51 protein-coding genes (2 of these 51 running past the window's edge) are annotated in these 55,999 nt (G+C 70.3%); 26 read left to right on the top strand and 25 right to left on the bottom strand.

All coding sequences use genetic code 11. The features are described 5' to 3' along the window. On the top strand, positions 1-422 hold the 3' end of the coding sequence (locus tag K8556_RS17295) for an NAD(P)/FAD-dependent oxidoreductase (RefSeq protein WP_223741178.1). The gene continues 958 nt to the left of window position 1, outside the view; the window shows 422 of its 1,380 coding nt (coding positions 959-1,380); its start codon lies beyond the left edge, outside the window; it ends in the stop codon at positions 420-422. Here the strand turns inward: K8556_RS17295 and K8556_RS17290 are convergent. The 5 genes from K8556_RS17290 to K8556_RS17270 all read right to left on the bottom strand — a co-directional run bounded on the left by K8556_RS17290 (position 345) and on the right by K8556_RS17270 (position 4,734). Further along, positions 345-1,982: a YifB family Mg chelatase-like AAA ATPase gene (locus K8556_RS17290; protein ID WP_223741177.1), complete on the bottom strand. Its 1,638-nt coding sequence runs from the start codon at positions 1,980-1,982 to the stop codon at positions 345-347. The two genes, K8556_RS17295 and K8556_RS17290, sit on opposite strands and share 78 nt — an antisense overlap. A 226-nt stretch (positions 1,983-2,208) precedes the next feature. After that, a complete protein-coding gene (locus tag K8556_RS17285; protein WP_223741176.1) occupies positions 2,209-2,724 on the bottom strand; it encodes a biopolymer transporter ExbD in 516 nt (171 codons plus the stop codon). Next, positions 2,724-3,137, bottom strand: a complete 414-nt coding sequence (locus K8556_RS17280) for a biopolymer transporter ExbD (RefSeq protein WP_014394198.1) — start codon at positions 3,135-3,137, stop codon at positions 2,724-2,726. Before K8556_RS17280 ends, K8556_RS17285 begins: the two co-directional genes overlap by 1 nt. A gap of 100 nt (positions 3,138-3,237) precedes the next feature. Further along, complete coding sequence (locus tag K8556_RS17275; protein WP_223741175.1) at positions 3,238-3,912, bottom strand: MotA/TolQ/ExbB proton channel family protein; 675 nt, start codon at positions 3,910-3,912, stop codon at positions 3,238-3,240. A gap of 75 nt (positions 3,913-3,987) precedes the next feature. Next, positions 3,988-4,734, bottom strand: coding sequence for an energy transducer TonB (locus tag K8556_RS17270; protein ID WP_223741174.1), 747 nt, complete (start codon positions 4,732-4,734; stop codon positions 3,988-3,990). Positions 4,735-4,964: 230 nt separating this feature from the next. On the opposite strand from K8556_RS17270, the gene K8556_RS17265 reads away from it, so the two are divergent. The 4 genes from K8556_RS17265 (at position 4,965) to K8556_RS17250 (ending at position 11,583) form a co-directional block, all read left to right on the top strand. Continuing rightward, positions 4,965-8,138 (top strand): TonB-dependent receptor, encoded by a 3,174-nt coding sequence (locus K8556_RS17265; protein ID WP_223741173.1) that lies wholly within the window; start codon positions 4,965-4,967, stop codon positions 8,136-8,138. Positions 8,139-8,168: 30 nt separating this feature from the next. Beyond that, positions 8,169-8,885, top strand: a complete 717-nt coding sequence (locus tag K8556_RS17260) for a hypothetical protein (RefSeq protein WP_223741172.1) — start codon at positions 8,169-8,171, stop codon at positions 8,883-8,885. Between the two features lie 115 nt (positions 8,886-9,000). Continuing rightward, entirely contained in the window at positions 9,001-10,545 is a 1,545-nt protein-coding gene (locus tag K8556_RS17255) for a radical SAM protein (RefSeq protein ID WP_223741171.1), read from the top strand. A gap of 99 nt (positions 10,546-10,644) precedes the next feature. After that, positions 10,645-11,583 carry a hypothetical protein gene (locus tag K8556_RS17250; protein WP_223741170.1) on the top strand — a complete coding sequence of 313 codons (939 nt, stop codon included), beginning with the start codon at positions 10,645-10,647 and terminating at the stop codon, positions 11,581-11,583. Positions 11,584-11,593: 10 nt separating this feature from the next. Here the strand turns inward: K8556_RS17250 and K8556_RS17245 are convergent, their stop codons facing one another. After that, positions 11,594-12,208 carry a hypothetical protein gene (locus tag K8556_RS17245; protein WP_223741169.1) on the bottom strand — a complete coding sequence of 205 codons (615 nt, stop codon included), beginning with the start codon at positions 12,206-12,208 and terminating at the stop codon, positions 11,594-11,596. A 26-nt stretch (positions 12,209-12,234) separates the two neighbouring features. Continuing rightward, complete coding sequence (locus tag K8556_RS17240; protein WP_223741168.1) at positions 12,235-12,792, bottom strand: DUF4920 domain-containing protein; 558 nt, start codon at positions 12,790-12,792, stop codon at positions 12,235-12,237. Positions 12,793-12,881: 89 nt separating this feature from the next. Between K8556_RS17240 and K8556_RS17235 the strand changes: the two genes are divergently transcribed. Further along, positions 12,882-13,313, top strand: a complete 432-nt coding sequence (locus tag K8556_RS17235; RefSeq protein ID WP_121713298.1) for a DUF2752 domain-containing protein — start codon at positions 12,882-12,884, stop codon at positions 13,311-13,313. Between the two features lie 24 nt (positions 13,314-13,337). Continuing rightward, on the top strand, positions 13,338-13,916 hold the full coding sequence (gene plsY, locus K8556_RS17230; protein WP_223741167.1) for a glycerol-3-phosphate 1-O-acyltransferase PlsY: 579 nt from the start codon (positions 13,338-13,340) through the stop codon (positions 13,914-13,916). On the opposite strand, the gene K8556_RS17225 is transcribed toward plsY, so the two are convergent. The 3 genes from K8556_RS17225 to K8556_RS17215 all read right to left on the bottom strand — a co-directional run bounded on the left by K8556_RS17225 (position 13,842) and on the right by K8556_RS17215 (position 18,543). Continuing rightward, on the bottom strand, positions 13,842-15,071 hold the full coding sequence (locus K8556_RS17225; protein ID WP_223741166.1) for a class I SAM-dependent RNA methyltransferase: 1,230 nt from the start codon (positions 15,069-15,071) through the stop codon (positions 13,842-13,844). The genes plsY and K8556_RS17225 overlap by 75 nt on opposite strands. Before the next feature lie 42 nt (positions 15,072-15,113). Continuing rightward, positions 15,114-15,398, bottom strand: coding sequence for an antibiotic biosynthesis monooxygenase (locus tag K8556_RS17220; protein ID WP_223741165.1), 285 nt, complete (start codon positions 15,396-15,398; stop codon positions 15,114-15,116). Between the two features lie 61 nt (positions 15,399-15,459). Then, complete coding sequence (locus tag K8556_RS17215) at positions 15,460-18,543, bottom strand: DNA translocase FtsK 4TM domain-containing protein (RefSeq protein ID WP_223741164.1); 3,084 nt, start codon at positions 18,541-18,543, stop codon at positions 15,460-15,462. Between the two features lie 202 nt (positions 18,544-18,745). Here K8556_RS17215 and K8556_RS17210 point away from each other — a divergent pair, with 202 nt between their 5' ends. The 4 genes from K8556_RS17210 to gatB are packed head-to-tail and all read left to right on the top strand — an operon-like array spanning position 18,746 to position 22,351. Next, entirely contained in the window at positions 18,746-19,093 is a 348-nt protein-coding gene (locus K8556_RS17210; RefSeq protein ID WP_120622857.1) for a zf-TFIIB domain-containing protein, read from the top strand. A 27-nt stretch (positions 19,094-19,120) separates the two neighbouring features. Continuing rightward, complete coding sequence (gene gatC / locus K8556_RS17205) at positions 19,121-19,408, top strand: Asp-tRNA(Asn)/Glu-tRNA(Gln) amidotransferase subunit GatC (protein WP_014394213.1); 288 nt, start codon at positions 19,121-19,123, stop codon at positions 19,406-19,408. Positions 19,409-19,414: 6 nt separating this feature from the next. Next, positions 19,415-20,878 (top strand): Asp-tRNA(Asn)/Glu-tRNA(Gln) amidotransferase subunit GatA, encoded by a 1,464-nt coding sequence (gene gatA, locus K8556_RS17200; RefSeq protein WP_223741163.1) that lies wholly within the window; start codon positions 19,415-19,417, stop codon positions 20,876-20,878. Between the two features lie 27 nt (positions 20,879-20,905). Next, entirely contained in the window at positions 20,906-22,351 is a 1,446-nt protein-coding gene (gatB, locus tag K8556_RS17195) for an Asp-tRNA(Asn)/Glu-tRNA(Gln) amidotransferase subunit GatB (protein ID WP_223741162.1), read from the top strand. On the opposite strand, the gene K8556_RS17190 is transcribed toward gatB, so the two are convergent. Next, entirely contained in the window at positions 22,348-23,385 is a 1,038-nt protein-coding gene (locus K8556_RS17190; RefSeq protein WP_223741161.1) for a carbon-nitrogen hydrolase family protein, read from the bottom strand. The genes gatB and K8556_RS17190 overlap by 4 nt on opposite strands. A gap of 167 nt (positions 23,386-23,552) precedes the next feature. Then, entirely contained in the window at positions 23,553-24,515 is a 963-nt protein-coding gene (locus K8556_RS17185) for an isopenicillin N synthase family oxygenase (protein WP_223741160.1), read from the bottom strand. Positions 24,516-24,691: 176 nt separating this feature from the next. Between K8556_RS17185 and K8556_RS17180 the strand changes: the two genes are divergently transcribed. After that, the gene (locus K8556_RS17180) at positions 24,692-26,710 is read left to right on the top strand and encodes a protein kinase (protein ID WP_223741159.1); all 2,019 of its coding nucleotides are present in this window, start codon (positions 24,692-24,694) and stop codon (positions 26,708-26,710) included. Positions 26,711-26,742: 32 nt separating this feature from the next. On the opposite strand, the gene K8556_RS17175 is transcribed toward K8556_RS17180, so the two are convergent. Next, the gene (locus K8556_RS17175) at positions 26,743-27,105 is read right to left on the bottom strand and encodes a hypothetical protein (protein WP_223741158.1); all 363 of its coding nucleotides are present in this window, start codon (positions 27,103-27,105) and stop codon (positions 26,743-26,745) included. 273 nt (positions 27,106-27,378) lie between these two features. Here K8556_RS17175 and rplU point away from each other — a divergent pair, with 273 nt between their 5' ends. The 6 genes from rplU (at position 27,379) to K8556_RS17140 (ending at position 32,479) form a co-directional block, all read left to right on the top strand. Continuing rightward, positions 27,379-27,687 carry a 50S ribosomal protein L21 gene (gene rplU / locus K8556_RS17170; RefSeq protein ID WP_014394222.1) on the top strand — a complete coding sequence of 103 codons (309 nt, stop codon included), beginning with the start codon at positions 27,379-27,381 and terminating at the stop codon, positions 27,685-27,687. A gap of 46 nt (positions 27,688-27,733) precedes the next feature. Next, positions 27,734-28,009: a 50S ribosomal protein L27 gene (gene rpmA / locus K8556_RS17165; RefSeq protein WP_014394223.1), complete on the top strand. Its 276-nt coding sequence runs from the start codon at positions 27,734-27,736 to the stop codon at positions 28,007-28,009. Positions 28,010-28,137: 128 nt separating this feature from the next. Continuing rightward, the gene (gene obgE, locus K8556_RS17160) at positions 28,138-29,478 is read left to right on the top strand and encodes a GTPase ObgE (protein ID WP_304503976.1); all 1,341 of its coding nucleotides are present in this window, start codon (positions 28,138-28,140) and stop codon (positions 29,476-29,478) included. Between the two features lie 4 nt (positions 29,479-29,482). Next, positions 29,483-30,166, top strand: coding sequence for an RNA methyltransferase (locus K8556_RS17150; protein ID WP_223741157.1), 684 nt, complete (start codon positions 29,483-29,485; stop codon positions 30,164-30,166). 82 nt (positions 30,167-30,248) lie between these two features. Further along, the gene (locus K8556_RS17145; RefSeq protein WP_223741156.1) at positions 30,249-31,046 is read left to right on the top strand and encodes an outer membrane lipoprotein carrier protein LolA; all 798 of its coding nucleotides are present in this window, start codon (positions 30,249-30,251) and stop codon (positions 31,044-31,046) included. 14 nt (positions 31,047-31,060) lie between these two features. After that, entirely contained in the window at positions 31,061-32,479 is a 1,419-nt protein-coding gene (locus tag K8556_RS17140) for a hypothetical protein (RefSeq protein WP_223741155.1), read from the top strand. Between the two features lie 160 nt (positions 32,480-32,639). Here K8556_RS17140 and rimO read toward each other — a convergent pair whose 3' ends face one another. The 4 genes from rimO to K8556_RS17120 are packed head-to-tail and all read right to left on the bottom strand — an operon-like array spanning position 32,640 to position 37,367. Beyond that, a complete protein-coding gene (rimO, locus tag K8556_RS17135) occupies positions 32,640-34,040 on the bottom strand; it encodes a 30S ribosomal protein S12 methylthiotransferase RimO (protein ID WP_255651873.1) in 1,401 nt (466 codons plus the stop codon). 33 nt (positions 34,041-34,073) lie between these two features. Further along, a complete protein-coding gene (locus tag K8556_RS17130) occupies positions 34,074-35,183 on the bottom strand; it encodes a hypothetical protein (RefSeq protein ID WP_223741153.1) in 1,110 nt (369 codons plus the stop codon). 15 nt (positions 35,184-35,198) lie between these two features. Continuing rightward, the gene (locus tag K8556_RS17125) at positions 35,199-35,696 is read right to left on the bottom strand and encodes a YajQ family cyclic di-GMP-binding protein (protein WP_223741152.1); all 498 of its coding nucleotides are present in this window, start codon (positions 35,694-35,696) and stop codon (positions 35,199-35,201) included. 30 nt (positions 35,697-35,726) lie between these two features. Continuing rightward, positions 35,727-37,367, bottom strand: a complete 1,641-nt coding sequence (locus tag K8556_RS17120; protein WP_223741151.1) for a ribonuclease J — start codon at positions 37,365-37,367, stop codon at positions 35,727-35,729. Between the two features lie 156 nt (positions 37,368-37,523). Here K8556_RS17120 and K8556_RS17115 point away from each other — a divergent pair, with 156 nt between their 5' ends. From K8556_RS17115 to K8556_RS17105, 3 genes are all read left to right on the top strand, one after another. After that, positions 37,524-37,925, top strand: a complete 402-nt coding sequence (locus tag K8556_RS17115) for a BlaI/MecI/CopY family transcriptional regulator (RefSeq protein ID WP_223741150.1) — start codon at positions 37,524-37,526, stop codon at positions 37,923-37,925. Further along, positions 37,922-39,505, top strand: a complete 1,584-nt coding sequence (locus tag K8556_RS17110) for a M56 and MltD domain-containing protein (RefSeq protein WP_223741149.1) — start codon at positions 37,922-37,924, stop codon at positions 39,503-39,505. Before K8556_RS17115 ends, K8556_RS17110 begins: the two co-directional genes overlap by 4 nt. 110 nt (positions 39,506-39,615) lie before the next feature. Further along, entirely contained in the window at positions 39,616-40,416 is an 801-nt protein-coding gene (locus K8556_RS17105; protein WP_223741148.1) for a hypothetical protein, read from the top strand. 85 nt (positions 40,417-40,501) lie between these two features. On the opposite strand, the gene K8556_RS17100 is transcribed toward K8556_RS17105, so the two are convergent. The 3 genes from K8556_RS17100 to K8556_RS17090 form a co-directional block, all read right to left on the bottom strand. After that, positions 40,502-43,324: an AAA family ATPase gene (locus K8556_RS17100; RefSeq protein ID WP_223741147.1), complete on the bottom strand. Its 2,823-nt coding sequence runs from the start codon at positions 43,322-43,324 to the stop codon at positions 40,502-40,504. A 90-nt stretch (positions 43,325-43,414) separates the two neighbouring features. Next, a complete protein-coding gene (locus tag K8556_RS17095) occupies positions 43,415-43,957 on the bottom strand; it encodes an HNH endonuclease (protein WP_223741146.1) in 543 nt (180 codons plus the stop codon). Between the two features lie 466 nt (positions 43,958-44,423). Then, positions 44,424-46,358 (bottom strand): S9 family peptidase, encoded by a 1,935-nt coding sequence (locus tag K8556_RS17090; RefSeq protein WP_223741145.1) that lies wholly within the window; start codon positions 46,356-46,358, stop codon positions 44,424-44,426. A 145-nt stretch (positions 46,359-46,503) separates the two neighbouring features. Here K8556_RS17090 and K8556_RS17085 point away from each other — a divergent pair, with 145 nt between their 5' ends. Beyond that, a complete protein-coding gene (locus K8556_RS17085; RefSeq protein WP_223741144.1) occupies positions 46,504-46,953 on the top strand; it encodes a GFA family protein in 450 nt (149 codons plus the stop codon). A 3-nt stretch (positions 46,954-46,956) separates the two neighbouring features. Here K8556_RS17085 and K8556_RS17080 read toward each other — a convergent pair whose 3' ends face one another. Next, positions 46,957-48,612 (bottom strand): FAD-binding dehydrogenase, encoded by a 1,656-nt coding sequence (locus K8556_RS17080; protein ID WP_223741143.1) that lies wholly within the window; start codon positions 48,610-48,612, stop codon positions 46,957-46,959. Positions 48,613-48,731: 119 nt separating this feature from the next. On the opposite strand from K8556_RS17080, the gene K8556_RS17075 reads away from it, so the two are divergent. The 4 genes from K8556_RS17075 (at position 48,732) to K8556_RS17060 (ending at position 51,618) form a co-directional block, all read left to right on the top strand. Further along, positions 48,732-49,424, top strand: a complete 693-nt coding sequence (locus tag K8556_RS17075) for a class I SAM-dependent methyltransferase (protein ID WP_223741142.1) — start codon at positions 48,732-48,734, stop codon at positions 49,422-49,424. A 75-nt stretch (positions 49,425-49,499) separates the two neighbouring features. Then, the gene (locus tag K8556_RS17070; RefSeq protein WP_223741141.1) at positions 49,500-50,066 is read left to right on the top strand and encodes a DNA-3-methyladenine glycosylase I; all 567 of its coding nucleotides are present in this window, start codon (positions 49,500-49,502) and stop codon (positions 50,064-50,066) included. Positions 50,067-50,098: 32 nt separating this feature from the next. Next, positions 50,099-50,485: a VOC family protein gene (locus K8556_RS17065; RefSeq protein WP_223741140.1), complete on the top strand. Its 387-nt coding sequence runs from the start codon at positions 50,099-50,101 to the stop codon at positions 50,483-50,485. Positions 50,486-50,583: 98 nt separating this feature from the next. Then, the gene (locus K8556_RS17060; RefSeq protein ID WP_223741139.1) at positions 50,584-51,618 is read left to right on the top strand and encodes a HEAT repeat domain-containing protein; all 1,035 of its coding nucleotides are present in this window, start codon (positions 50,584-50,586) and stop codon (positions 51,616-51,618) included. Between the two features lie 4 nt (positions 51,619-51,622). Here K8556_RS17060 and K8556_RS17055 read toward each other — a convergent pair whose 3' ends face one another. The 4 genes from K8556_RS17055 to K8556_RS17040 form a co-directional block, all read right to left on the bottom strand. After that, positions 51,623-52,834, bottom strand: coding sequence for an RICIN domain-containing protein (locus K8556_RS17055; RefSeq protein ID WP_223741138.1), 1,212 nt, complete (start codon positions 52,832-52,834; stop codon positions 51,623-51,625). Between the two features lie 150 nt (positions 52,835-52,984). Then, complete coding sequence (locus K8556_RS17050) at positions 52,985-53,692, bottom strand: response regulator transcription factor (protein ID WP_223741137.1); 708 nt, start codon at positions 53,690-53,692, stop codon at positions 52,985-52,987. Further along, positions 53,689-55,533: a HAMP domain-containing sensor histidine kinase gene (locus K8556_RS17045; protein ID WP_223741136.1), complete on the bottom strand. Its 1,845-nt coding sequence runs from the start codon at positions 55,531-55,533 to the stop codon at positions 53,689-53,691. The genes K8556_RS17050 and K8556_RS17045 overlap by 4 nt, the downstream gene beginning before the upstream one ends. An 11-nt stretch (positions 55,534-55,544) precedes the next feature. Continuing rightward, positions 55,545-55,999: the final stretch of a von Willebrand factor type A domain-containing protein gene (locus K8556_RS17040; RefSeq protein ID WP_223741313.1), read on the bottom strand. The gene runs 1,654 nt beyond the window's last position; 455 of the gene's 2,109 nt are visible here — the last part of the coding sequence; its start codon lies beyond the right edge, outside the window — the gene reads right to left on this strand; it ends in the stop codon at positions 55,545-55,547.

Here is a 55,999-nt window from a genome sequence, read left to right as displayed (position 1 = left end):
CGGCGATGCAGGAGGGAAAGCACGCGGTGCTCAACCTCCGCCGCCAGCTCGCGGGTCAGCCCATGCAGCCCTTCCGCTACTGGGACCGGGGAACCTACGCCGTCATCGGCAGGGGCCATGCGGTGGGCGTGGCCTTCCGCAGGGTGAAGCAGTCCGGCTTCGTCGCGTGGTTGGCCTGGCTCTTCATCCACATCACCTTCCTCATCGGCTTCCGAAACAAGCTGGCCGTGCTGCTCAACTGGGCGTACGCGTACCTGACCTTCGGCAGGTCCGCGCGCATCATCACCGGCCCTGCTCCCCGTCTGGAGGAGCGGGGCGTGCAGTCCCTGCCCGCCAGTGGAACGTCAGTTGTTGCCGGCGGGGAACCCGCGGCTCCCGTCGTCCTCGGAGGCCTGGTTCCAGACCGCGGCGGGGCGGGGTGAGGCATTCAGCGCGCCCCGGGTATTGGTGTGGAGCCAGCCCCGGCGGTCCATCATCCGGCAATCGATGGCCAGTTGCATGTCCACGGTCTCGATACGCCCGTGTCCCTCCAGGTCCGCGCGCGTCAGCGCGAGCTTGAGGATGCGGTCATGAGCCCGCGCGGACAGGCCAAAATGAGTGACCGCGCGCTCCAGTTGCTTCTCCGCGGAGGGTGACAGCACGCAGTAGCGGCGCAGCAGGTGCGAAGGCATCTGGGCATTGCAGTGCACCCCTGGCGTGTCTTGGAACCGGACGCGCTGCCGTTCGCGCGCGGCCTCCACGCGCTGGCGGTAGTAGTGGCTTGGCAGCTCCTGGCTCTTCTCCGCGAGGTGGTGGTACTCCACCGGCCGCGTCTGCACGGTGATGTCGATGCGGTCCAGCAGCGGCCCGCTGATGCGCGAGTGGTAGCCGAAGATGCGATGCTCGAGGCAGGTGCACGTGCGGCCGGGGACGTTGAAGTAGCCGCACGGGCAGGGATTCATCGCCGCCACCAGCATGACCCGGCAGGGATAGGTGATGTGCTGGGTGGCCCGCGCCAGGTGGATGGCGCCTTCCTCCAGGGGCTGGCGCAGCACCTCCAGCACGTTCTTCCGGAACTCCGGCAACTCGTCGAGGAACAGCACGCCGTGGTGGGCCAGGGACAGCTCCCCTGGACGGGCCATGGGGCCCCCTCCCACGAGCCCCGCATCGGACAGCGTGTGATGGGGCGCGCGAAACGGACGCTCGCGGATCAGCGCCTGCTCGTCTCCCAGCAGCCCCTGGATGGAGTAGACCTTCGTGACCTCCAGGGCCTCGTCGAAGGTCATCTCGGGCAGGATGCCCGGCAGCCGTCGCGCCAGCATCGTCTTGCCCGAACCTGGAGGTCCGGCCATCAGGATGTTGTGGCCTCCCGCCGCGGCGAGCTCCAACGCCAGCTTCAATTCCGGCTGTCCCCTGACGTCGGCCATGTCCGCGGACACCGCGCGAGGACCGCTCACCGAGGTCCCCGTGCGCATCAGCGGCGTCAGCGGGGCCTTGCCGGTGAGGTGGCCCACGGCCTCTTTCAGGTGGGCAACGGACAGCACCTGGAGGCCCTCCACCAGCGCCGCCTCCGCCGCGTTGGCCGCCGGCACCATGACCCCCTGGAAGCCGCCATTCCGGGCCGCCACGGCCAGCGGAAGCACGCCCTTGATGGCCTTGATGGAGCCATCCAGCGACAGCTCCCCGCCAAAGAGGTACCGCTCCAGCGGTTCCTCCTCCATCAACCGCGCCGCGGCCAGGACGCCCAACGCGATGGGCAGCTCGAAGGCCGCCCCTTCCTTGCGGATCTCCGCGGGCGCCAGGTTGACCGTGATCCGCTTCTGCGGAAGGTCGAAGCCCGCGTTCTTCAGCGCGGAGACCACCCGGACCTTCGACTCCCGGGCCGCGCCCTCAGGCAGCCCCACGACGTTGAAGTAGGGCAGCCCGAGCGCCATGTCGACCTCGCACTCCACCACCACCGCGTCGATGCCCATCAATGCCCCCGACCGCACCCTCGCCAGCATCGTCTCCCCCTTCCAACCCGTACGAGAGGAGGGGAGAGCAATGCCCGTACCGGCGCGCCTCGCTCTCAGGCGGCCCGCCGCGGCCATCCCGCGCGGCAGACGTCGGGTCCCGAGCGGGGACATGGGGGCCTGAAAAGAAGAAGCCCGCTGGCGTCGGAACGCCAGCGGGCTTCGGATGGAATCGGTGACGGCGTGTCCGCGCGTCAGCCCTGATGGAAGGTGCGGATCAGGGCGTCGGCGGGGCAGGGGGCGCGGGCGGCGCGCCGTCCGGCGTGGCCTGCGTGCCCTGGATGACCGCGTTCTGGGGAAGCTCGGTGGCCATGCCCAGGATCTTCGCTCCCGCGGCACGGGCGCCATCCAGCGCCACCACGAGCTTGCCGTAGTTCGCCGCGTCATCCGCCATGAAGAAGACGACCTTCTCGTCCGGCTTCTTGGCGTTCAGCATCCGCTTGAGGCGGGCGATGTAGTCCGAAGCGGGGATCTGCTCCGTGTTGATGGAGTAGGCGCCGCTCTTGTCCACCTGCACGACGATCTGCTGATCATCGGGCTCCGGCGGCGGCTGGTTCTCCTCCACCTCCGTCTCCGGGACGCGGACGAGGATGTCCTTCTCCAGGAGGGGCGTCACCACCATGAAGATGATGAGGAGCACCAGCACCACGTCCACCAGGGGCGTGACGTTGATCTCCGAGTTCGGCGCGGACGCGGGCTTGACCCACTGACGCTGCTTGTGTCCTCGGGACATTACTTCTTCTCCTCCACACCCAGGGCGATCTGCTTCGCCTTCGCCTTGCGGGCCGTGTCCAGCACCTTGCGCACGTCACCCACGTTCAGGGCGTTGTCGCCCTTCAGGAGGATCTTCTTGCCGGGATCCTTCACCAGCTCCGCGGCGATCTTCTCCTGGAGCCCCTTCTCGTCGACCTCATCGTTCTCCACGAACATCTTCTTGTCCGGGGTGATGGAGAGGATCAGCGGATCGGCGTCCGTCTTGCCTTCCTTCTCGATCTCCGTGGCCTTGGGCAGCTCCACGGACTTGCCGCGCTGGAGCATGGGCGTCACGACCATGAAGATGATGAGGAGCACCAGCACCACGTCCACGAGTGGCGTGACGTTGATCTCGCTCTTGATGCCCCCTTTGGGGCCTGCTGACATTCCCATGCGTGCACCTGTATCCGGGAAGGAACGCCCACCCCGGGGCAGCGCGGCTTCTCAGCCGGACCGCCCACATGGGTGGGGACGTCCCAGGGTGGGGCTGCGACTAGGCGTGCGACGAACCGCCGCCCACGTGCCGGGCCACCACGTCCAGGAACTCGTTGGAGGACTCGGAGATGTCCACGGAGCGGGCATCCACCCAGCCCTGCAGGAAGTTGTAGGCCATCACGGCGGGGATCGCCACGAGCAGACCGAACGCCGTGGTGATGAGCGCCTCGGAGATACCGGCGGAGATCGTCGCCAGACCGCCGGAGCCCGCGGCCGCCATGAGCTGGAAGGCGTTCACGATACCCATCGTGGTGCCCAGCAGACCGACGAACGGCGCCGTCGAACCGACCGTGGCCAGCAGGCCCAGGCCGCGCTTGAGGCTCTGCACCTCGCGCTGCGCCTGGCGCTCCAGCGCGCGGGCCACGGACTCCACCGCCAGGTCCTTGTTCCCGGGGGTGATGCGGTACGCCGTCAGGCCGGAGTTGATGACGCGGCCCAGGTGGCCCACGTCCTTGCCCAGGTTGGTGTTCGCCGCGGTCGTCAGGTCGCCCTTCGCGAGGATGGCGCCCATCTTGGCGGCGAAGTTGCGGCTGTCCGAGCGGGTCTTGCGGAAGACGATGATCCGCTCCGCCATGACGACCAGCGACGCCACCGACATGATGGCGAGGGTGAAGATGATCATGCGGGCGAAGAGGCCCGTGTGGTGCCAGATATCAAGCAGGGTAAATTGCATGGCTGTGGAGCGCTCCTCCTCACGAGCGCGAGGTGATGTTCGGCGGACTGCTCAAGCGGGACTGCCTGCTTTGGATCAGCGCGGCAGCTTCAGGTTGAAGTTGAACGTGTACTGCACTTCGACCGGCCTGCCCTGGAACGTGACCGGCTTGTAACGTGAGGCAGTGAGCACGTCCATCACGGCCTGCTCCATGTGAGGGAGCGGCTTGATCGTGCGGCAGCGCTCGACCTTTCCCTCGGTCGTGATGACGCACTTCACGATCATCAGGCCCTGCACGCGCGCTTCAATGGCCTCACGCGTATAGGAAACCTCCGGACCCGCGATCTTCTCCGGACGCGTCATGCCCTGGCCGAACGCCAGCACGTCCGTGCCCGTTCCACCCAGTTGACCGCCCACCACGCCACCGATCACGCCGCCCACCACGCCACCCACCACACCGCCCGCGACGCCACCTTCCACGCCACCCTCGACCTCGGACTCGCTCGCCTCCTCTTCCTCGGGCTCCGGCGCGGTCTCGGTCTCCTGCGGCTTCTGCTGCGGGATCTCCTTCGGCTGCACGATCACGTCCTTGGGCTTCTTGGGCGTGACCTTCTTCTCCGTCTTCGGCTTCGACGCCGGGGGAGGCGGAGGAGGCGGAGGAGGCGGAGGCGCCATCGTGGCCTTCAGCGTGACCTCGACCTCCTTCTCCTCCACGGGAGGCGGACGCGTGGAGAGATAGGCCACAAGACCCAGCAGGCCAACGTGGAGCAGCGTGGACACGCCAGCACCCACGCCGAACCGCGACCTGGGTCCTTGCCCGCGGTCAAGGACTGAATCGAACATGCAAGTAACTCCTCTTCACCAGTGGACTACCCGTCCCCGCCATGCCCGGATTGAAGGGCGGCCACCATACAGAAAAGGGTTCCGGGTTCAAGCAACCGTGTCTGGCGCCGCTGCGTGATCGCGCCAATGCCCCACTGGTCACCAAAAAGCAACGGTCTATTGACAACTGCTTGACCTCGGCTATTTTCCCGAGTCATTTTCGGTTGCAGCCCACCTTGGAGGGGTTTGGTATGCAAGTGAAACAAGTACTTCGGGAAACCGGAGTCGTCCTTGCTGCGGGTCTGTTGTACGGATCCGCGGCTTTCGCGCAGTCCAGCGTCATCATCGGCACTGTCATCAATACTGAGGACAAGAAGCCGGCAGCCGATGTCGTTGTGACCGCCACCTCGCCCAACCTGCAGGGCGAGCAGACCGTGGTTACCGACGCACAGGGTAACTACCGTATTCCCCAGCTCCCGCCGGGCACGTATACGTTGCGGTTCGAGAAGGAGACGTTCAAGCCTTACGCCCGCCCCGAAATCCAGTTGCTCCTCAACCGCACCATCCGCGTGAACGTGGAGCTCCTGCCGGACTCCTTCACGCAGACGGTGGACGTCATTGGTACGCCGCCGACGATCGACGTCGGTTCGACGAACCAGGGCGTCAACGTTGATCAGGAGTTCATCAAGCGCATCGCGGTGGCCCGTCCGGTCGGCAAGGGCGGCGCGACGCGCTCGTTCGAGTCCCTGGCCGAGCTCGCCCCGGGCGCCCAGTCCGACCAGTACGGCGTGTCCATCAACGGCACGACCTCGCCCGAGAACGGCTACGTGGTGGACGGTCTGTCCACGAACGACCCGGCCTTCGGCGTGAACGCCAGCCCGCTCAGCATCGAGTTCGTGCAGGACGTGAACATCATCACCGGCGGTTACATGCCGGAGTTCGGTCGCTCCACGGGCGGTGTGATCAACGCGGTGACCCGGTCCGGTTCCAACGAGTTCCACGGCTCCGTGTTCGCCAACTGGACGCCGGGCGCCCTGGAAGGCAACCGCAAGCTGGTCATCGAGGACGGCACCACGATCACCGGCCTGAACGCCCTGAGCAACCTGGGCGACTTCGGCGCCACCCTCGGTGGTCCCATCCTCAAGGACAAGCTCTGGTTCTTCGCCGGCTTCGCGCCGTCGTTCCAGCGCTACGAGCACACCCGCGCGCTCAACGCCTTCACGCTGAATGACGACGGCGATGTGGCGACGGATGCGAACGGCTTCAGCGTCGTCCAGCAGATCCCGGGCTCCGAGCGGAAGTACTTCGCCGACTCCCGCACGATCCAGTTCATGGGCAAGCTGACGTACCTCATCAACCAGGACCACAACGTGTCGTTCGCCCTGAACGGCACCCCGACCGTGTCGGGTGGTCTGGGCAAGCTGCAGATCAGCCCCCGCTCGGGTGGTCTGCCGGCCGCGCAGAACACGCGTCCCGAGGACATCGGCAACACCGAGAACCGCGCCAACACCACGGCACTCGCCCTCAAGTACGCGGGCGCGTTCATGGAGAAGAAGATCCTGGTCGACGCCAACCTCGGTTGGTTCCACCAGACTGCCTCCACGCCTCCGGCGGACGGTAGCGCCATCGGCTCGACGGACGGCCTGGCCGGCTACGCGCTCGCGCGGTACTCGACCACGCGTCCCCTGACGATGTTCGAGAACGTCCCGAACGCCGACCAGTACTGCGGCGTGACGGATGCGGAGCGGGCTGTCCGCTGCCCCGTGACGAACTACTACGTCGGCGGCCCTGGCTTCATGTCCGAGGCCACCCTGGACCGCTACCAGATCAACGCGAAGGCCACCTACCTTCTGAACGCCCTGGGGACGCACGTCTTCAAGGCGGGCGTGGACACCGAGTTCCTGTCCTACGACCAGAAGAAGGCCTACTCCGGCAGCGTGTTCCTGCAGGAGTCGCGCACGTCGTACAACGGCTCGACCATCAAGATCTGGTCGGACAACCGCCGCTACGGCTACCAGACGGCCCCGGACACCCCGGTGTTCGAGACCCTGCAGCAGTCCTCGACGAGCGGCACCACCATCGGTGGCTTCCTCCAGGACAGCTGGTCCATCGCCAACCGCGTCACCCTGAACCTGGGCGTCCGGTACGACGTGCAGTCGATGTACGGCGGCGACGGCAACCTGGCCCTGAAGCTCGGCAACCAGTGGTCGCCCCGCATCGGCGCCGTGGTGGATCCGTTCGCCAACGGCCGCGCGAAGCTGTTCGTGAACTTCGCCCGGTACTACGAGCAGGTTCCGCTCAACATGATGGACCGCGCCTTCCCGGGTGAGCGCCGCTTCAGCGCGCGTCGCTTCTTCTCGGAGCCGGGCGCCGCGGGCGGTTGCGATCCGTCCACGCTCGAGGGTCAGCGCGGCAACTGCGCGTCCGACCAGTTCATCGTGCCGCGCGCGGAGAGCACCTCCAACGCGAACCAGCTCTACAGCGGCGGTCTGGTGCAGAACGAGCCGGTCGATCCGGACATCGAGCCCCAGTCCTCCGACGAAATCGTGGTCGGCGGCGAGTACGAGCTCCTGGCGAACACCCGCCTGGGCGCGACGTACACGCACCGCGACATGAACAAGGTCATCGAGGACATGAGCCGCGATGACGGCAACACGTACTTCCTCGGCAACCCTGGCAGCGGCTTCGCCAAGGAGTTCCCGACGCCGGTGCGTGACTACGACGCGGTCACCGTCTACCTGAACCGCACGTTCACGGACGGCTGGCTGGCGCAGGCGAGCTACACGTGGTCCCGCCTGTACGGCAACTACCCCGGTCTGTTCCGTCCGGAGAACAACCAGCTCGACCCGAACATCCTCGCGGACTTCGACCTGGTGGCCCTCCTGAACAACCGCACGGGTCTGCTGCCCTTCGACCGTACGCACGCCATCAAGGTGTTCGGCGCCAAGGAGTTCAACATCTCCAACGCGCTGTCGGCGAGCATCGGTCTGTCCTACCGCGGCAACTCCGGTACGCCCATCAGCTACCTCGGCGCGTACCCGGGCTACGGCCAGGATGAGACGTTCATCCTGCCGCGCGGCAGCGGCGGTCGCACCCCGTGGATCAACAGCGTTGACTCCAACGTGGGCGTGAACTACCGCGTGAGCAAGGACAGCGTGGTGTCCTTCACCCTGGACGTGTTCAACCTCTTCAACTTCCAGGGCGTTGACAGCGTCGACGAGTCCTACACGTTCACCGAGGTCCTGCCGATCTACAACCCGGCCACGAAGACCGCCGGTACGCAGGCGGATCTCCCCACGGGTGTTCCGATCGCGGGCGCTCCGGGCGAGTTCCTGACCCAGGAAGACGTGAACAAGAACTTCAAGAACCCGGACCGTTACCAGGCCCCGCGGCAGATCCGCTTCGGTGTCCGGTACACGTTCTAACCACCTGACCACATGAGGAAGATCAGCAACATGCGCAAGAGCATTCTTTCGACCGTGGTGATGCTTGGGCTCGCGGGCGGCCTCGCCGCTTGCGACTCCGAGCAGCCGGATCCCGGGTGCATCGTTCAGGACGCCTCGTTCGCTACCTGGTGGGCGAAGTTCGATGCGGTGGACGCTCCGCAGGGCACCTGCGAGGACTTCGAGCCGCTGGTGGGTGATGAGCTGGGTGTCTGGAAGTTCGCGGATCCGGTGGCCAACACGGCCATCCTGGTCCTCCGGCCGCTGAGCCTGGCCGCCCTGGGCAAGTTCGACACGGACAGCACGGCTGCCGGGTTCGACAAGCTCCAGGCGACGGGCAGCCTGACCACCGGCAAGGACGCGGAGCAGTTCTGCACCGCGGACGGCTTCTCGGTGGCGGGTGTCGAGGCGACGCAGGGTGACTTCGCGTCGGCGCCGCAGTCCATCTCGTACCAGTTCGGCAAGGTGCGCGTGTACTCGAGCCCGAGCGCTCCTGGCACGCAGATGACCGGCGAGCTGACCTACACGGTCAACGGGTGCACCGCGCACTACGTGATGCGTGCGATCTGGCCGGCGACTGGCTGCGACCCGTCGCTGGACCCGAACGTCGAGGAGAACTTCCCCTCGACGTGCGGCGCGGGCTCGGGGCTCAACCCGGACTTCGCCGTGACGTGCGACCCCGAAGTGGGCGTCTGCGTCCCTGCGAACGCGATCCCGTCGTTCAAGTAGTCGGCACTGACCGACCTTGAAGGCCAACGCGGCCCCGGCAGCCCCTCCCCCACGCGGGAGTGGCGGTCCGGGGCCGCGCTGTTGTTAGGTGTCTGGAATCCACGTCGGGAGGACCATGGAGGGCCGTTACGAACTCATCGAGCACGTCTGCTCACTGCTGGCGGACGAAGCCGGGACGCTCCGCAAGGAGGCGCCCTACCGGGTCGCGCTCTGCTACCCGAGCCCCTACCACGTGGGCATGAGCTCGCTGGGCTACCAGGCCATCTACCGGGAGGTGCATTCGCACCCGGGCGCGACCGCCGAGCGCGTCTTCCTTCCCGATGATGTCGAGACATACAAGAGAACACGGACGCCATTGTTTACCTGGGAATCCCAGGCATCCGTGTCTGGCTTTGAAATGCTTGCCTTTTCAGTCGCCTATGAATTGGAGCTTTCAGGCTTGTTCACGATGTTGGATTTGTCTGGTTTGCCAGTTCTTTCGGCGGAACGGGATGCCAGACATCCGCTGGTGGTGGCGGGCGGTCCGCTGACGTTCTCCAACCCGGACCCGCTGGAGCCCTTCGTGGACGTGCTCGTCCAGGGGGAGGCGGAAGATTTGATCCACGTGCTGCTGGAGGCCGCGGCCTCCATGGAGCGCGAGGCGCTGCTCGATTACCTGGCGAAGGTCCCCGGCTTCCGGGTGCCCGGGCGGGGTGGGGCGCGCTACCACGTGGCGAAGGCGACGGACGCCCGGCTGCCGGCGCGCACGCAGATCATCACCCCCCACACGGAGCTCCGGTCGATGTTCCTCATCGAGCCGGAGCGGGGCTGCTCCCGCGGCTGCCACTACTGCGTCATGCGCCGCACCACGAATGGCGGCATGCGCACGGTGCCCCCGGAGCGCATCCTGTCGCTCATCCCCGAGCACGCGAAGCGCGTGGGGCTGGTGGGCGCGGCGGTGACGGACCACCCGCGCATCGTGGAGCTCCTGCGCACCATCGTGGACTCGGGGCGCGAGGTGGGCGTGTCCTCGCTGCGCGCGGACCGGCTCACGCAGGAGCTGGTGGATCAGCTCCGGCGGGGCGGGGCGACGAACCTCACGGTGGCCGCGGACGGGGCGTCCCAGAAGATGCGGGACCTGGTGGACCGCAAGCACTCCGAGGAACAGATTGTCCGCGCCGCCCGGTTCGCGCGCACGGCGGGCATGAAGCAGCTCAAGGTCTACAACGTGGTGGGCCTGCCCCATGAGGAGGACGCGGACATCGACGAGCTGATCCGCTTCACCACGGAGCTGTCGCGCATCCTGCCGGTGGCGCTGGGGGTCGCGCCCTTCGTGGCCAAGCGCAACACGCCGCTGGACGGGGCGCCCTTCGCGGGGCTTCGCGAGGTGGAGAACAAGCTGGAGCGCCTGCGCAAGGGGCTGCGCGGGCGGGCGGAGGTGCGGCCGACGTCCGCGCGCTGGGCCTGGGTGGAGTACATGCTGGCCCAGTGCGGTCCGGAGGCGGGGCTCGCGGCCATGGACGCCTGGCGCGCGGGGGGCAGCTTCGCCGCGTGGAAGCGGGCCTTCCAGGAGCGCGGGTGCGAGCCGTACATGGCCCGCCGGGTGGAGGACGGGCGGCGCCAGCCCACGGTGTGGCCCATCGTGCCGGGCCGCCCGCCGCCCCAGCCGTCCGCCGCCTGACGGGGCCCGCAAAGGCCGTATTCGCCGGGCTCCGCTTTCGCTAGAAGACGGCAAGGCGGGGCCGATGGCCGGCACTCGCATGGCCTCGGAGAGCATCTGGTGAGCACGCAGCGCGTGGAAAAGTCGTGGCAGAAGACGGGCCTCAAGGACTACTCGACGGAGGCCCTGCTGGGCACGCTGGGGCACTACGGCGTCCCCGTGGGCGAAGAGGACTACCGCAAGCTGGCGGAGTCCGCCTATCCGCTCGGCATCGCCCAGCAGTGGGCGGCGAAGTGGAAGGGCACCGGCCCCTTCAAGGACTACGTCGTGGCCGCGGCCGTGGAGCTGTGGCGCCGGTGGATGCCGGACCGCGTGTCCCCGCAGGAGTTCACCACCGCCCTGGCGACGCTGATGCAGGTGCTGGTGCACAAGCTCAACGGCGCGAAGGAGGCCCCGGTGGCCTCCGCCTTCGAGCACGTGAAGAGCCTGCGCTCCAAGCTGGCGGTGGATGACAAGGGCGCGCTGCCCCAGCCCTTCCTCCAGGAGGCGCTGGCGCCCTTCTCGGAGAAGGACGCGGAGCTGTTCGACAGCCTGGCGGAGTCGCTGGCCGCGCAGGGGCACCTGGACGACGCCACGACGTTCGCGGAGGTGGAGGAGTTCCTGCTGCCCGACCGGCGCGGCATCTCCCAGGCGGTGGTGCGCGCCGCGAAGGGCGAGCGCGAGCCCGCCATCCAGGACCTCAAGAACCTCATCCACGACACGGCGCGCGCGCCCATCTCGCGCCTGCTGGCGGTGGACGGCCTCATCCACCTGCAGGCCTGGATTGACGCGAACGTCGAGGGCCGCGGCCTGCTGGCGGAGGCGGAGAAGGCCAACGACATCCACCTGGCGCTGGACCTGGTGCCCCGCCTGGAGCACGTCTTCAAGCAGCAGAACGACCGGTCCGCGCTCCTGGAGCTGATGGGCACGCAGGAGCGGCTGGAGGCCCTGCACGACAAGATGCACCCGGGGCACCGGGCGCACCGTCACCAGCACGCGCAGCCGCAGCGCCGCCGCTAGCCGGCCGGCTTCAGGTCCCCGTGCGCCGGGGGCTCCGGGCTTCCGGGGCCTCGGGCGCCTGGGGGGCGCTGGCCGCGGCGGGCGTCGCGCCTTCCGCGTCCGGGGTGACGGGCTTCACGCCGGGCTTCTCCGGCGCCGCGCGCTTGAGCTTCACGGTGACGACGCCGGGCACGCCCTCCGCCACGTCGCGCACGGGCACCACGGCGCCCACGGTGGTGTAGCGGATGGCGCCCGTCTGGGTGAAGGCGTGCTTGAGGGCGTACTCCTTCGCGCGGGGGAGGAACCACTCGCGCACTCGGGGCAGGGGCAGGGCGTGCAGCTCCCCCTGCGTGAGGAACACGTACAGCATCAGGTCCGCGCCGCTGTAGAGGAAGCAGCCCGGCGTGTCCTTCTCCAGGTTGGAGATGAGCTCGAAGAAGTAGCGGCGGCGGGTGGCCTGCCGGTCGCCCTTCACTTCAATGCCGCGCACCTCTCCGGAGGGCAGCTCCCAGAGCAGGTCCACGCCCCGGTGCTGGAAGCGCGGGTCCAACTGCACGTCGTGCACGCGCGACCCGGGCTCGGTCTCCAGGAGCCACGCGCGGGCGTGCTGCACGGCCCGGTCGGCCGCGCCCTGCACGCCCCGCATGCTGAAACTGCGGCCTCCCATCGCGGCTAGCGGCGCAGCTCGACGCCGGAGGCCACGAGCTGCACCTCGCGGGGCTTGCCGTCGGTGCCGCGGGGGACGATGGCGCCTTCCGCCTCGTAGTGCTTCGCGTGGGCGTCGCTCAGCTCCGCGACCTTCACCACGCCCTCCACGCGCGCCTGCGAGCCCGCCGAGTCCAGCGGGACGAAGAAGCCGTAGTCCTTGAACGTCACGCGCACGCCGGGGCTCTTGGCGTCCTGGGCCAGCTCCATCCAGCAGCCCTTCTTCTCACACGCCTTGCGCACCTGGCCCTCCACGCGCACGACCTTGCCGTCGTGGGCCTGGGGCTTCGCGAGCAGCTCCGACAGCTTCACCGTCTTCTCGCCCTTGAGGGGCTCGCCGCGGGTGAGCGTCCAGTCGCCAGGGTTCGCGGCCTTGGCGGCCTCGGGCGCCTTCGCGTCGGCGGGGTGGTGGCAGTCGCTCGACGCGGCCTCGGCCTTGGCGGCGGGCTTGGGCGTCTTGTCCGCCGCGAGGGCCACGAGGGGGGCGGCGACCAGCATCACGAGGGCAGTGCGGAGCATGTGCATGCCCGTCCGCTTAGCCCAGGTTTCCAGGGCCGGGCAAGGCGCCCCTTCCATCCTCGCGACTTGTCCCGCACACTCGGCGCGAGGTGCGCATGAAGGTCACCATCCCCGCTCCCAACCGCCGGTTGGGCACATTCGAATGGCTCGGGCTCGTCGGGCTGGGTGGGCTGCTCGTGGGGCGCTACGTCCCCGTGGCCCGCATCATCCCGTTCTGGGGCTGTGTGCTTCGCGAGCACACGGGCTGGCCCTGCCTGGGCTGTGGGCTCACCCGCGTGGCGGACCGCGTCGCGCACTTCAACATCCCCGGGGCGTGGGAGGCCAACCCCCTGGGCACCGTGTGCGCGCTCCTGTTCGCGCTGGCCGCGGTGGCGACGGTGCTGCACTTCCTCTTCGCGATGCCCATCCCGGAGGTGGAGCTGGAGGAGCGCGAGTGGCGGTGGGTGCGCATCGCGTTCCCGCTGGTGTTGCTGGTCAATTACGCCTACGTCGTGGTGCACACCCGTTTCCCGCACCTGCTGTCCTGAAGGGCGGGGCCCCTGTCCTCTTCCGTGCTCTCCGCCTTCCTCCTGCTGGGCTACCTCTGCGGCTCCGTCCCCTTCGGCGTGCTGCTGACGCGGTGGCTGCGCGGGGTGGACGTGCGCGCCAGCGGCAGCGGCAACATCGGCGCCACCAACGTCACGCGCGTCGCCGGCAAGAAGCTGGGCGCGGTGGTGCTGCTGCTGGACGCGCTCAAGGCCGTGCTGCCCGTGGCGCTGGCCGTGCACTTCATGCCCGGGGATGCGCGCGCGCACGCGCTGGTGGGCCTGGCCGCGGTGCTGGGGCACGTGTACCCGGTGTGGCTCAAGCTCCAGGGCGGCAAGGGCGTGGCCAGCGCGCTGGGCGTGCTGGTGGTGCTGGTGCCCAAGGCGGCGCTCGCGGGGGCCATCATCTACGGGCTGGTGGTGGCCCGCTGGCGCGTGAGCTCCGTGGGGTCGCTGTCCGCGGCGGTGGTCGCCATCGCCACCGCGTTCTTCACCGCGCCCGCCCGCGAGTACGTGCTGCTCACCGCCGGGCTATTCGTCCTGATGCTCTGGACGCACCGGAGCAACCTCCAGCGGCTCGCCCGGCGCACCGAGCACCGGCTTTGAGCCGGGGGGCAGCGGCGGGGCGCGGTAGCCCAGCAGCGTGCAGGGGATGGGGCCGTTCCACACGTCGCGCCGGGCCATGGGGCGCGCGTGGAAGGCGCTCTCGAAGGCGGGGTTGCCAGACAGCACCCAGACGCGCCAGCCCGGCAGCCCGCGCAGGCTGTCACCCAGCTTGAAGTAGAAGGTCTTCATGCCCTTCTGGCCGCCGGAGCCGAGCCGGTCTCCGTAGGGCGGGTTGGTGAGGATGAGCCCACCGCCCTCGGGCAGGGGCGGGAGCTTCGTGGCGTCGCCCTCCGCGAGCGTTATCTCCTCGCCCAGCCGCGCGGCCTTCACGTTGCGGTCCGCGGCCTCCAGGGCCTCGTCGCTCTTGTCGAAGCCGAGGATGGGGACCTCCACCTTGCGCTCGTTGCGCCGCGCGTCCGCGCGCAGGTCCGCGAGCAGCTCCTTCGCGCGCGCGCCCAGGTGCGGCCAGCGCTCCACCGCGAAGCTCCGGTTGATGCCCGGGGCGCGCTTGCGCGCGATGAGGCCGCCCTCGATGACGAGGGTGCCGGAGCCGCACATGGGGTCCACCAGCGCCTCCGTGCCGGTGTAGCCCGCCGCGCGCAGCAGGGCCGCGGCCAGGTTCTCCTTCAGGGGCGCGGGGGTGGGGCGCACGCGGTAGCCGCGCCGGTGCAGCGGGTCTCCGCACAGGTCCAGGGAGAGGGACAGCTTCTCCTTCACCAGGTGCGCCACCACGGACACGTCCGGGTTGCGCGTGTCCACGTCCGGCCGAGAGCCCAGCTTGTCGCGCAGGCGGTCCACGATGGCGTCCTTCACCTTCAGGGCCACGAAGCCGGAGTGCGCGTGCTCGGTGTCCTTCAGGTTCGCGTCCACGGCGAACGTCACGTTCGTGGTGAGGTGCTCCTCCCACGGCACGCTGGCCACCGCGTCGTAGAGCCCCTGGGCCCCCTTCGCGTCGAACTCGCCCAGCGGGTAGAGCACGCGCATGGCGATGCGGGACCAGAGGCAGACGTTGAGGGCCTCGTCGAGCGCGGCCATGAAGCGCACGCCGCCGCGGTCCTGGCGGATGCGCTTGGCGCCGAGCTCTTTCAGCTCCTCGGCGAGCAGGTCCTCGGTGCCGCGCGCGGCGGTGGCGAATAGGGCAAGACGTTCAGCCATGGTGCACCGCCCTTAGACGACCCGGGGACGATTGGGAACTGCTCAGGTGGCCACGACCTCGTACATCGTGAAGGTGGCGTCCTCCTGGGAGGCGCTGGCCCCCTTCGCCTTCTGGAAGTCCTCCGACTGGAAGTAGGCCTTCATGGCGTCCCGGTCCTTCCAGCGCGTGACGAGCAGGATTTCAGGCGAGCGCTCGTACGAGCGCAGCACCTCCAGGCCCAGGAAGCCCGGGTAGCCGTCCACGCGCCGCGAGCGCTCCTGGAGCCGGTGGACCCAGCCGTCGGCCTCTTCAGGGGATGCGCGGAAGCGGGAGATGGCGACGATCATGACCGAGGGGGAAACCCCGGGGGACGGAGGTCCGTTCCCCGGGGCGTGAAGGGGTGGGGGCCTACATCGCCCCGGCGCCGGGCATCTCGCCCAGGCCGCGCAGCAGCACCTCGCGGGGCTTGGCGCCGTCCGCGGGGCCCACCACGCCGTCGCGCTCCATGCGCTCGATCATGCGCGCCGCGCGGTTGTAGCCGATGCGCATCTTGCGCTGGAGCATGGAGATGGAGACGGAGCGCATCTCGCTGACCGCCGCGAGCGCCTGGTCGTAGAGCTCGTCGGACAGCTCGTCCTCCTCGCCACCGCCGCCCTCGCCCTCCTCGTCGCGCGGCTTGAGGATGGACTCGTCGAAGACGGGCTTGCCCTGGGCCTTGAGGTGGTCCACCGCCTTCTTGATTTCGTGCTCGGAGACGTAGGCGCCGTGCACGCGCTGCAGGTGGGCGCTCGTGGGCGGCATGATGAGCATGTCGCCCATGCCCAGCAGGGCCTCCGCTCCCACCGTGCCCAGGATGGTCATCGAGTCCGGCTTGGAGCGCAGCATGAAGCTGATGCGCGTGGGGAAGTTGGCCTTGATGATGCCCGTGACGACGTCCGTGGACGGACGCTGGGTGGCGACCATCAGGTGGATGCCGGCCGCGCGCGCCATCTGCGCGAGGCGCGCCACGTAGGTCTCCACCTCGCGGCTGGCGACCATCATCAGGTCCGCGAGCTCGTCGATGATGACCACGATGTAGGGCAGCTTCTTGAGCTCCTTCTTCTCCGTGGAGGCGGCCTCCACCGGCGTGGACTCCTCGCCGTCCTCCTCGAACTCCGCGTCCTCCTCGCCGTCGGCCTCCAGGGCAGGGGAGACAGTGGGCTCGGAGACGATGGACTCACGCAGGTCCTCGTCGTCCTCGCGCGGCATGGCCACGCCCAGCCCATCGCTGGCGGAAGCAGGGGCCACGGCCTCGGCGCTGCCCTCCACGACGAGCACCTTCTTGGGCTTCTTCTTCTTCGCGGCGGGCGCGGCGGCGGCGGGCTTCTCCTCGGAGGCCTGCGTCTCCACCAGCTTGTTGAAGCCGGCGATGTTGCGCACGCCCGCCTCGGACAGCATCTGGTAGCGGCGCTCCATCTCCTCCACCGCCCAGCGCAGCGCGAGCGCGGCCTTCTTCGGGTCGGTGACGACGGGGAGCAGCAGGTGCGGGATGCCCTCGTAGACGGAGAGTTCCAGCATCTTCGGGTCCACCATGATGAAGCGGACCTCCTCGGGCGTGGCCTTGAGGAGGATGCTCATGATCATCGAGTTCACCGCCACGGACTTGCCGGAGCCGGTGGTGCCCGCGATGAGCAGGTGGGGGGCCTTCACCAGGTCGAAGACGTACGGCATGCCTTCGATGTCCTTGCCCACGCACATGGTGAGCTTGCTGCCGCTCTTCTGGAACGTGTCCTGCTCGGCGATCTCCTTGAGGAACACCGTCTCGCGGTCGCGGTTCGGCACCTCGATGCCCACCACGCCCTTTCCGGGGATGGGGGCGACGATGCGCACGCGCATGGCCTCCATGGCCATGGCCAGGTCGTCCTGGAGCGCGGCGATCTTGCTGACCTTGATGCCGGGCCCGGGCAGGAACTCGTACATGGTGACGACGGGGCCGGGGCGGATCTCCACCACCTCGCCCACGATGCCGAAGTCCGCCAGCTTCGCGCGCAGCTTCTCCGCCGTGACGAGGAACGCGTCCTTGTCCAGCGCGGAGCGCTCCTTCTTGTCCGCCTCCAGCACGTCCAGCGGCGGCAGGGAGAAGCTCTTGCGGTCACCCACGAACTCGAACTGGTCCTGGGGCCGCTTCATGGCGGTGGGCTTGGGCGGCGCCTTGGGCTCCACGATGAGCGGCATGCGCGCCAGCGCGGCGGGGGGCGCGGGGATGAGGGCGTTGCCCGGCGCGGCGGCGGGCTTCTCCGCGGCCACGGGCTTCGCGGCGGGTTCGGCGGCCGGAGGCGTGAGCGACGCGGCGGGCACCGGGGGCGTGGACGGAGCGGCGGGCGGGGTGACGATCTGCGGCGTCTTGCGCGCGCGGCGGGGCGGCTCGCCCGCGTCCGCGTTGGCGGGCAGTTGCGGCTGGGGCGCGAGGAAGGACGCCGCCCAGGCGGGGTCGGCGCCGGGGGAGCGGCGCTCGGCGCGTTCGGGCGGCAGCGAGGGCTGCTCGTCGGAGGCGTCGTCGCCCTCGTCCTCGGCCGGCTCCTCGCGGGCGAGCTTCTTCTCCAGCTTCTCGCGGTCCTTCTGCTCCTTGAGCGCCTTCTTCGCGTTGGCGAGCTGCTCCTTCTCGTTCTGGCGGGCCAGGCGCACGGCCTCCTCGGCCAGGGCTTCGGCCTCGGCGGCCTCGGCCTCGGCGGCCAGGCGCTCCGCTTCGGAGAGCTCCTCCTCCTCGGCCTCCAGCTCCGCGAGGAACGCGGCCTCCTCTTCCTTCTCCTGCGCGAGCCGCTCCTGGCGGGCCGCGTAGTTGACCTTCTGCTGCTCCCAGAAGACGTGGGCGGCCTCGGAGACGCGGCGGCCCAGGACGGTGAGGCCGGCCCACACCAGCGAGCACAGCTTGAAGAACGTGTACTGGGTGCCCACGATGAGCGCCGCCGCGCTGATGGCGGTGACGAGGATGATGGTGCCGACGGTGGAGAACATCCCCTCCATCAGGCCGCCCAGGCCCGCGCCCAGCGCGCCGCCGGGCGGGTGGGCCCAGCCCTTGTCCTTGGCGAACATGAGCTGCGCGAGCACGGACACGCTGCAGGTGAGCAGCGCCAGGGAGATGATCTGCGGCAGGCGGCGCCGGTCGCGGTTGCCCACGAAGAGCACCACGGCGGTGTAGATGCCGCCCGCGGGGATGAGGTAGGCGCACACGCCCAGCGCGCCGCGCAGGGCCTCCGCGATGAGGTGGCCCATGGGGCCCACCGCGTTGTGGAAGCCGGGCCCCACGCGGTCGTGCGCGTCGAACGTGGCGACCGCCAGCAAGGCCAGCAACGAGGCGGCCAGGATGAAGACGCCGATGAGCGCCCGCTTCGCGGGGCTCGCCGCGCCCGGGGCCTTCATCTTCTTGTTCGCGAGCGCCTTGCGGCGCGTCGCGATCTCCTGCCGGGAGAGCACCGCCTTCTCCGCCCGACCACCCTTCTTTGCCGCTGTCATGGACCCCTGTTCCCTCTGCCCGATTCCAGCCGCGTAGCGAGCTGTAGCAATCCGCCCGGCGAGAATAGGGAGGGAGGGGGCGGGGTCAATTTTCCGGCAGGCGTCCAAGGGGGCTCCGAGGAGGCGGAAGCAGGGCCTACATTTCGGGCGCGTCCCCGCGGCGAGAGGGTATGGTGCCTGCCGCCAAGGAGAACCCAAGACCATGTCCGACCTGAGCCCCGACAAGCCCTCCCACAACGAAGACGACTACTTCGCGCGCGAGGAGATTGAAGCCAAGCGCAAGCTGGCCCTCCAGCAGTCCCAGGAGATGGCCGCCCAGCAGCGCGAGTCGCTCAAGCAGCTCCACCACATGAAGTGCCCCAAGTGCGGCATGGACCTGCAGACGCTGAAGCAGGGCAACGTGGAGCTGGATAGCTGCTTCAACTGCCACGGCGTCTGGCTGGACGCGGGCGAGCTGGAGCAGCTCATCAAGCAGCACGGCCACGAGGGCAGCCAGCGGGTGATGGGCTCCATCCTCAACCTCTTCAAGCGCTCGCCGCCGTCCCCGTAGCACCTCAAGTCCGGAGGAGGCTTCCCCATGGCCCTCACGCTCGAGCAGGTCCGGCACGTGGCCACCCTGGCGCGGCTGTCGCTGACGCCGCAGGAGGAGGAGCGCTACGCCACCCAGTTGTCCGCGGTCCTGGACGCGGTGGCGGAGCTGGAAGCGCTCGACGTGAGCCAGGTGGAGCCCACCTCCCACGCGACGCTCGCGTCCTCGCTGTTGCGCGAGGACGTGCTGCGTCCGTCACTGCCGCCGGAAGCAGGGCTCGCCAACGCGCCGGCGAAGGTGGGCAGCGCCTTCGCGGTCCCGAAGATCTTGGAGTAGCCCGCCATGTCGTCGCTGACTGACCTGTCGATGCTGGAGCTGGCGGCGAAGCTGGCTTCGCGCGAGGTGTCCTCCGTGGAGGCCACGCGCGCGAGCCTCGAGCGCATCGCCCGGGTGGACCCGAAGGTGCGCGCCTTTCTGCGCGTGGACGAGGCCGGGGCGCTGAAGGCCGCCGAGGCCAGTGACGCGCGCCGTACGGCGGGCAGCCCGCTGAGCGCGCTGGACGGCGTGCCCGTGGGCCTCAAGGACATCTTCCTCACGCAGGGCGTGGAGACCACCTGCGCCTCGCGCGTGCTGGAGGGCTTCGTCCCGCCCTACGACGCCACCGTGGTGCGCCTGCTCAAGGAGGCGGGGCTGCCGCTGTTGGGCAAGCTGAACATGGACGAGTTCGCCATGGGCTCGTCCAACGAGTCGAGCGCGTACTTCCCCACCCACAACCCGTGGGACCTGACGCGCACGCCGGGCGGCTCGTCCGGTGGCTCGGCGGCGGCGGTGGCGGCGCGCGAGGTGTTCGGCGCGCTGGGCACCGACACGGGCGGCTCCATCCGCCAGCCCGCGGCGCTCACCAACACCGTGGGGCTCAAGCCCACGTATGGCCGGGTGTCGCGCTACGGCGTCATCGCCTTCGCCTCGTCGTTGGACCAGCCGGGCCCCATGGCGCGCACGGTGGGGGACACCGCGGCGCTCCTCCAGCTCATCGCGCGGCATGATCCGCTCGACTCCACCTCCGCGGACGTGGAGACGCCGGACTGCCTCACGGGGCTGGAGGACGGCGTGCGCGGCCTCAAGCTGGGCGTGCCGCGCGAGTACTTCGCGGAGGGCATGGACCCGGAGGTGGCGGGCACGCTGCGCGCGTCGCTGGAGGAGCTGGAGAAGCTGGGCGCGACGCTGGTGGACGTGTCCCTGCCGCACACGAAGTACGCGCTGGCGACGTACTACCTGCTGGCGTCCTCCGAGGCGTCCAGCAACCTGGCCCGCTACGACGGCATCCGCTACGGGCAGCGGGCGAAGGACGCGCGCGGGCTCAAGGAGCTGTACACGCGGACGCGGGGCGAGGGCTTCGGCGCGGAGGTGAAGCGCCGCATCATGCTGGGCACCTACGCGCTGTCCGCCGGCTACTACGACGCGTACTACCTGCGCGCGCAGAAGGTCCGCACGCTCATCCGCGAGGACTTCACGAAGGTGTTCCAGCAGGTGGACGCCATCGTGTCGCCCACGTCGCCGGTGCCGGCGTTCAAGCTGGGCGCGAAGGTGGACGACCCGCTGTCCATGTACCTGATGGACGTCTACACGCTGCCGTGCAACCTGGCGGGCCTGCCCGGCCTGTCCGTGCCGTGCGGCTTCACGCAAGGCGGGCTGCCCATTGGCATGCAGCTCCTGGGGCGCCCCTTTGACGAGGCCCGCCTGCTCCGCATCGCCCGCGCGTTCGAGCGCGAGCACGACTTCTTCCGCCGCGCCGCCCCCGTCTAGCGGGCGCGACACGAGGGTGACACCGCCATGCCCCTGAGCGACTTCCAGACGGTCATCGGACTCGAGGTCCACGCGCAGTTGCTCACGCAGTCCAAGATCTTCTGCGGCTGCTCCACCGCGTTCGGCGCCGAGCCCAACCACCACACCTGCCCGGTGTGCCTGGGCATGCCCGGCGTGCTGCCGGTGCTCAACCAGCGCGTGGTGGAGTTCGCGGTGCGCACGGGCCTGGCGCTCGGGTGCACGGTGAAGCCCACGAGCGTGTGGAGCCGGAAGAACTACTTCTACCCGGACCTGCCCAAGGGCTACCAAATCACCCAGTATGATCAGCCCATCTGCGAGTGGGGCGAGCTGGTCATCGACACGCCGTCGGGTGAGAAGACGGTGCGCGTGCGCCGCATCCACCTGGAGGAGGACGCGGGCAAGAGCGTGCACGACGCGTCCGCGTCCGCGGGGCAGAGCCTGGTGGACCTGAACCGCGCGGGCGTGCCGCTGATGGAGATTGTCAGCGAGCCGGACCTGCGCGACGCGGACGAGGCGGTGGAGTACCTCAAGGCGCTGCGCGACGTGCTGGTGTACCTGGGCGTCAACGACGGCAACCTGGAGGAGGGCAGCTTCCGCTGCGACGCCAACGTGTCGGTGATGCCCAAGGGCTCCACCACGTACGGGCAGCGGTGTGAGCTGAAGAACCTCAACTCGTTCCGCTTCCTCAAGCAGGCCATCGAGTACGAGGCCGCGCGGCAGGTGGACGTCATCGAGTCCGGCGGCAAGGTGGACCAGGAGACGCGCCTCTGGGACGTGAACAAGGGCGTCACCCGGTCCATGCGCTCCAAGGAGGACGCGCACGACTACCGCTACTTCCCGGAGCCGGACCTGCCGCCGCTGCTCGTGTCGGACGCGCTGCGGGACTCGCAGCGGCGGTCGCTGCCGGAGCTGCCGCGCGCGAAGCGCACGCGCTTCATGGGCGAGTACGGCCTGCCGGCCTACGACGCGCGCATCCTCACCGCCGAGCGCCCGCTGGCGGACTTCTTCGAGGCCTGCGCGAAGCACGTCTCCGACGCGAAGAAGCTCTCCAACTGGTTCCTGGGCGAGCTGAGCCGCCTGCTCAAGGAGGAGGGGACGCCCCTCTCCGCGCTGCGCTTCACCCCGGCGCAGTTGGGCGAGCTGCTCGCCACGGTGGAGAAGGGCACGGTGTCCGCGAACGCGGCGAAGGACGTGCTCGGGGAGATGTTCCGCACGGGCCGCGCGCCCGCGGACATCATCGCGGAGAAGGGGCTCGCGCAGGTCAGCGACGTGGGCGCCGTGGAGGCGGTGGTGGACGACATCCTCGCGAAGAACGCGGGCGAGGTGGAGAAGTACAAGGCCGGCAAGAAGAGCGTGTACGGCTTCTTCGTGGGCCAGGTGATGAAGGCCATGAAGGGCAAGGGCAACCCCGGCCTCGTCAACGAGCTGCTCAAGAAGAAGCTGGGGGACTAGCGAGACACCGTGACGTGGAGCACGTCCTCGCCGCGCGGATCCGCTGACTGGGCGAGCACGTGCACGTCATCCGGCCCCCGGCGCTCCAGGATGAGCGAGGGCGCTTCGAAGGTGTTGTCGAAGAAGCCGCCGGTGAGCTGCGGGTTCACCGCGTAGCGCACGCGCTTGAGGGTGCGCAGTTGCGTGAAGAGGCCCTCGTTGAACCACTGCTCGCGGCGCGACTGCGTCTCGCCGGGCGCGTTGAAGGCCCAGGGCGCGTCCCAGCTCCAGGCGTTGGCGGAGGGCTGCGCGAGCACCTCCACGCCCAGCGCGTCCAGGTACTGCGCGCAGGGCACGAAGTACGGCTCGCCGGAGGTGTGGGGTTCGCGGAAGCCGTCGTAGCAGACGAGCGTGCCCAGCTTCCCGAACGGCGTGTCCAGCACGGGCAGGTCCTCCGGGCGGCCCGGGCTCAGGTGCAGCACGTCCTCCTGCGTGGGCACCAGGTTCACCTTGCGCGTGACGCCCACGCAGTGTCCGTCCGGTGAGAACGTGTAGCTGGTGTTGAAGGTGCGCGCGCCCGCGGGCTCGTACTCGGGGGTGTCCGGGCCCAGGCGGTTCGTGGGCAGGAGCGCGCTGCCGGCCACCACCCACAGGCCGAAGTCGCGCGCGATGCCGGAGAAGGTCTCGTACATGGCGCGGTGCACGCGGGGCGCCACCGTGGCGTAGAGGCACTCCTCCAGCGTCGGCGGATGGAAGGCGCTCCACGTGCGGAACATGCCCAGCCACTCCGCGAGCGCCACGCGCGTCATCGCGCCGTTCGTCGTCTTGCGGCGGCGCACGCGCGGCAGGTGCCCCAGCAGTCCCAGCGCCGCGCCCACCATCTCCGGCCAGACGGCGAGCGCGGGGTTCAACGGCCGGCCCTCCGCGTCCCGGGGGCGCAGCGCGTCCACCCGGGCCGCGAGCGCCCGGTGGTGCGAGGCGAAAGTCTCCTGCGAGGCATAGTCCTCCAGCGTGACACGCGGCTGGATGGCGAACAGGTCGAGCGAGGTGGCCACGGTGCCGCGAGGATGGCACCGGCTCCCATGCCGCGCGCGAGCATCCTGGCGGCGGAGCTACAGCCTGTCCTCCCGGGGACACCCGCGCCTGGGACCCTGGCTCCACGGCGCGGAAGGGACTCGCCACTTCCGCGTGCACATGGGCGAACGGCGCTGCCTCGCGGGGGCTACTTGAGGAAGCCCAGCTCGCGCAGGCGCTGCTTGAGGAACGCGTCCGCGGTGATGGGCGGGTGGCGCGCGGGGTTGTCCGGCGTCTCCGTCTGCGGCAGCGGCTTCAGGATGCAGTCGGAGAACGGGTGCACGAAGAAGGGCATCGAGTAGCGCACCGTGTCCTGCTCCGGGCTGGGCGGGTTCACCACCCGGTGCGTCGTGGACGGGATGACGCCGTTCATCACCCGGCTGAGCATGTCGCCGGAGTCCACGACGATCTGCCCGCGCAGCGTGTCCACGGGGATCCACTCGCCGTCGCGCGTGAGCAGCTCCAGGCCGCCGGCCGTGCCCTCGCACAGGAGCGTGATGAAGTTGATGTCCTCGTGCTCCGCCGCGCGCACCGCGCCCGGGATGAAGCGGTCCTTCAGCGGCGGGTAGTGGATGAGCCGCAGCACGGAGTTGCCGTCCACCGTCATGTCGCTGAACGTGTTGCGCGCGATGCCCAGGTAGTCCGCCAACGCCTGGAGCATCACCGTCGCCGCGTCGTCCAGCTCGCGGTAGAGCGTCAGCGTGTGCTCACGGAAGGTGGGCACCTCCTCCGGCCAGACGTTGGGGCCGTAGTCGTCGCGGTACGGGTGGCCCTCGGGCAGCTCGCGGCCCACGTGCCAGAACTCCTTCAGGTCCCCCACCTTGCGGTTCTTCGCATGCTCCTGGCCAAACGCCATGAAGCCCCGCTGCCCCGGACGCTCCGGCACCGCGTAGCGCGTCTTGGTGGACTCCGGCAGTTGGAAGAAGCGCTCCACGTCCGCGTACGTGCGGCGGATGAGCGCGTCCTCGACGCCGTGGCCTTCCACGGTCACGAAGCCGAACTCCTTGAGTGCGTCGCCAAACACCTGGACGAAGCGGGCCCGCTCCTCGGGAGTGCCGGAGCGGTAGTGGGACAGGTTCACGGTGGGGATGCGTCGGGCCGAGCGGGACATGCGCGCATCCTATCCGCGTGACACCTTCCTGACACGCCGCAGTCCTCCGCCCAACCGTCACCCCGGCCCCGGGGCCGGGACGCCTCCTCACTTTGCGACACCCACCCTTGGCGGCAGTGGATGCCGGGCTTCCGGGATGTGCAGATTGGGCAGGGAATAGGCCAGGGGGGCGCGGTATGGCCGAAGTCGCGAGGAACGAGCGCACGTGCTCAGCGTGCGGGCGGGGACATGGCGAGGGGACGTCGTGCGACACGCTCGTCCGGGACGCGGGGGGCGGCCCGGGCAAGGCCGTGGCGGACGAGGTGGACCCGCTGGTGGGCACCCAGATGGGCAGCTTCCGGCTGGTGCGCCGCGTGGGCCGGGGCGGGATGGGCTCCGTCTACCTGGCCGAGCACGTCTCCATTGGGAGCCGCGTGGCGGTGAAGGTGCTGCACGAGCACCTGACGCGCTACCCGGAGCTGGTGCAGCGCTTCCACGCCGAGGCCCGGGCGGTGAACCTCATCGGGCACGAGAACATCGTCAGCATCTTCGACCTCAACGCCTCGGCGCCCCGGCCGTACCTCATCATGGAGTTCCTGGAGGGGGCGCCCCTGTCGGCCTGGGTGGGGACGCCCATGTCCGCCGGGGCGGTGGTGCCCATGCTGATGCAGGTGTGTGACGCGCTGCATGCGGCGCACGCGCGGGGCATCGTCCACCGCGACCTGAAGCCGGACAACATCTTCCTGGTGAAGCGCGGGCGGGGGATGCCGTTCGTGAAGGTGCTCGACTTCGGCATCGCGAAGCTGGTGGACGCGAGCATGCCGGAGACGGTGGCGGGCATCATCGTGGGCACGCCGGAGTACATGGCCCCGGAGCAGTCCCTGAGCCGGCGCCTGGATGGCCGCGCGGACCTGTACGCGGTGGGCGTCATCGCCTACCAGTTGCTCACCGGGCGGCTGCCCTTTCCCGACGAGGGGCTCACCGCCCAGCTCGTGGCGCACCAGACGCGCACGCCTCCGGCCCCCCGCTCCATCTGCCCCTCGGTGCCACCCGCGCTGGAGATGGTGGTGCTGCGCGCGCTGGCGAAGACGCCGGAGGAGCGCTTCCCCCACGCGCTCGCCCTGCGGGCCGCGCTGGAGCAGGCGCTCGCCACGCGCCCCCCGTCGCCGCGCCCGGCCCTGGGCGGTCCCCGTCCCGTGCAGGGAGCGGCCTCCCCGGGGACCCCCGTCACCGGGCCCCGGCGGACCCCGGCGCTGGCCTCGCCGGGCGCCTCCGGGGGAAAGACGCTCCCGGTGCCGGTGCAGGTGGTGCTGCAGCCGGGCGCGCAGCCCCGGCCCTTCACGGGGTCGGACCTGTCGCGCGGCGGCGTGTTCCTGCACGCGACGGGGGAGCTGCCCCCGCTGTTCGCCCAGGTCCAGGCGGTGCTGCCGCTGTCCACGGGGCCGCTGTCCGTCACGTGCGAGGTGGTGCGCCACGTCTCGCCCGAGCAGGCCCAGGCCTGGAGCATGCGCCCGGGCTTCGGCGTGCAGTTCGTCGCGCCGTCCACCGCCCTGAAGGCCCGCATCGAGCAGCACCTGGCGAGCGCCACGGCCTCTCCGCCCCCCGCGCCCCGGGAGCTCCCGGAAGACGCCGAGGCCGAGCGCGTCCTGGCGATGTGGCGCGGACAACTGGCGGGGGAGGGCACGCACTACACGGTGCTGGGGCTCTCACCGGACGCGGAGCTGGAGTCCGCGCGGGAGCGGGCGCGCGAGCTGTGGGGCGCCCTGTCCGCGCTGCGGCAGCGGCCCCTGTCGCGCGGGCAGCGCTCGCGCCTGGAGTCCATGCTGATCCGCGTGAGGGACGCGGGCGACACCCTGGGCATGCCGCTGCGCCGGGCCCGCTACGACGCCCGGCTGGGCAATGCCCGGGGCGTGGCGCGCTGCCTGGAGGCGGGCCTCACGGCCGCCCAGACGGACGCCCTGCGCCGTGAGTACCTGGCGGAGCAACCCCGGGCGGTGGGCACCGCGCGGGTGCACTTCCTCACCGGCAACGCGCTGGAGCGCGACGGCCAGCTCCAGCGGGCCCTGGAGTCCTACGAGCGGGGCCTGGAGCTGGACCCCCTGGAGTGGGAGTACCACCAGCGCCGCCGGGTGGTGGACCGGGCGCTGGGCGCGCGCCTGCCGTCCGGGGCACGAAATGAAAGAGCCCGATTCCCTGGGGAGGGAACCGGGCCCTGATCCGGCTTCGGTGCTTCAGCCGGGGACGATGACTACTCGCCCGCCGCGCACGCGGCGCTCACGCCCTCGGCCTTGCTGCTGCACGCGAGGATGCGGGACGCGAACGCCTGCTGCTCGGCCTCGGTCTTGTCGGAGCAGCCCTTGACGTCGCTCAGGCAGTCCACGTACGCGGTCAGCTTGTCCTTGTCGGAGTCGCTGCAGGAGTCGAGGGACTCCTTACAGGACTCGATGTCCGAGTCCGTCGGCTTCTGGACGCCGGTGGTCGGCAGGCCACACTCCTCGGCCTTCTTCACCATGTCGTTGAGCGCGTCCGCGGTGTCGTCGCAGATGTTGCCGCCGCAAGCGGTGAGCGTGAGCGAGGCCATGGCCGCCAGACCGAACAGGATCTTCTTCATGATGGTTCTCCCCCTCAGGGATGAGGTACAGGTGGAAGGCAAGCGGCGCGCATCCTAGCGAGCGCCGCGTTGCGGTCCAGTGGACTTTATTCCGGGAATTCTATTCAAAAGCAAATAGGGGGGCTGGGGGCGGGCTGATCCGCCAACTGCCTTGACTCCCCCCCGGGATTCTCGTAAGTCCCGCCGTCTTTTAGCGCGCCGGCCGGTCCTCCGTCCGAAATGCGCGTTGGATTCCATGGGTTGAAGCAACCCGAAGCTGACAGGGGTTCGACGATGTACGCAGTCATTCGCACGGGCGGAAAGCAGTACCGCGTCGCCGAGGGCGACGTTGTCCGGATCGAGAAGATCGCCGGTGATATCGGCGCCGAGGTCTCGTTCACCGAGGTCCTCCTGCTGGGCGGCTCCGAGAGCCCGAAGGTGGGCCAGCCGACGGTGGCGGGCGCGAAGGTCGTGGGCAAGGTGCTGGCGCAGGACAAGCACCGCCGCGTCCTGCACTTCCGGAAGGAGAAGGAAGGCTGGACCCGTCGCCGTGGCCACCGCCAGCCGTACACCGAGGTGAAGGTCACCTCGATCTCCGGCTAGTCGTCTTTCCGGGCATTCCCCACACGAACTTCAAGGAGCAGGTGTCATGGCCCATAAAAAAGGTCAGGGTTCTTCGCGCAACGGGCGTGATTCCAACCCGCAGTACCGTGGCGTGAAGGTGTACGGCGGTGAGACCATCACGGCGGGCAGCATCCTCGTCCGTCAGGTCGGCACGGTCATCCACCCGGGCACGAACGTGAAGCTCGGTCGCGACTTCACCCTCTTCTCGACCGTGGACGGCGTGGTGAAGTACGAGCGCCTCGGCCGCGACAAGAAGAAGGTGTCCGTGTACCCGGCCGCCGCCGAGCAGGCGAGCGCCTAGTCAGTGGCCCTGGGGCGACCCGGGGCACGGCTTACCGAGCGGGTCGTTCCCGGTCCTTCCGTTCCCGTTGGGGACGGGCGGATGCGAGGACGGCCCGCTTTGTGTTTTTCCAGGAGGGCGTTGGCCCCATGAAGTTCGTCGACGAAGTACGCATCTACGTGAAGGCGGGAGACGGCGGGAACGGCGCCGTGGCCTTCCGGCGGGAGAAGTTCATCGAGCGCGGCGGCCCCAACGGAGGGGACGGCGGCAATGGCGGCTCCGTGGTGTTCGTGGCGAACCCGCAGTTGACCACGCTCCTGGACTACCGCTACCAGCAGCACCACCGGGCCAAGAGCGGCGAGCACGGCATGGGCAGCGACTGCAACGGCCATGGCGCCGAGGACCTGGTCCTCCAGGTGCCGGTGGGCACGCTGATCCGCGACGAGCAGACGGGCGAGCTGCTGGTGGACCTGAGCGACCCGGGCCAGCGGTTCGTGGCGGCCAAGGGCGGCCGGGGCGGCCTGGGCAACATGAACTTCGCCACCTCCACGCGCCAGACGCCGCGCTTCGCGCAGGACGGCGGAAAGGGGGAGGAGATCACCCTGCGGCTGGAGCTGAAGCTCCTGGCGGACGTGGGCCTGCTGGGCTTCCCCAACGCGGGCAAGAGCACGTTCATCTCGCGGGTGAGCCGGGCGCGGCCGAAGGTGGCGGACTACCCGTTCACCACGCTGGTGCCGAACCTGGGCATGGTCCAGTACAAGGACAACCTGTCCTTCGTGATGGCGGACATCCCCGGCATCATCGAGGGCGCCAGCGAGGGCGTGGGCCTGGGCCACCAGTTCCTGCGCCACGTGGAGCGCTGCAAGGTGCTGGTGCACCTCATCGACATGGGCGCCGAGGGCGAGGGCCGCAAGCCGCTGGACGACTTCAACATCCTCAACACGGAGCTGAAGAAGTACAGCGCGGAGCTGGCCAGCAAGCCGCAGGTGGTGGCCGCCAACAAGCAGGACCTGACGGAGGGCCGCGAGCGCCTGGGGCCCTTCATGGAGGCGCTGCGCCGCCGGGGCATCCGCGTGTACCCGGTGTCCTGCGCCACGGGCGAGGGCATGCAGCCCCTGATGGACGCGGTGGCGGAGGTGCTCTTCACCGGCAATACCGACAAGCTCCACGTCGAGATGCCGACGAAGAAGTCCGCCTCCAAGGCGCCGGCCAAGAAGGCTCCCGCGAAGAAGGCTCCGGCCAGGAAGGCTCCCGCGAAGAAGGCGCCGGCCAAGAAGGCTCCCGCGAAGAAGGCTCCGGCCAAGAAGGCCGCGAAGCAGGCGGCGCGCAAGGCTCCGGCGAAGAAGGCCGCCGCGAAGAAGGCTTCACGCAAGGCCCCGGTGAAGAAGGCCGCCGCGAAGAAGACCTCACGCAAGGCTCCGGTGAAGAAGGCCGCCGCGAAGAAGACCGCCCGGAAGGCCCCGGCGAAGAAGTCCGGCGGGAGGCGCTGAGCCGATGGCTGGTGGAGGCCCCCGCTACGAGAAGTTCGAGCGCGACGTCGTCGAGCCGGAGCAGTTCCTACTCGACGTGCGGAAGGAGAAGATCGACCGCGTCGTCAGCCAGCGCACGCGCAACTTCGTGGTGGTGCTCGACCGGCTGGAGGACAACTTCAACATGGCCGCGGTGCTGCGCACCTGCGAGTCCATGGGCGTGCAGGAGGTGCACGTCGTCATCAACCCGGAAGCGCCCTTCATCCCCAACTCGCGGGTGGCCCAGGGCTGCGACAAGTGGTTGGACGTGCACCTCTACAAGACGTTCGCGGAGTGCCGCGAACACCTGAAGGGGCGGGGCTTCAGCCTCTACGCGTCGGCGCTGCGTGAGGGGGCCACCAACCTCTACAGCCTGCGCTTCGACACGAAGTTCGCCATGGTGTTCGGCAACGAGCGCTACGGCGTGAGCGACGACGTGCTCACCGGCGTGGACGGCACCTTCTGGGTGCCCATGAAGGGCTTCAGCCAGAGCCTGAACATCTCCGCGGCGGCGTCCGCCTGCATCACCCGGGCGATCGCCTGGCGGGACGAGCACCTGGCAGGGGGCTCCGGGGACCTCTCCCCCGAGGAGGCCCAGGCGCTGCGGGAGCGCTTCTACCTGCTGGGCGTGAAGCAGCGGAAGCGTCTGGTCAAAGCCACACAGCGGTGAATGCCGGCGCCCCGGGGCCCGTCCGGATGCGGTAGATGGACCCTGCGGGCGCCTTTGGGGGCCCGCTCCGGAGGCGCACGCCATGTTGCTGGAATCCCTGCTCTTCGCGCTGCTCACGCAGGCCCCCACCCCCGCGCCCGCACCGAAGCCCGCGGCCGCCGCCAAGGCCCCCGCCGCCGCGCCGAAGCCCGCCGCTCCTTCGGATGCCGGCACGGCCGCCATGCCCCCCGCCGCGAAGTCTGGCGACGCGAGCGTGGCCGCCACGAAGCCCGCGCCCAAGCCGATGACGCCCGAGGTGAAGACGCTCGTGGACCGGATGCAGGCCTTCTACGAGAAGACGGGCGACTTCAAGGCGGGCTTCAAGCAGGACTACAAGTACAAGGCCTTCCGCCGCACGCAGACGTCCACGGGCACGGTGACCTACAAGAAGCCGGGCCTGATGCGCTGGGAGTACGAGAACCCGTCCAAGCGGACCTTCGTGCTCGCGGGCAACAAGGTCTACATGCACGACCCGGAGGCGCAGACGCTGTCGGTGGCGGCCATGGACACCAGCCAGCTCTCCGCGTCGGTGACGTTCCTCTTCGGCCAGGGGAAGCTGGCGGACGAGTTCGCCATCACCAAGGGCGACTGCAAGGACTGCAAGGGCACGCTGCTGGTGCTGGATCCGCTGAAGAACGAGCCGCGCTTCCGCCAGGTGCGCCTGGAGGTGGACCCCTCGACGGCGCAGGTGCTCAAGAGCACGGTGGTGGATCCGGACGGCAGTGAGAACACCATCGCCTTCCTGGACCTGAAGACGAACGTGGGCATCTCCGCGGACAGCTTCAAGCTGAACCCGCCCGAGGGCACCCGCGTGGACGACTTCACCAAGAAGGCGCAGTAGGACGGCCGCCCTCCATGCGCGGCGTGCTGCTGGCCGGATGCGTGCTGCTGGGCGCGGGGTGTCACTCCGCCGCGCCCGCGGGCCCTTCACGTCCCACGAGCCTCGCGGGGCAGACGCTGCCCCTCCTGTCGTCGCCCGCGCTGCGGCTGACGGTGGCGGGGCGGTTGGGGAACCGGGCCGTGCCGGTGGTGCTGGACGTCACGCGGCCGCTGTCGCTCGTGTCCTCCAGTTGCTTCGACGGCGCGCCGCCCGTGGCCGCGGGGACCGCGCGCGTGCCGGAGTCCTCCGGCGGCCATCGCTCCTGGCCGGAGGTGCCGGCCCCGCCGGTGACGGTGGGCCCGGTGTCGCCGCCGCTGCGCACGCTGCTGCTCTCCGGTGAGACGGGCTGCTCGGTGACGCTGGGGCAGGACGTGCTGTTCCCGTATGCCCTCACGGTGGATCCGCTGCGCCGCGAGGTGACCTTCACCGCCTCACGCCCCCGGGAGGCCTACGACGCGGAGCTGCGCGCGACGGACTCGGTGCGCGAGTCGCACGTCGTGGAGCTGAGCCGCGAGCCGCTGGGCGACTGGCCGCTCCTGGCCGTGCAGGTGACGCAGGGGGGGGCGAGCATCACCGGCCCCTTCGTGCTGGGCACGCGTGAGCCCTTCTCCCGCCTGGCGGTGGACCCCGCGCTGGGGTTGGGGCTTCAGCCGCTGGAGACGGCCGCGGGCCTGCCGCCGCGCACCTTCGTGGTGGACGCGGTGGAGGTGGCCGACGGCCTGGGCGTGAAGCCGCTGGTGATGGAGGCCGCGGGGCGCTGGCCGTCGCAGAGCAGCCTGGGCCGGCTGGGGCCGGACGTGTGGGGCCGCTTCACGGCCACCGTGGACGCGCAGGGTGGGGCGCTGGTGCTGCGCAGGCCCCACGTGCGCACGCCCGAGGGCGGAGGCCGGCAGCAGTGCGCGGGCGAGGGTGGCGCGTTCAGCGAGGAGGCCTGCTACGGCCTCTTCGTGCGCGCGGAGCCCGACGGCGCGGTGGCCCTCTCCGGAGAGGTGTTCCGGGACGTGCCGGAGGGCGTGCGCCTCTACGTGGAGCCCAGGGGCGCGGACGGTCAGCGCCTGGAGACGGGCTGTCAGGTGGGCCTGAGCTTCCCCACCACCACGCGCGGCGCCAATACGCAGCACCGGCTGCCGTGGGCCTCGCTGGCGAAGACGCTGCCCGCGTGCCACGCCGCGCTCCAGGGCGCGAAGAGCTACGCCGTGTCGCTGGTGGAGGAGGGGCGCCAGCCCGAGTGCCCCACGACGTGCGCCTTTGTCACCGAGTCCGCGTCGCGGCGCACCGTGTGCGAGTGCCAGCCCACGCCGCTGGGCGAGGGCGTGGCGGTGCCGACGAAGGGCTCGGGCCCGCAGCCGCCGCCTGTCGAGGAGCGCGAGCTGGAGCCCGAGGATCCGAAGTAGCACCCACGAACGGCTCGGGCAGCGGCGACCGCCCGCGGCATCGACATGGCGTGTGCTGACCGGTCACCGGCGCAGCGGCACCCACGAACGGCTCGGGCCCGCGACCGCCTCCGGGTGGGAGGACGGGGCGGGCCCCGGGCACGGCCTTCGCGGTGACGGATTACTCCGGCCGCGGCTCCGGCGGACGCACCAGCGCCTTCAGCGGCACGGGCGCGGGCGGGGCCTCGCGCGGGGTGTGCGCGCGCTGCTTCGGATCCGGACGCTCCACCACGCGGGCGATGAGGTCGTAGTCGTGCGCCTCCGTCACCTCCACGGTGACGAACTCGCCCGGGTACGCCAGGCCGTCGTTGATGTAGACCTGCCCGTCGATTTCCGGCGCCTGGCCCTCGTGGCGGCCCACCAGCAGGTGCTCGGACTCCTCGCTGGGGCCCTCCACCAGCACGGTGAGCTTCTGGCCCACGAGCTTCTTGTTCTGCTCGCGGTTGATGCGCTTCTGGATGGCCATCACCTCGCGCCAGCGGCGCTCGATGGTCTTCGCCGGGACCTTGTTCGGCAGGTCGAACGCGGCGGTGTTCTCCTCGTCCGAGTACTGGAACACGCCCAGGCGCTGGAAGCGCTGCTCCTTCACGAACTCCTTCAGGAGCTCGAAGTCCTCCTCCGTCTCACCCGGCAGGCCGACGATGAGCGAGGTGCGCATCACCAGGTTCGGCACGCGCTCGCGCAGCTTGCCCAGCAGCTTCTTGAGGAACTCCGAGTTGCGGCCGCGCTTCATGGACAACAGCAGCTTGTCGCTGGCGTGCTGCACCGGCATGTCCAGGTACTTGGCGATCTTCGGCTCGGTGGCGATGACGTCGATGAGCTCGTCCGGGAACACGCGCGGGTAGGCGTAGTGCAGGCGGATCCACTTCACGTCCACCTTCACCAGCTCCTTGAGCAGCTCGTGGAGCTTCGGCTTGCCGGGCAGATCATGCCCGTACGCCGTCAGGTCCTGCGCGACGAGGTTCAGCTCCTGCACGCCGCTGTCCGCCAGCTTCTGCGCCTCCGCCACGATGTCCGCCACCGGGCGCGAGCGCTGGGCACCGCGCAGCTTGGGGATGATGCAGAACGCGCAGGCGTTGTCGCAGCCTTCCGAAATCTTCAGGTACGCCGTGTACTTCGGCATCGAGTTGACGCGCGGCGTCTCCGCGTTGTGGATGTACTCCGGATCCGGAATCACCTGGCGCGGCGTGGCCTCGGCCGCCAGCAGGTCACCAATCTGGGCGTACGCGCTGGTGCCCAGGAAGTGGTCCACCTCCGGCATCTCCTGCGACAGCTCCTGGCCGTAGCGCTGGGACAGGCAGCCGGTGACGACGAGCGTCTTGCACGCGCCCGACTTCTTCAGCTCCGCCATCTCCAGGATGGAGTCCACCGACTCCTGCTTCGCAGGGCCGATGAAGGCGCACGTGTTGACCACGATGACCTCGGCCTGCGAGGCCTCCTGCACGAGCGAATAGCCACGCGTGCGCAGCGTGCCCAGCATCACCTCGGAGTCCACCCGGTTCTTCGGGCAGCCGAGGGTCATCATGTACAGGCTCTTGGTCTCTTCCACGCGCGTCTACCGCTTTCCCAGTTGCGTCCGCTCGAAGTGGTCCGCACTCCAAACGAAGTTGATGATGGCGCCGTTCGAGTAACCGATGTTCAGCGCCCCGTCTTCTTCCAGCTCCACCGAGGTGGCGCGACCCAGCGCACAGGTGGCGGCCGGCCAGTCGAGCACCCGCTGGGCTGTCTTCCCCGACACCACGTAGAGCCCCATCCGGAGCTCGTCATCGGAGTCGCATTGACCCTCGACGGCATAGGGGTTCTTCCCGGTGAGCACGGTAACGACCGGCCGCCCGTCCGGCAGGCTCAATGTTTCCGGCAGGTTCACGCCCATCTTGGACGCGTCCACCGCGTTGGGGGCCACCAGCTCGCGCAGCGAGCCGGGCGTGAGGGGCGCGTCACCCTGGGCCCAGTTGGGGTAGCTGAGCACGCCCCAGCCCAGCCAGCCGGTGGGGGCCGCCTCCAGGGCGGTGACGTTCTCCGGGGGCTTGAGCTTGAGGTTCTTGCGCGCCTCGTCCGGCAGGCGCAGCGACTCGCCCTCCGGCATCGTGCCGCCCTTGCAGTTGGACACCGGCACCGCCTTGGCGCCCACCTGGTCCTGGTCCTCGTAGGTGATGCAGAGGTCCATGACGAGCGGATCCACCGCGGGGAAGCGGGGCAGGGCGCGCACGGGAATCATCGCCACGACCGACAGCGTGTCGCCCTGGCGGTGCACGGCGGCGTTCACCAGGCCCTGCGCGAACCTCGGCGTGCCGCTGTCCGCCCCGGAGGTGCGCTGCCCGTCGAAGGCGAAGCGGTAGGTGTAGCCCGTGGAGGTGGGCCCCGAGTCCGGGAAGTAGAGCGTGAGGGTGATGACGTCACCCGCGAGCAGTTGGTTGTCCGTGGCCTCCACGCCCACGAAGAGCGTGTCCTTGCGCCAGCCCACCCGGGCGGAGAAGTTGGCGGTGGCGCCCTCGGTGGACAGCGGCTTGAGGACCAGCGGCGAGCCGAAGTCCTTGAGCCCCTTCTCCGGCCGGGGGGCCTTCTTGAGCACGGGCACCGGCTTGCTGGGACGGGGCGCCGCGTCCTGGGCGAAGGCGGAGGTGGCGAGCAGCAGGCCGAGGGAGGCCAGACGGATGGCGGACATGGCGAAGAGGCCCCTCTAGTCGCGGAAGTTGGTGAACTGCATGTCCAGCTTGAGCTTGTCCTGCTCCTTGCGGAACAGCGCGATGGCCTCCTGCAGGTCGTCGCGGTTCTTGCCCGTGACGCGGAGCTGATCCGCCTGGATGGAGCCCTGCACCTTCAGCTTGGACTCCTTGAGCAGCTTGATCAGCTCCTTGGACTTCTCCACCGGGATGCCCTGCTGGAGCTTGATGGGCTGCTTCACGTTGCTCATGCCCGTCTTCTCGATGTCGCCGAACTCCAGCACCCGCAGGCTGATGCCGCGCTTGGCCAGCTTGCCGAGGAGGACCTCCTTGGCGGCCTGGAGCTTCTCCTCGCTGTTGGTCTTCACCGTGAGCGCGGAGTGGTCCGGGGCGATTTCGATTTCGGCCTTCACGCCCTGGAAGTCGTAGCGGGTGCTGAGCTCCTTCCGGGTCTGATTGACCGCGTTGTCGAGCTCAGCCAGGTCGATTTTGGAGATGACGTCGAAGGAGGGCATGGGGGGGACCTTTTCGCGCCCTTAACATACCTACACCCGGACGACCAAGGGGACCACCAGGGTGCGCCGGGAGGTGTGCTGCTTGAAGGCCCGCTTCACCGCCTTCGTGAGCTCCTCCCGCACCAGGGCGTCGTCCCCCCGGAGCAGGGGGTTGAGCTCCTCGAAGTAGGCCCGCGCCTCCTGGGCCACCCGGGCCAGCACGCCCTGCTCGTCCGGGCCGAGCCCCTGGCCGGAGAGCTGGGGCCCCGCCACCAGGGCCTGGGTGTCGCGCCGGAGCACCACCGCCGCGGCCACCACCCCCGTCTCCGCCAGCCGGTTGCGCTCCACCAGCGTCTCCGGCGTCACCACCCCGTCCCCGGAGCGCTCCATCATGAGGCGCCCTGAAGGCACGCTGCCAGTGAAGCGGCCCCGCCCCTCCTCGAACGTCACCACGTCCCCGTCGTGGGCCAGCAGCAGGCCCTCCGCCGCCATGCCGGCCTCGCGCGCGGTGGTCAGGTGTCGGTGCAGGTGCCGGACTTCCCCATGCACGGGGATGAAGTTCCGGGGGCGGATCAACTCCAGGACGCGGCGCTGCTGGGGGCGGCTGGCGTGTCCGGAGACGTGCACGCCGGGCTCCACCTGCGCGTAGACGATGCGGGCGCCGCGCCAGTGGAGCTGGTCGAGCAGCGCGCCCACGGAGCGCTCGTTGCCGGGGATGGGCCGGGCGCTGACGATGACGGTGTCGCCGGGCTCCAGGCGCACGGGCCCGTCGCCGTTCGCCAACTGGGTGAGGCCCGCGCGCGGCTCGCCCTGCGCGCCGGTGGTGATGACGGCCACGCGGTGGGGCGCGAGCTTGGGCACGTTGTCCAGGTGCACGAAGAGCGAGTCGGGCACGTCCAGGTAGCCCATCTCCCGCGCCAGCTCCACGTTGCGCACCATGCTGCGGCCCTGGAGCGCGACGAGCCGGCCGGTGCGCTCGCACAGGGCCAGCAGGTGCCGGATGCGGTGGAGGTTGGAGGAGAACTGGGCCACGACGACGCGGCCCTTCGTCTCGTGGAACAGGCGCTCGAAGGTGGTCTGCACCACGCGCTCGCTGCCGGTCTCGTCCACGTGCTCGGAGTTGGTGGAGTCCGACAGCAGGCACAGCACGCCTTCGTCGCCCGCCTCGCCCCAGCGCTCCAGGTCCGTCTTGAGCCCGTCGATGGGGTCGGGGTCCAGCTTGAAGTCGCCGGTGTGGATGACGGTGCCTTCGGGAGAGCGCACGATGAAGCCCACCGCGTCCGGCACGGTGTGCGTCACGCGCGTGGCCTCCACGTTGAAGACGCTGCCCACGGGGAAGGGCGTGCGCGGCTCGATTTCGCGCAGGTCCGCCTTCACGCCCAGCTCCTCCAGGCGCTGACGCGCGAGCGCGAGCGTGAAGCGCGTGCCGTAGATGGGGACGGGCACGTCGCCCAGCAGATAGGGGAGCGCGCCGATGTGGTCCTCGTGCCCGTGCGTGAGGAGCACGCCCTTCAACTGGGCCGCGTTGCGCTGCAGGTGCGTGAAGTCCGGGACGATGATGTCCACGCCGGGCATTCCCGACGAAGGGAACATCAGGCCGGCGTCGATGAGCAGCATCTCCCCACGACAGGCGAGGACCATGGCGTTCAGGCCGATTTCGCCAAGGCCGCCCAGAGGGATGACGTGGAGCATGTGCCCGGAAGTCTAAGGGCCCGGCCCCTCCCGTGCGTGGGAATCCGCACACCCCCTGCCACCGCGAGCCAGCGCCCGCCTGCTTGACGGATTCGAACTAAAGGCTTAGTTGTATTGGAACTAAGGATTTAGTTCGCAGCCGGGGAGGCCCTGCCCGTGACGAAGCCGCCGTCATCCTCCGAGGAGTCCAAGCCGCTCACGCCCGTGGAGCTGGAGCTGATGCAGCTCGTGTGGAAGCTGGGGGAGGTGAGCGTGGCGGACGTGCTCGCGGCGCTGCCGCCGGAGCGCAAGCTGGCCTACACGTCGGTGTCCACGGTGCTGCGCATCCTGGAGCAGAAGGGCGTGGTGCGGAGCCGCAAGGAGGGGCGGGGGCACCTGTACTCGGCGCGGCTGTCTCGCGAGGCCTACGAGGCCCAGAGCGTGCGCCACCTGGTGGCGACGGTGTTCGACGGGACGCCGTCCTCGCTGGTGGCCCGGCTGGTGGAATCGGTGCCGCTGTCCCCGGAGGAGGTGGAGCAGATCCGCAAGCTGCTGGGCCGCAAGGGAGGCCGGGGATGAGCGTCGTCGCTCGGGAGGTGCTGGGCGCGTATCTCACGGCGGCGGTGCTGGTGGCGGTGGGCTTCGGGCTCGTGCGCGCGGCGCTGGCGTTGGGGATGGAGCGGCGGCTGGACGCGCGGCAGGCGCTGCGCGTGGGCCGGGTGACGCTGGGGCTGGCGGTGCTCCTGCCGTTCGTGGCGCTCGCGGCGCGGGAGTGGATGCCGTCGGCGCCACTCTTCAAGTTCGAGCGTTCCCTGGCGGGCTACGCCGCGCCGCTGACGCCTGTCGAAGCGCGGCCCGTGCCCGGCGCCGCGCCGCGGACGCGGTCCTCGGGCCTGGGCCTTCCGGGGGCGATGGTCGGAGTGGGGCTGGTGGGCGTGGGGGCGTTGGCGTTCCTGGCGTGGGAGCTGCGGCGGTACGCGCGCTTGCGGCGGAAGCTCGCGACGCTGCCCGTGCTTCGCCGCGTGGGCCGGGTGCGCGTGGTGCTGGGGGACGGTGCGTTCTCCGTGTGGTTCCCCGGTGGCGGCGCGTGGGTGGTGGTTCCCGCCGAGGTGCTGGAGGACGCGGAGGCGCTCCGGCTCACGGTGCGGCACGAGCTGCAACACCACCGGCAGCGGGACACGGTGTTTGCCTATGCGCGGCTGGGGTTCGACAGCGCCTTCTTCTGGAATCCGTTCGCCCGGGCGTTCTCGCGGTGGTTGGCGGAGCGTCAGGAGTTCGCCTGTGACGAGGCGCTCGTCGCCGTGAGGCACGTGTCCGCGGAGGCGTATGCGCGGTGCCTGTTGCAGGCGTCGCTGCGTGTCCCGGCGGCCCTCTCTCTTCCCGCCGGTGTCACCGGCATGTCCCACCCCACTGTCAGGAGGATCCACATGCTGTTCCAGCCCCGTCCCCGTAGCTCCGTGCGCACCCTGGGTCTGTCGTTGTCGCTGGCGTTGGTGCTCGCGCCGCTGGCGTTGTGGGCGCAGGGCGCGGCGCGGGGGCGCGCGGTGTCGCTGACGGAGGCCCGCGCGCTGGCGGAGGCGGGGCGGAAGGCGGGGGACCTGCCGGTGGTGGTGGACGCCGCCGTGGTCGAACAGCTCAACACGTTCGTCACCACGCCCAAGGGCCGCGACTTCATGCGCAAGGCGCTGGCGAACCTCCAGGCGCACCGGGAGGCGATGACGGGCACGCTGCGCTCGCGCTCCCTGCCGGAGGGGCTGCTCGCGGTGGCGATGGTGGAGTCGGCGGTGAGCAACCTGCCGGAGACGTCCCGCGAGCCGTCGATGGCGCCGGGGCCGAGGGGCGCGGGCGTGTGGATGTTCATCCCGGAGACGGCGCGTCGCTACGGCCTGAAGGTGGAGGCGGGGCGGGACGAGCGGCTGGACGTGGCGCGGGAGACGGAGGCCGCCGCGGCGCTCTTCCAAGCGCTGTATGAACGCTACGGCGACTGGCGGCTGGCGCTCGCGGCCTACAACCAGGGGGAGGGCGTGGTGGACCGCGTCCTCGCGGAGACCGGCGTGCGCGACGTGAGCGAGCTGGTGCGCACCGGCAAGCTCAACGGCTACACCGCCACCGTGCAGGCCGGAGTGCTGCTGCTGCGCAACCCGCACCTGCTCGACTGAGCGTTTGTCCACCGCCCGGGGGAATGTCCCCGCCGCGCCGGGGTTCGGATGCGCGCCACCCCGCTTTCGCGCGAGGATGGCGTCGCTCAGCGCCAGGGGTGGGAAACGCCATGAAGATCGTCGCGCTCGTTCGTCCCGCGGGTGAGGTTCCAGAAGCCGCCCAGGTGCTCGCCGCCGCTGCGGGCATGGCCCCGGCGGAGGCCCGCATGCGGCTGGCCCCCGAGCCTCCCGCCCTGATTGCACGCCTGGCTCCCGATGCGGCGGATGCCCTGGTGAAGGCCCTCCGGGACGCGGGGCTCGCGGCGCTCGCCATCGACGAGTCGGAGGTCGCGGAGCGCGTCACGGCACGCACCGTCACGTTCGGCACGGCGCAGGCGACGTTCACGCCTCGCGCGGGCGCGCCGCTCACCATGGCCTGGGAGGACGTGACGGTCATCCTCCGGGGCGCGTCGTCCCTGCGCACGCAGAGCGAGCACACGGAGAAGAAGACGCAGGTGGCGCTGGGCACGGCCCTCATCACGGGCGGCCTGAAGATGACGAAGACGGCGGAGAAGAGCGTGCGCGGCTCGCAGGAGGAGACGTCGCAGGTCGTCTTCGTCTTCGACCGCGACGGCCGGGGCGCCGTGCTTCCCGAAATCGGGTTCGACTTCTCGTGCCTGGGCCCCGCGATGCAGCCGTCGCGCACCGCGAACATGGTGGCCCTGGCGCGCCTGGTGCGTGAGCGCGCCCCGGCCGCGTTCTACGACGAGCGGCTCCTGCGGCTGGGCCGCCGGCCCCTGCCCTTCGTGCTGGGGGGAGCCGTGCAGGTGGTCAGCGGCGCCACGTCCCACTCCCGCATCAACACCGCGCAGGGCCTGGACGTGCTCGCGGAGGCCATGCGCCTGGGCGTGGCCCGGGGCGACCTGCCCTGAGCGTGCATGCGCGGCTCCGGCCGCTCCAGTGCGCGGCACGGGCGGTCCGGGCGGCGGTCCTCGTCGGGGCGGAGGCCCCGGCCGCTCAGGGCAGCGGCGTGGAGCCCTCCGGGGGCGGGCGGGAGATCCACGCGGCGATGAACACGTCCAGCTCACCGCGCATCACGTCCTTCACGCGGGGCGTCCCCGCGCCCGTGCGTGGATCCTCCACCCGCGCTCCTCGGCCCAGGAAGTAGCGGCGGGCCTCGTCGGTGCTGGCGCCCTGTCCGGCGACGACTCGCGCGGCGATGCCCTTGAGCTCGTCCAGCTCTCCCGCGCCAATGAGCGTGAGCACGCGGCCCGTGGCCTCGTCCTTCGCGGTGACCTCGTTGCGCACGCGCTGGAGGTACTCGCCCTCGCGGCTCTTCACCGGCCGGCCCTCCAGCACCAGCAGCTCCCGCTCCACCTCCTCCAGCGGTCCGCCCCGGTGCACGCGCACGTACGCGCGCTGGCGCTTCTCGTCCTCCAGGCGGCGGTGCAGCCCCGCCTCGCCCGCGAGGAACCCATACGCGCCCGGACCGGCGATGCGCACCACCACGCGCGCGGGGGCGTCCGCCTCCGCGACGGCGGTGGCCTCGTAGCCCCGGCGCTGCGCCCAGCCCAGGTACATGGTGGCCAGCTCCTGCACCCACACGGCCTGCTGCTCCGACGTGTCGCTGGCGCAGATGTCCACCAGCGCCTCGTTGTCCAGCGGCGTGGCCCCGGCGGCCCGCAGCGCCTCCGCCATCTGGACCTCGCGCGCGACCTCCTCCACCTGCTTCGCCGCGGAGCCCAACTGCATCTCGTTCTTCGCCTCGCGCACCAGCCGGCGCCCGAAGTGGCACGCGGCCTCCAGGCGGTCCAGCTCTCCCAACTGCGCCTCCACCGTGCGGAAGGCGCGGAGGACCTCCGCCGCGCGCCGCGGGTCGTCCCAGAGGTTGGGCGCCTGCGTCTCCGCGAGCAGCGCGGCCCGGCGCGTCTCCAGCTCCGGCCGTCCCGTGGACTCGGCGAGCGCGCGGGCGCGGCCCACCAGCCGGTCCATTTCGATCAGCAGCGACTTGCGGTCCAACCGGCGCTTCACCGCCGCGGCCTTCGGCGTGGGCAGGAGCAACTGCGCCGTCACCTCGCGGGGCGGCGGCACGGGCTCCGCGACCGCGACCACGCGGCCTCCGGGACGGGCCTCCACGCGCACGGGCGTGCCGGGCGGCAGGGGCCTGCGGGCGATCTCCACCGCGAGCGCCGCGGTGAGCGTCTTCTCGATTTCACGCTGCAGGTAGCGCGCGCCGAACTGCGGCGAGTAGCCGCGCTCCACCAGCCGGTCCACGACCTCCGGTGTCACCTCCACGTCCAGGGCGCGCGCGCGGATGCCTTCGCGCTCCAGCACGCGGCCCACCTCGCGCTGGGCAATCTTGCGGATGTCCACGCGCGACAGCGGGCGGAAGTGGCAGATGGCGTCGAAGCGGTTGAGGAACTCCGGGCGGAAGGCCTCCGCGATGCGGCGGTCCACCTCCGACACCTGCTCCTCGGCGCGCTTGTGCGCGGCGAAGCCCAGGCCCGCCTCGCGGTACACCTCCGAGCCCACGTTGGACGTGGCCACGATGAGCGTGTTGTTGCACGACACCGCCTCGCCCGCGCCGTTGACGAAGGTGCCCTCGTCGAAGAGCTGGAGGAAGCGGTCGTGCACGCTGCGCGCGGCCTTCTCGAACTCGTCCAGCAGCAGCACGGTGAACACCTTGCCGTCGAGCAGCGCGGACAGCTCTCCGCGCCGCGTCTCCAGCGCGGGCGCCCACGACGCGCCGAAGGGGACGCTCTCGTCGCCGTCGTTGGGGTAGTCCGCCATGTTCAGGCGCACCAGCCTGTCGGCGGAGCCGAAGAGGTACTCCGCCAGCAGCTTCGCCAGTTGCGTCTTGCCCACGCCCGTGGGGCCGGCGAAGAGGAACACGCCCAGCGGACGGCGCGGGTCGTTGAGCCCCGCCTTGAGCAGCGCCACCGAGCGCAGCACCGCGGCCACCGCGTCCGTCTGGCCGAGCAGCCGCTCCCCGAAGAAGCGCTCCGTCTCCTCCAGGTCCAGCGGCATCGCGTCGTCCACGACGAAGCGGGGCAGGCGCGTGGCGGCGCAGAAGCGGGTGAGCACGTCCTCCGGGCCCACGTGGTCGCGCGCCACGCCCGCGGCCTCCGCCGCCGTCTCCTTGAGCAGCTCGATCGCCTTGCGCGGCATGTGCTGCGCCAGGAGGAACTTCGCGGACAGCCGCAGCGCCAGGTCGCACGCGGCCGGGTCGATGGGCAGCCGCAGCTCGCGCTCCAGTTCCTCCGCCACGCGGCCGACGATCCAGCGCGCCTTCTCCAGCGACGGCTCGTTCAAAGGCAGCAGGTGCAGCCGCTCCGCCAGGGCCTCGTCGGCGCGCAGCAGCTCCTGCACGCGCTTGGGCTCGGTCTCGAAGATGAAGCGCAGCCCGCCGGTGCGCAGCGCGCGCACGGCCACGGGGGCCAGGGGGCCGCCGAGGGCCACCGGCAGGTCGCGGATGTAGACGATGGGGCAGGGGTGGCGGCCCAGGTGGGTGAGCAGCTCCTCGAAGGACTCGGCGGCCTGGCGCTGGGTGCTGCGCGCCAGGATGTTCGCGACGGACACCTCCACGAGCCGCGCCTGGGCCAGGTCGCCGTCCACGCGCCCCTCGGCGATGCGGCGGGCCACCTCCTGCACGAGCGCGCTCTTGCCCACGCCGGGTTCACCCGCCAGCAGCGGGTGCTTGCCTCCGCGCGCCAGCAGCCCCAGCACCTCCGTCACGGCGGTGTCCACGCCGTGGGCGGCCGGCAGCTTGCCCTCGCGCGCCATCGCGGTGAGGTCGCGGTCGATGAGCCGCTCCTGGTCTTCGTTCTTCCTCGTCGCCATGGTGTGGTCCGGAACGCCCCCTCGACGTGCGGCACTCTAACCGGTGCGGCGCGGAAGCGAAGTCCCGGCCCATTCCGCGGGCCGGGGACCCTACGCTTCCAGCTCCGTGTGCCAGTAGGCCACGTCCCTCAGGAACTTGCGCCAGGACAGGGGCAGGCCCTTCTCCATGAGGAACGACACGACCAGCGCGTCCGGCAGCCGCTTCGGCTTCGCGGGCACGGTGCGCAGCGTCATGCGCGCCTGCGCCGGGGTGCGGTTGCCCTTCTTCTGGTTGCAGGGCACGCAGGCGATGACGATGTTGTCCCAGCTCGTGCGGCCGCCCTGCGCGCGCGGCAGCACGTGGTCGTACGTGGCCTCCGGGCGGGTCACCTTGCGGCCGCAGTACTGGCAGCGGCACTGGTCGCGCTGGTAGACGTTCTCCCGGCTGAAGCGCACGCCGCGCGGGCCCTTCCACAGGGCGCGCACGAAGCGGATGACGGACGGCATGCGCAGCTCCACCGTCACCGAGCGGATGACGCGGTCCTCGTACTCCTCGACGACCTCCACCTTGCCCTGGACGAGCAGCATGATGGCGCGTTGCCACGGGATGCGTGCGACAGGTTCATAGGACTGGCTCAGCACCAGCGTTTCCATGACACGGGGCCTTTCGGGCGGGACAGGCCGCCAGGGAGTCGAACCCTGCTCGTCCGGATTTGGAGTTCGGACTGCACCCGGTGCGCGGCCTATGGGTGGGAAGCGGAAGGGGAGCGGGAGCCCGGACGTGAAGAAGGCCGGGTCCCCTTGTGGGGAGCCCGGCCTCCAGGGGCATGCCGCGTCAGGGACGGGGCGTGACGCCTTCAGGAGCCGGGCGAGGCGAGGCGAAAGGACGCGAAGTCCCGCCAGCGGCACGTGGAAGGAGCGGTCGCCGGGCTGGGACGCGAGGCCGCGTCGATGCCGTGACCGGAAGGGTTCAGGTGCTCGAGGTTCATCGGGGCCTGCTTCGTCGCCTGGCGCATCGGGACCGCTCCTTTCGCTCCCAGCGACGGCGGCGAAAATCCAGTCCTGACAGGCAGCCGGGCGACGCAGGGCCTTCCGTGCGCCGCCAGCGCACGGGCTCCGCTCAGGGCTTGGGGGCCGAAGCCGTCGCGGGCTTCAGGTAGCGGTCGAGGAACTCCAGGACGCGCTGGTCCACCAGCGCCTCGTTCTTCTTCTTCTTGAAGCCGTGGCCCTCGTCGGGGAGCAGCAGGTACTCCACGGGCACGCCGTTCTTCTTCACCGCCGCCACGATGTCGTCCGACTCCGCCTGGAGGACGCGCGGGTCGTTGGCGCCCTGCACGACGAACAGCGGCTTCTGGATGCGGTCCGTGTGGAAGAGGGGGGAGATCTCCTTGAGCATCGCCTCCTGCTTCTCCGGGTCGCCGATCTCCTGGAACATGGCCTGACGGAAGGCGCCCCACTCGGGCGGCATGCTCTTGAGCGTGCGCAGCCAGTTGGACACGCCGAAGACGTCCACGCCCACGTCGAAGGCGTCCGGGTGGAAGGCGAGCGCCGCCAGCACCATGTAGCCACCGTAGCTGGCACCCAGGATGCCCACGCGCGAGCCATCCACGTACGGCAGGCTCGCCAGGTACTTGCGCGCCTCCACGCAGTCGCGCAGCGGCTCCTTGCCGTGCTTCTGGTCGTCCGCCTTCCGGAACGTCTTGCCGTAGCCGCCGCTGCCCCGGTTGTTGATGCCCAGCACCACGTAGCCGTGGTTCACCAGGTACTGGATGTAGTTGTTGTAGCCCCGGGTCGTCTCTCCGCCCGGGCCGCCGTGCACGTAGACGATGGCGGGCGCCTTGTTCTGGGCCGTGGCCTGGTGCGGCTTGAAGAGCAGGTTGGGGATCTCCATCCCGTCGAAGGACTTGAAGCGCACCACCCGCGCGTCCACCAGGTCCTCCGGGTCCAGCTCGCGGCTCATCGTGTCCGTCACGCGCGGGGTCTTCTTCGTGGCCAGGTCCTGGACGTAGAGGTTCGCGGAGGCGCGGTCCGTCTCCAGCAAAACCGCCAACTGCTTCTCGTCACGGGAGAAGACGGCTTCGGAGATCATCCCGGCGGGGAGCTGCGTCAGCGGGACCTGGGTGCCGGCCTTCACGTCGTGCAGGCGCACCTCGAAGCCGGCGTCCACGTTGATGACGGAGACGCGGAACGCCCCCGCGCGCGAGAAGGAGGTGTCGACGATGTCCCAGTCCGCCTTCTCCACGTCCTCCCACTTGCCGGCCTCCCTCGCCGGACGCACCACGCGGGCGAACTCCGAGCCGTCGTCCGTGATGACGTACAGCTCCCCGGTGACGGGGTGGATGTCCCCCACCCGGTAGCTGGCCGTGCCCGTGTGGGGCGTGAGGTTCTTCAGCGTCTTTGTCGCGACGTCGTAGCGCCACACGTTGCCGTCCGACGTGGTGACCGCCTCCTCCAGGGCCACCCAGCTCTCGTCCGGGGCCACGGCCGCGACGCCGAACCCCTTGTCGTTCCGGGCCAGCAGCGTGCGCGCGTACGTCTTCGCGTCATGGCGGTACACGTCCATGGCGCCCGGGTCGCGCTCGTTGGTGGTGATGTAGAATGCGCTGTCGTCGTGGCTGAAGCCCAGGAAGTGGGCCACGCCCTTCTTCATGGGCGTGAGGTCCTTCTCCTTGCCGTCCGGCGTGCGCACGTAGACGTGGGTCTGCTCATCGCCGCCCTTGTCGCGCTCGAAGAGGAAGCGGCCGTCACGCGGGAAGGCCCCCACCACGCGGAGGCTGTCCGTCTTCGAGCGCGTCAGCGCGGTGGGCTTGCCCCCGCCCACCGGCACGCTGTGGACGTTGAAGATGCCGGACGCGTTCGACGAGAAGAGCAGTTGCCTGCCATCCGAGGTGAAGACCGGGGCCATCACCTCCGTGGACCCCAGGAACTGCTCCACCGTGTACTGCTTCGACGGCCGGGCCGCCGGCGTGGCCGCCTTCTCGGGCGGGGCGGCCCCCAGCAGGGGCAGGAGCAACGTCGGGGCAAGGACACGGGCCAGGGACTTCCACGCGGGCATGCGGCCTCCGGGAACGGTGGACAGGGGCACTCTGGGCCACGCCCCGCCGGGTTCAACAGGAGGCGGCGACAAACCTGACATAAGGCTGTCACGAGCCGGGGCGACATTGAGTGCGTTCCCACAACGCGGCACCGGAGATACCGCCATGAACCCGAACGACCTTCAGAAGACCCCTGCCCTGCGCGGCCTGCACACCTACGCGGGCGGCTGCCTGTGTGGCGCCGTGCGTTACGAGGCCACCGTGGACCTGGCGAGCGTGAGCCGCTGCAACTGCACCATCTGCATGAAGTACGGCTACGGCGGCGGCGCGGGGATGAAGCCGGACGCCTTCCGGCTCCTGAAGGGCCAGGACGCCCTCAAGAAGTACGGGCGCGACGGCAGCCCCAACACCCGCAGCTTCTGCTCGAACTGCGGCGTCGTGTGCTTCGGTGACGGCGACGTCCCGGAGCTGGGCGGGAAGTTCGTCTCCATCTACGTCAACACGCTGGATGACGTGGACCCGTCGCTGCTCACCTTCGGGTACTGGGACGGCCGGCACGACAACTGGGCGGCCGGGATGCGCTCCACGCCGTGGCCCTTCCAGGCCGCCGCCTGAGGCCTACACACTCCCCGCCGCGGCCCGGCCCGCGGCGCGGCCGGAGAAGATGCAGCCGCCCAGGAACGTGCCTTCCAGGGCGCGGTAGCCGTGGACGCCACCGCCTCCGAAGCCGGCCACCTCGCCTGCCGCATAGAGCCCTGGGATGGTCTGCCCCTTGGCGTTGAAGACGCGGCCCTGGAGGTCGGTCTCGAAGCCGCCCAGCGTCTTGCGCGTGAGGATGTTCAGCTTCACGCCGATGAGCGGCCCCGCCTTGGGGTCCAGGATGCGGTGCGGCTTCGCGGTGCGCACCAGCTTGTCACCCCGGTAGTTGCGCGCCTGCCGGATGGCCGCGAGCTGCAGGTCCTTGCTGAAGGGGTTGTCCATCTGCAGGTCGCGGGCCTTCACCTCGCGCTCCACCGTGGCGAAGTCCAGGAGCGGGGTTTCCGTCTTCGCGTTCATCCCGGCGACCAGGTCGCGCAGGTTGTTGGAGATGACGAAGTCCTCGCCCTTCTCCTTGAAGGCCTCCACCGGGCCCATGGCCTTCTTGCCCACGGCGCGGTTGAGCACGCCCAGCCAGTCCTTGCCGGTGAGGTCCGGGTTCTGCTCCGAGCCGGAGAGCGCGAACTCCTTCTTGATGATCCACTGGTTGAGGATGAACCAGGTGTGCTCGTGGCCCGTCTTGAGGATGTGCTCCAGCGTGCCCAGCGTGTCGAAGCCGGGGAACAGCGGCGGCGGCAGGCGCTTGCCGGTGGCGTCCAGCCACAGCGAGCTGGGGCCCGGCAGGATGCGGATGCCGTGCCGGGGCCAGATGGGGTTCCAGTTCCGCAGGCCCTCCGTGTAGTGCCACATGCGGTCGCGGTTGATGAGCCGTCCGCCCGCGGCCTCCGTGATGGCGATCATCCGGCCGTCCACGTGGTCGGGCACGCCTTGAATCATGAACTTCGGCGCGGGGCCCATGCGCTGGGGCCACGCCTTGCGCACCAGCTCGTGGTTGCCGCCGATGCCGCCGGACGTGACGATGACCGCGCTCGCGCGCAGCTCGAAGTCACCTGTCGTCACGCGCGAGCTGCTGGCGCCGCGCGGGACGTCCGTGGGCTCCAGCGTCATGCCGCGCACGCCCACCACGGCGCCGTTCTGGGTGAGCAGCTCGTCCACGCGGTGGCGGAAGTGGAAGGTGAGGGTGCCCTTGGCCTCGGCGGCCTTGGCGCGGCGGACGAAGGGCTCCAGCACGCCGGGGCCGGTGCCCCAGGTGACGTGGAAGCGGGGGACGGAGTTGCCGTGGCCCACGGCGCCGTAGCCGCCGCGCTCCGCCCAGCCCACCACGGGGAACCAGCTCATGCCCTGTTGGACCAACCAGGGGCGCATCTCGCCCGCGGCGAAGTCGACGAAGGCCTCCGCCCACTTGCGCGGCCAGTGGTCCTCCTCGCGGTCGAAGGCGGCGGTGCCCATCCAGTCCTCCAGCGCGAGCGCGTGGGAGTCCTTGATGCCCACGCGCCGCTGCTCGGGCGAGTCCACGAGGAACAGGCCGCCGAACGACCAGAACGCCTGGCCGCCCAGGTTCTGGGGGCCCTCCTGGTCCACCACGGCGACGCGCTTGCCCGCATCCGCGAGCTCGGTCGCGGCGACGAGTCCCGCGAGCCCTCCGCCCACGACGATGACGTCCACTTCCTGTCCCATGCGTGCCTCCCGGTAGCACCTGGCGCGCGGATGATAGCGTTTCGCGCGGATGACAGACGTTCCTTCACCTGCGCATCCGCACGCTCCGGAGGCTAGACTCCCCGCGCATGGATCCAGGTGTGAAGGGAAACACGGGACCGCTGGGCCATGATGCCGCCGCCTACGCGCAGCGTCAGGACGGGCTGTCCCCGGAGCCGCTGCGGGACGCGGCCTGGAGCGTGGCGGGGCAGCGGGCCTTCGGCGTGGTGCTCGACGTGGGCTCGGGCAGTGGCGGGTGGATCCGCCGGCTGCAGCGCAACCCGGCCGTCGAGCGCATCCTGAGCACGGACATCCACGACGCGGGCGCCAGCCGCCTGCCGGGCGTGGAGTTCCAGCTCCGGGACGTGTCCCGGGACGCGCTGCCGTGGGGCGACGCGTCGGTGGACTGGGTGTTCGCCATTGAAGTGCTGGAGCACCTGGCCAACCCGCGCCACTTCGTGAAGGAGGCCTTCCGCGTGCTCAAGCCCGGAGGCCACCTCTTCTTCACCACGCCCAACAACGACAGCCTGACGGCGCGCCTGTCCTTCCTGGTCCGGGGCTACTTCCCCGCGTTCTGCGAGCAGGACTACCGGGACTCCGGACACATCACGCCCATCACGGAGCTGGACGCGCGGCGCATGGCCGTGGAGGCGGGGTTCCAGTCCATCGACTTCGACTATCCACTGCCCGGGCGGATTCCCCGCAGCAGCGTGTACTGGCAGCGGTTCCTGCCGGGGCTGCGCGGCCGGTGGTGGAGCGATGGGCTGTTCGCGCTGCTGACGCGCCCGCGCTGAAAAGACAGGGGACGGGACTGGCCGCCTGTTCAGTCTCCGTGATACCCCTCCGCCGCGAACCAGAGAGGAGCGCGGATGCAACAGCGTTGCGTGTGGGTGGGGACGGATCCGCTGTACCAGACCTACCACGACGAGGAGTGGGGCGTGCCCGTGCGCGACAGCCGCGCGCTCTGGGAGATGCTGATGCTGGAGGGCTTCCAGGCGGGGCTCGCGTGGATCGTCATCCTTCGCAAGCGCGAGGCCTTCCGGAAGGCGTTCAAGGGCTTCGACCCGAAGGTGGTGGCGCGCTTCACGGAGAAGGACGTCACGCGCCTGATGGCGGATGAAGGCATCGTCCGGGCGCGCGCGAAGATTGAAGCCACCATCGGCAACGCGCGCGCCTACTTGAAGATGCAGGAGGCGGGCGAGGACTTCTCCTCGTTCGTCTGGGGCATGGCGGGCGGGAAGCCCCTCCGCAACGCATGGAAGGGCCGGGGCGACGTGCCGGCGAAGACGGAGCTGTCGGAGGCGTACTCCAAGGCCTTCAAGCAGCGCGGCTTCAAGTTCGTGGGGCCGGTCATCGTCTACGCGTGGATGCAGGCCACGGGCATCGTGGATGACCACACGGTGGACTGCTTCCGGCACGGCGTGCGGCACCGGTGAAGTGAAACGATGAACCACCTGGAAGGAATGCGATGCGGATCAGCGTGACGAGCGTGATGGTGGATGACCAGTCCAAGGCCCTGAAGTTCTACACGGAGGTCCTGGGCTTCGTGCTGAAGGTGGACATCCCGCTGGGAGGGGAGCACCGGTGGCTGACCGTCGTCGCGCCGGACGCTCTAGAGGGCACGCAACTGCTGCTGGAGCCCATGGGCTTCGCGCCCGCGCGCGTGTTCCAGAAGGCGCTGTTCGACGCGGGCATCCCGTTGACGTCGTTCGGCGTCGACAACTGTGAAGCGGAATATGAACGCATGGTGAAACTGGGCGTGGTGTTCCGCGGCAAGCCCACCGCCATGGGCCCCGTCACCGCCGCTGTCTTCGAGGACACTTGCGGCAACCTCATCCAGATGGCGCAGGTCTGAGCCCTGTGTTGAGGCCCCGGGCTCCCGGGGTGTTGCGCTAGCGTGGGGCCATGTCTTCGGAGCGCGGTAGGGGCCGTGTCCGCACGGTGGAGGAATGGTTGGGGCGGCTCTCGTCGCGTGACGCGGGAGCACGCGAGGAGGCGCAGTCGGCGCTGGAGGAGCTGCTGGTGTCCGGGCCGCCGGAGTCGCGGGAGCGGACCGCGCGGGCGCTCCTGGAGGAGCTGGGGCGCCCCGGGACGGCGGTCGCGGAGCCCCTGCTGTTCCTGTTGCAGCGGAGCTGGTGGCCTCCGCAGGCGGGCCTCACCGGGCTCGCCGTCCAGAGCGTGCTGGCGGTGCTGCCGCGGCTGGAGGCGGACGCCCCGGCCCTGGAGAACGCGGCGAGCGTGCTCGCCGGGGTGTGCCGGGTGGACCCCTTCCAGCTCGCCGCGCTGGACGGGCTGTTCCAGCACCCGGAGGCGTCGGTGCGCGGCGCCATGGCGCGCGTGGTGGGGCGGCTGGGGACCGCCGCGGCGTCGGAGCTGCGCCAGTTGCTGGCGCTCCTGGAGGACGAGGAGCCCGTGGCCCTCTCCGCGCTGGAGTCCCTGGCCGCGCTCGCCCCGCTGGCGCCGGACCTCACCGCGCCCCGGCTGCTGGAGCAGGTGCGCAAGTCGGACGGAGCGCGCCTCTACCTGGCGCTGGTGTCGCTGCGGGGCCTGCTGGAGGAGCTGAACGGAGAGGCGCGGCCCGCGCCCGCGCTGCCCGACCTGGAGCCCGCGCTGCTGCGCGCGTTGACCGCGCCGGAAGCGCCCATCCGGCAGGAGGCGGCGGCGCTGCTGGGGGTGCGCGGCCCGCTGTCGCCGGAGGCCGTCTCGGCCCTGCGCGAGCACCTCCGCGACGAGAGTCCGCACGTCGCGGCCCGCTCCGCCGTGGCGCTGGTGCGCTCCGGTGCTCCGGCGGCGGAGGCCCTCTTCCTGCTGAAGGGCCAGTTGGGCCCGGCCGCGTCGCGCGAGCTCCAGGAGGCCGCCGTGGCCGCGTTGGAGGAGGCGGACCCGGCCCGGTTGGGCCGGGCCCGGGGGATGCTGGAGACGGCGGCTCGCGACGCGGCGGGGCTGACGCGCGAGGCCCTCTTCGAGCTGCTGGGGCAGTTGCCCTGAGGCGTCAGCAGCCCAGGTTGTTGCCGGGGCTCACGCCGAGCATGGAGCAGAACTGGAGGTACTTGTCGATGCGGCTCTGCACCTGGCCGGGGTTGCGGCCGTAGCACTCCACCGACCCGTTGATGGTGCGGATGGTCTCACCGAAGCCGGCGCCGTTGACGATGGCGTTGTGCGCCGTCATGGAGCCCGCGCCGTTCTGCGTGGTCCAGAACCAGAAGCCCGTGCGCCACGCGGCGTTCGCGTCCTGGGCCAGCAGGTCCGGGTTCGCCTGGAGCGGCAGGCCCAGCGCGTTGCCCGCGGCGCAGTAGTTGCCATTCCACGACAACTGCATGGGGCCGCGGCCGTAGTACCGCTTGCCCGCGGCGCAGAAGCAGCCCGGAGGTCCCCACGACGTGTCGCAGTAGTCGCCCTTGTTGATCTCCTCGATGTACACGAGCCCGCCCGTCTCGTGCGACACGTTGGCCAGGAAGGCGGCCACCTCGCGCTTGCGCGTGTCGGTGTCACCCGTCGTCGCCACGGACGGGAAGGTGTTCGCGGCGGCGATGAGCGCGTCGTACGTGTAGAAGCCGTTGCGGCTGGGGAACATGGTGTTGAACATGTCGCGGGTCAGGATGCCCCCGAAGCCCGTGCCGCCGCCCCCACCGCCGGAGACCTTGTCGAACGTCCAGCGCTGGTTGTCCCGGTCCGGATAGTACGGGTACTGGACGATCTGCGTGCCGTTGTCGAAGGAGCCCCACGACAGGTCCATGGCCATGCCGGTGTGGCGCGGGTGGAAGCTGAACTGCGTGCCGCCCCGGTTGATGAACTGGAACTGCTGGTTGGCGCCGTCGACGTAGGTCCACTGGTGGAGGACCGCGTTCTCCGCGGTGCTGACCCCCTGGATGTCCAGGGCCTTGCCGCTGTTGACGTTGATGATCTTGAAGAACCCGCCCGACGTGGGCGAGATGTGGAACTTCTGCGCGTTGGTGCCGTTGCAGTCCCACTGCTGCACCTTCGCGCCGTCCGCCGTGCTGGACGACGCCACGTCGATGCACTTGTTCGTGCGCACCGAGCGGATGACGTAGTCGCCCTCCGTGATGGTCGACACCACGGCGGCGCTCTCCACCTGGCCCACGGTTTCTTGCGCGGTGTCTCCCGTCTCCGGCCCCGAACAGCCCGCCAGCGCGCCCACGACTCCCAGCAACGACAGACCGCGGATGATTCCCTTGTGGCTCATGACGTCTCCCATGGGTACCGCCAGCAGGTGGAGGAACTCCTGGGAGGTGCACCTGTCCATCCCAGGTAGACTTTGTTTTCCGAAAGAACAAAGTCTGCCTGGCTTCATGCCATCAGACGAGATATCCAGTCAATCCGGTTATTGCTCGCGTCAGGAACCGCGCTCGACCTCCATGCGGTAGCCCACGCCGCGCACGGTCTGGATGGAGAAGCGGGACGCGCTGGTCCACTTGAGCTTGCGCTTCAGGCTGGAGACGAAGTTGTCCACGGTGTGCGGATCCACCACCACGTCCGTGCCCCACACGGCGTCCAGGATTTCGTCGCGCTTGAGCGCCCGCTCGCGCTCCTTCAGGAAGAAGGCCAGCAGGTCGAACTCCTTGCGCGTCAGCTCCACCTCCGCGCCCTCGGGCGTCTCCACGCGCCGCCGGTCCAGGTCCACGCTGTAGCCCGCGAAGCGCAGGACCTTCGCCGGGGCCACGCCACCGCCGCGCCGCAGGTGGGCGCCCACGCGCGCGAGCAGCTCTCGCAGCCGGTAGGGCTTGCCCAGGTAGTCCTGCGCGCCGGACTCGAAGCCGCGCACCACGTCCTCCTCCAGCGTGCGCGCGGTGAGCATCAGCACCGGCATCTCCATGCCTTCCTCTCGCAGCGCACGGCAGAGCGAGTAGCCGTCACCGTCCGGCAACATCACGTCCAGGAGGATGAGCTGGAAGTCGCGGCGGGACAGTTGCTCGCGCGCCTCCTTCACCGTGGCGGCCTCCTCCACGGCGTAGCCGCCCTGGTGCTCCAGGTTGTCGCGCAGCGCGAGCCGCAGGTTCGGGTCGTCCTCCACGACGAGGACGGTGGGGGCGGCGGTGGTCATGCGGTGCTCCGGGCCTGGGGCCGGTACTCGGGAAGGGTCAGTTCGAAGGTGGTGCCTTCGGGGCTGGAGGCCGCCACTCGCAGCGTGCCTCCGTGCAGCCGGGCAATCTTCCGGCACAGCGCGAGCCCCAACCCGCTGCCGGGCACCTCGCGGCCGTCGCGGCCGGACAGCCGGTAGAACTCGCCGAAGACGCGCTCCCACTCGGCCTGCGGGATGCCGGTGCCGTTGTCCGTGAAGTGCACGCGCCCGCCGGACAGCGTCTGGACGTGCAGCCGCACGGGGCTGCGGGTGTTGTACGCGCATGCGTTGCGCGCCAGGTTCGCCAGGAGCAGCCGCAAGAGCTGCGCGTCCGCGTTCAGCTCGCGCGCGTCCACGTCCGCCGTCAGCTCCACCGGCACCGGCGCGCCGGACTCCAGGTCGCGGCGCAGGTTGGAGACCAGCTCGTCCAGCCGCACCGGCGCGAGCTTCGGCACCCAGCGCCCCTTGTCGATGCGGTTGAAGGACAGCAGGTTCTCCACCAGGAAGCCCAGCCCGTCCGCCTCGCGGATGATGCGCGCGGGGTAGTCCTTCGCGTCCGCGCCCTCCGCCACCCGCCACTCCAGCGTCTCCGCGAGCAGCCGGATGGAGGCCAGCGGCGTGCGCAGCTCGTGCGACACCGTGGCCACGAAGTCACTCTTCAATTCCAGGAAGCGGTACTTGCGCTGCTGCGCCACGAAGGCCAGCGCCGCGATGACGAGCGCCAGCGCCGCGCACAGGGCCAGCATCAGCGTCTTGAGCCGGTAGCGGCGCTCCAGCGCCTCTTCGCCCTGGGCCCACTCGGACGACTCCACCGCCACCGGCAGCGACGACAGCGTCAGCACCGGCGCATCCCCCGGCAGCGTCACGTGTCCGTCCGCCTTCAGCAGGCCGCGCTCCCGCATCTCGCGGGTGAGCCCCGCCAGGAGCCCTGACAGGTCCAGTGCCAGCCCGCGCACGTCGCTCCCCGACAGCGGCTCCAGATACCAGCCGGACCGGATGAGCACCGGCTCCCGCACGGCTTCTGGAAGGGGCAGCGGCGTCGAGGCCAGCTCGCGCGCCCGCGCTTCGAAGTCCGCCACCGGCACGCCCACGCGCGTGGAGAGCGCCACCACCTTCTCGCGCAGGAAGTCGAAGTCCTCCGGCGTGAAGCGCGAGCGCTTGAGCAACAGCAGCCGCTGCAGTCCCTCCAGCCGCCCTCCGCCCTGGCCGTCCAGGAGCCCGTCGCGCACCAGGGCCCGCATCAGGTCCGGCACCACGTCGCCTCTCGCCGCCACGTCCTCCAGCACCACCAGCATCGAGGGCAGGTCCCGCGTGGACGCGAGCACGAAGCGGGCCCGGTGCTGGAGCAGCGCCATCAGCGACAGTTGCGTGGCGCCCCGGTCCTTCGCCTTCAGCGACTGCTCCACCAGCGCCATCCGCTCCAGCCGCTCCTTCCACGGTCCCTCGTCCTCGTCCGCGACCTCCGTGCCCGCGCGCAGCCTGGCGTAGCGCTCCTTCGCGGGCGCGTCCCCGGCCGTGTCGAACCGCGCCAGCCGGGGCAATACCTGCTCCCCCTGTTCCCGCAGGTACAGCCCCGGCGTGGCCACCAAAGGATCCTCCTTCGCCGCCGCCAGCGTGCCGCGCGCACCCTCCAGGCCTTCGCGCAGCGCCTGGCTCAACGACGCGCGGGCGTACTGCTCCAGGGCCTCGCGCCGGACGCGGAGCGAGGCCCGTGCATCCTCGCGCTCGGCGGCGAAGATGCGGTGGAGATAGCCCAGGCCGACCCCGAGCCCGGCGAGGCCGAGCACGAGGGCGACGAGGGTGGGCAGCAGCCTGCGCGGCATCCGGGACGTCCCTACTTGAGGGTGGGGACGCGGTCGGCGTCCATGGTGCGCACCGGCGCGAAGGACTCGAAGCGGTCCTGACGGCGGTCCAGCTTCTTCGCCAGCCGGATGAGCTCACCCAGCTCCGCCACGTCCGCGCGGGCCTTCAGCGGCGTGCCCAGCTCCTCCCACAGCGACACCAGCGCGTCGTAGGTGAGCGGGCGCGCCCAGTAGGAGCCGCGCAGCTTCTCCGCGAAGGCGGCGGCGACGTAGGACAGGCGGGTGGGGGACGCGGCCTTCTCATAGGCGGGGCGCAGGAGCGTCACGGGCATCGCCTTCTCGATGAGCTTCGAGCTGCCGCCCTCCGGGGCCTTGTAGCGGATGCGCAGCGTGCCGAAGTTCGTCTGGGCCGGGTCGCGCAGCTTCACTTCATAGAGGGCGGTGACGGCGTGGCCCGCGCCCACTTCCCCCGCGTCCACGCGGTCGT

This window comes from Corallococcus sp. AS-1-12 (genome assembly GCF_020036995.1).
Taxonomy (GTDB): domain Bacteria; phylum Myxococcota; class Myxococcia; order Myxococcales; family Myxococcaceae; genus Corallococcus.
Note: the sequence above shows the minus strand (reverse complement) of the source record. Positions and strands in the feature narration are given on the sequence as shown.

Bases quoted from the DNA above. Each gene is read 5' to 3' on its own strand.
- K8556_RS17290 (WP_223741177.1), bottom strand. From the start codon at position 1,982: ATGCTGGCGAGGGTGCGGTCGGGGGCATTGATGGGCATCGACGCGGTG.
- K8556_RS17285 (WP_223741176.1), bottom strand. From the start codon at position 2,724: ATGTCCCGAGGACACAAGCAGCGTCAGTGGGTCAAGCCCGCGTCCGCG.
- K8556_RS17280 (WP_014394198.1), bottom strand. From the start codon at position 3,137: ATGGGAATGTCAGCAGGCCCCAAAGGGGGCATCAAGAGCGAGATCAAC.
- K8556_RS17275 (WP_223741175.1), bottom strand. From the start codon at position 3,912: ATGCAATTTACCCTGCTTGATATCTGGCACCACACGGGCCTCTTCGCC.
- K8556_RS17270 (WP_223741174.1), bottom strand. From the start codon at position 4,734: ATGTTCGATTCAGTCCTTGACCGCGGGCAAGGACCCAGGTCGCGGTTC.
- K8556_RS17265 (WP_223741173.1), top strand. From the start codon at position 4,965: ATGCAAGTGAAACAAGTACTTCGGGAAACCGGAGTCGTCCTTGCTGCG.
- K8556_RS17260 (WP_223741172.1), top strand. From the start codon at position 8,169: ATGCGCAAGAGCATTCTTTCGACCGTGGTGATGCTTGGGCTCGCGGGC.
- K8556_RS17255 (WP_223741171.1), top strand. From the start codon at position 9,001: ATGGAGGGCCGTTACGAACTCATCGAGCACGTCTGCTCACTGCTGGCG.
- K8556_RS17245 (WP_223741169.1), bottom strand. From the start codon at position 12,208: ATGCGGGGCGTGCAGGGCGCGGCCGACCGGGCCGTGCAGCACGCCCGC.
- K8556_RS17240 (WP_223741168.1), bottom strand. From the start codon at position 12,792: ATGCACATGCTCCGCACTGCCCTCGTGATGCTGGTCGCCGCCCCCCTC.
- K8556_RS17235 (WP_121713298.1), top strand. From the start codon at position 12,882: ATGAAGGTCACCATCCCCGCTCCCAACCGCCGGTTGGGCACATTCGAA.
- K8556_RS17225 (WP_223741166.1), bottom strand. From the start codon at position 15,071: ATGGCTGAACGTCTTGCCCTATTCGCCACCGCCGCGCGCGGCACCGAG.
- K8556_RS17220 (WP_223741165.1), bottom strand. From the start codon at position 15,398: ATGATCGTCGCCATCTCCCGCTTCCGCGCATCCCCTGAAGAGGCCGAC.
- K8556_RS17215 (WP_223741164.1), bottom strand. From the start codon at position 18,543: ATGACAGCGGCAAAGAAGGGTGGTCGGGCGGAGAAGGCGGTGCTCTCC.
- K8556_RS17210 (WP_120622857.1), top strand. From the start codon at position 18,746: ATGTCCGACCTGAGCCCCGACAAGCCCTCCCACAACGAAGACGACTAC.
- gatC (WP_014394213.1), top strand. From the start codon at position 19,121: ATGGCCCTCACGCTCGAGCAGGTCCGGCACGTGGCCACCCTGGCGCGG.
- gatA (WP_223741163.1), top strand. From the start codon at position 19,415: ATGTCGTCGCTGACTGACCTGTCGATGCTGGAGCTGGCGGCGAAGCTG.
- gatB (WP_223741162.1), top strand. From the start codon at position 20,906: ATGCCCCTGAGCGACTTCCAGACGGTCATCGGACTCGAGGTCCACGCG.
- K8556_RS17185 (WP_223741160.1), bottom strand. From the start codon at position 24,515: ATGTCCCGCTCGGCCCGACGCATCCCCACCGTGAACCTGTCCCACTAC.
- K8556_RS17180 (WP_223741159.1), top strand. From the start codon at position 24,692: ATGGCCGAAGTCGCGAGGAACGAGCGCACGTGCTCAGCGTGCGGGCGG.
- K8556_RS17175 (WP_223741158.1), bottom strand. From the start codon at position 27,105: ATGAAGAAGATCCTGTTCGGTCTGGCGGCCATGGCCTCGCTCACGCTC.
- rplU (WP_014394222.1), top strand. From the start codon at position 27,379: ATGTACGCAGTCATTCGCACGGGCGGAAAGCAGTACCGCGTCGCCGAG.
- rpmA (WP_014394223.1), top strand. From the start codon at position 27,734: ATGGCCCATAAAAAAGGTCAGGGTTCTTCGCGCAACGGGCGTGATTCC.
- obgE (WP_304503976.1), top strand. From the start codon at position 28,138: ATGAAGTTCGTCGACGAAGTACGCATCTACGTGAAGGCGGGAGACGGC.
- K8556_RS17150 (WP_223741157.1), top strand. From the start codon at position 29,483: ATGGCTGGTGGAGGCCCCCGCTACGAGAAGTTCGAGCGCGACGTCGTC.
- K8556_RS17145 (WP_223741156.1), top strand. From the start codon at position 30,249: ATGTTGCTGGAATCCCTGCTCTTCGCGCTGCTCACGCAGGCCCCCACC.
- K8556_RS17140 (WP_223741155.1), top strand. From the start codon at position 31,061: ATGCGCGGCGTGCTGCTGGCCGGATGCGTGCTGCTGGGCGCGGGGTGT.
- rimO (WP_255651873.1), bottom strand. From the start codon at position 34,040: ATGACCCTCGGCTGCCCGAAGAACCGGGTGGACTCCGAGGTGATGCTG.
- K8556_RS17130 (WP_223741153.1), bottom strand. From the start codon at position 35,183: ATGTCCGCCATCCGTCTGGCCTCCCTCGGCCTGCTGCTCGCCACCTCC.
- K8556_RS17125 (WP_223741152.1), bottom strand. From the start codon at position 35,696: ATGCCCTCCTTCGACGTCATCTCCAAAATCGACCTGGCTGAGCTCGAC.
- K8556_RS17120 (WP_223741151.1), bottom strand. From the start codon at position 37,367: ATGCTCCACGTCATCCCTCTGGGCGGCCTTGGCGAAATCGGCCTGAAC.
- K8556_RS17110 (WP_223741149.1), top strand. From the start codon at position 37,922: ATGAGCGTCGTCGCTCGGGAGGTGCTGGGCGCGTATCTCACGGCGGCG.
- K8556_RS17105 (WP_223741148.1), top strand. From the start codon at position 39,616: ATGAAGATCGTCGCGCTCGTTCGTCCCGCGGGTGAGGTTCCAGAAGCC.
- K8556_RS17100 (WP_223741147.1), bottom strand. From the start codon at position 43,324: ATGGCGACGAGGAAGAACGAAGACCAGGAGCGGCTCATCGACCGCGAC.
- K8556_RS17095 (WP_223741146.1), bottom strand. From the start codon at position 43,957: ATGGAAACGCTGGTGCTGAGCCAGTCCTATGAACCTGTCGCACGCATC.
- K8556_RS17090 (WP_223741145.1), bottom strand. From the start codon at position 46,358: ATGCCCGCGTGGAAGTCCCTGGCCCGTGTCCTTGCCCCGACGTTGCTC.
- K8556_RS17085 (WP_223741144.1), top strand. From the start codon at position 46,504: ATGAACCCGAACGACCTTCAGAAGACCCCTGCCCTGCGCGGCCTGCAC.
- K8556_RS17080 (WP_223741143.1), bottom strand. From the start codon at position 48,612: ATGGGACAGGAAGTGGACGTCATCGTCGTGGGCGGAGGGCTCGCGGGA.
- K8556_RS17070 (WP_223741141.1), top strand. From the start codon at position 49,500: ATGCAACAGCGTTGCGTGTGGGTGGGGACGGATCCGCTGTACCAGACC.
- K8556_RS17065 (WP_223741140.1), top strand. From the start codon at position 50,099: ATGCGGATCAGCGTGACGAGCGTGATGGTGGATGACCAGTCCAAGGCC.
- K8556_RS17055 (WP_223741138.1), bottom strand. From the start codon at position 52,834: ATGAGCCACAAGGGAATCATCCGCGGTCTGTCGTTGCTGGGAGTCGTG.
- K8556_RS17050 (WP_223741137.1), bottom strand. From the start codon at position 53,692: ATGACCACCGCCGCCCCCACCGTCCTCGTCGTGGAGGACGACCCGAAC.
- K8556_RS17045 (WP_223741136.1), bottom strand. From the start codon at position 55,533: ATGCCGCGCAGGCTGCTGCCCACCCTCGTCGCCCTCGTGCTCGGCCTC.